Source organism: Bradyrhizobium sp. BR 1433, from assembly GCF_051547665.1.
Classification (GTDB): Bacteria; Pseudomonadota; Alphaproteobacteria; order Rhizobiales; family Xanthobacteraceae; genus Bradyrhizobium; species Bradyrhizobium australafricanum.
Genome location: NZ_JBPUGG010000001.1, coordinates 4275866 through 4332315, shown reverse-complemented (window position 1 = coordinate 4332315; position 56450 = coordinate 4275866). Strand labels below are relative to the sequence as shown.

General features: G+C 64.8%; 50 protein-coding genes and 5 pseudogenes (2 of these 55 running past the window's edge). 39 read left to right on the top strand and 16 right to left on the bottom strand.

Going from position 1 to position 56450, the window contains the following annotated elements; all coding sequences use genetic code 11:
* Together ACSKB9_RS21120 and ACSKB9_RS21115 are read left to right on the top strand one after the other, a co-directional pair.
* Positions 1-65: the end of an aminoglycoside phosphotransferase family protein gene (locus tag ACSKB9_RS21120; protein ID WP_438075470.1), read on the top strand. 886 nt of this gene lie to the left of the window's left edge; the window shows 65 of its 951 coding nt (coding positions 887-951); its start codon lies beyond the left edge, outside the window; it ends in the stop codon at positions 63-65.
* Positions 66-107: 42 nt separating this feature from the next.
* A pseudogene (locus tag ACSKB9_RS21115) lies at positions 108-246 on the top strand (IS1595 family transposase); the annotation flags it as partial.
* A 268-nt stretch (positions 247-514) separates the two neighbouring features.
* On the opposite strand, the gene ACSKB9_RS21110 reads toward ACSKB9_RS21115, so the two are convergent.
* Together ACSKB9_RS21110 and ACSKB9_RS21105 are read right to left on the bottom strand one after the other, a co-directional pair.
* Positions 515-1411: a DUF3800 domain-containing protein gene (locus ACSKB9_RS21110; RefSeq protein WP_438075468.1), complete on the bottom strand. Its 897-nt coding sequence runs from the start codon at positions 1409-1411 to the stop codon at positions 515-517.
* A gap of 174 nt (positions 1412-1585) precedes the next feature.
* Positions 1586-1879, bottom strand: a complete 294-nt coding sequence (locus tag ACSKB9_RS21105; RefSeq protein ID WP_438075466.1) for a hypothetical protein — start codon at positions 1877-1879, stop codon at positions 1586-1588.
* 384 nt (positions 1880-2263) lie between these two features.
* Between ACSKB9_RS21105 and ACSKB9_RS21100 the strand changes: the two genes are divergently transcribed.
* The 9 genes from ACSKB9_RS21100 to ACSKB9_RS21060 all read left to right on the top strand — a co-directional run bounded on the left by ACSKB9_RS21100 (position 2264) and on the right by ACSKB9_RS21060 (position 10832).
* Positions 2264-3886 (top strand): ABC transporter substrate-binding protein, encoded by a 1623-nt coding sequence (locus ACSKB9_RS21100; protein ID WP_438075464.1) that lies wholly within the window; start codon positions 2264-2266, stop codon positions 3884-3886.
* A gap of 7 nt (positions 3887-3893) precedes the next feature.
* On the top strand, positions 3894-4907 hold the full coding sequence (locus ACSKB9_RS21095; RefSeq protein ID WP_438075462.1) for an ABC transporter permease: 1014 nt from the start codon (positions 3894-3896) through the stop codon (positions 4905-4907).
* 3 nt (positions 4908-4910) lie between these two features.
* The gene (locus tag ACSKB9_RS21090) at positions 4911-5810 is read left to right on the top strand and encodes an ABC transporter permease (protein WP_253588692.1); all 900 of its coding nucleotides are present in this window, start codon (positions 4911-4913) and stop codon (positions 5808-5810) included.
* Between the two features lie 97 nt (positions 5811-5907).
* On the top strand, positions 5908-7734 hold the full coding sequence (locus tag ACSKB9_RS21085) for a dipeptide ABC transporter ATP-binding protein (RefSeq protein ID WP_438075459.1): 1827 nt from the start codon (positions 5908-5910) through the stop codon (positions 7732-7734).
* A gap of 96 nt (positions 7735-7830) precedes the next feature.
* The gene (locus ACSKB9_RS21080) at positions 7831-8010 is read left to right on the top strand and encodes a DUF4089 domain-containing protein (RefSeq protein ID WP_018269566.1); all 180 of its coding nucleotides are present in this window, start codon (positions 7831-7833) and stop codon (positions 8008-8010) included.
* A gap of 7 nt (positions 8011-8017) precedes the next feature.
* A complete protein-coding gene (locus ACSKB9_RS21075; RefSeq protein WP_438075457.1) occupies positions 8018-9415 on the top strand; it encodes an AtzE family amidohydrolase in 1398 nt (465 codons plus the stop codon).
* Position 9416: 1 nt separating this feature from the next.
* Entirely contained in the window at positions 9417-9809 is a 393-nt protein-coding gene (gene hpxZ, locus ACSKB9_RS21070) for an oxalurate catabolism protein HpxZ (RefSeq protein WP_310882356.1), read from the top strand.
* A gap of 13 nt (positions 9810-9822) precedes the next feature.
* Entirely contained in the window at positions 9823-10560 is a 738-nt protein-coding gene (locus tag ACSKB9_RS21065) for a GntR family transcriptional regulator (protein WP_438075455.1), read from the top strand.
* Positions 10561-10616: 56 nt separating this feature from the next.
* A complete protein-coding gene (locus ACSKB9_RS21060) occupies positions 10617-10832 on the top strand; it encodes a hypothetical protein (protein ID WP_438075453.1) in 216 nt (71 codons plus the stop codon).
* 22 nt (positions 10833-10854) lie between these two features.
* Here the strand turns inward: ACSKB9_RS21060 and atzF are convergent, their stop codons facing one another.
* Together atzF and ACSKB9_RS21050 are read right to left on the bottom strand one after the other, a co-directional pair.
* Positions 10855-12684: an allophanate hydrolase gene (gene atzF / locus ACSKB9_RS21055; protein ID WP_438075451.1), complete on the bottom strand. Its 1830-nt coding sequence runs from the start codon at positions 12682-12684 to the stop codon at positions 10855-10857.
* A 194-nt stretch (positions 12685-12878) separates the two neighbouring features.
* A complete protein-coding gene (locus ACSKB9_RS21050; protein ID WP_438075450.1) occupies positions 12879-13397 on the bottom strand; it encodes a MarR family winged helix-turn-helix transcriptional regulator in 519 nt (172 codons plus the stop codon).
* A gap of 183 nt (positions 13398-13580) precedes the next feature.
* Between ACSKB9_RS21050 and ACSKB9_RS21045 the strand changes: the two genes are divergently transcribed.
* On the top strand, positions 13581-15446 hold the full coding sequence (locus tag ACSKB9_RS21045) for a feruloyl-CoA synthase (RefSeq protein WP_438075448.1): 1866 nt from the start codon (positions 13581-13583) through the stop codon (positions 15444-15446).
* A 436-nt stretch (positions 15447-15882) separates the two neighbouring features.
* Here ACSKB9_RS21045 and ACSKB9_RS21040 read toward each other — a convergent pair whose 3' ends face one another.
* Positions 15883-16407 carry a MarR family winged helix-turn-helix transcriptional regulator gene (locus ACSKB9_RS21040; protein ID WP_082653966.1) on the bottom strand — a complete coding sequence of 175 codons (525 nt, stop codon included), beginning with the start codon at positions 16405-16407 and terminating at the stop codon, positions 15883-15885.
* 82 nt (positions 16408-16489) lie between these two features.
* Between ACSKB9_RS21040 and ACSKB9_RS21035 the strand changes: the two are divergent.
* Together ACSKB9_RS21035 and ACSKB9_RS21030 are read left to right on the top strand one after the other, a co-directional pair.
* Positions 16490-17693 (top strand): annotated as a pseudogene (locus tag ACSKB9_RS21035) (cytochrome P450).
* A 53-nt stretch (positions 17694-17746) separates the two neighbouring features.
* Complete coding sequence (locus tag ACSKB9_RS21030) at positions 17747-18973, top strand: ABC transporter substrate-binding protein (RefSeq protein WP_438075446.1); 1227 nt, start codon at positions 17747-17749, stop codon at positions 18971-18973.
* A gap of 200 nt (positions 18974-19173) precedes the next feature.
* On the opposite strand, the gene ACSKB9_RS21025 is transcribed toward ACSKB9_RS21030, so the two are convergent.
* Positions 19174-19827, bottom strand: coding sequence for an isochorismatase family protein (locus ACSKB9_RS21025; RefSeq protein ID WP_438075444.1), 654 nt, complete (start codon positions 19825-19827; stop codon positions 19174-19176).
* A 148-nt stretch (positions 19828-19975) separates the two neighbouring features.
* Between ACSKB9_RS21025 and ACSKB9_RS21020 the strand changes: the two genes are divergently transcribed.
* Positions 19976-20926: a helix-turn-helix domain-containing protein gene (locus ACSKB9_RS21020; RefSeq protein ID WP_438075442.1), complete on the top strand. Its 951-nt coding sequence runs from the start codon at positions 19976-19978 to the stop codon at positions 20924-20926.
* Positions 20927-21118: 192 nt separating this feature from the next.
* Here ACSKB9_RS21020 and ACSKB9_RS21015 read toward each other — a convergent pair whose 3' ends face one another.
* The gene (locus ACSKB9_RS21015; protein WP_438075440.1) at positions 21119-22393 is read right to left on the bottom strand and encodes an NAD(P)/FAD-dependent oxidoreductase; all 1275 of its coding nucleotides are present in this window, start codon (positions 22391-22393) and stop codon (positions 21119-21121) included.
* Positions 22394-22508: 115 nt separating this feature from the next.
* Positions 22509-23915, bottom strand: a complete 1407-nt coding sequence (locus ACSKB9_RS21010) for a DHA2 family efflux MFS transporter permease subunit (protein ID WP_438075438.1) — start codon at positions 23913-23915, stop codon at positions 22509-22511.
* 180 nt (positions 23916-24095) lie between these two features.
* On the opposite strand from ACSKB9_RS21010, the gene ACSKB9_RS21005 reads away from it, so the two are divergent.
* Both ACSKB9_RS21005 and ACSKB9_RS21000 read left to right on the top strand, forming a co-directional pair.
* The gene (locus tag ACSKB9_RS21005; RefSeq protein ID WP_057019474.1) at positions 24096-24404 is read left to right on the top strand and encodes a hypothetical protein; all 309 of its coding nucleotides are present in this window, start codon (positions 24096-24098) and stop codon (positions 24402-24404) included.
* A gap of 35 nt (positions 24405-24439) precedes the next feature.
* The gene (locus ACSKB9_RS21000; RefSeq protein ID WP_438075436.1) at positions 24440-25336 is read left to right on the top strand and encodes a sigma-70 family RNA polymerase sigma factor; all 897 of its coding nucleotides are present in this window, start codon (positions 24440-24442) and stop codon (positions 25334-25336) included.
* Positions 25337-25544: 208 nt separating this feature from the next.
* Here ACSKB9_RS21000 and ACSKB9_RS20995 read toward each other — a convergent pair whose 3' ends face one another.
* Positions 25545-26264 (bottom strand): DUF805 domain-containing protein, encoded by a 720-nt coding sequence (locus ACSKB9_RS20995; protein ID WP_438075434.1) that lies wholly within the window; start codon positions 26262-26264, stop codon positions 25545-25547.
* Between the two features lie 222 nt (positions 26265-26486).
* On the opposite strand from ACSKB9_RS20995, the gene ACSKB9_RS20990 reads away from it, so the two are divergent.
* The 5 genes from ACSKB9_RS20990 to ACSKB9_RS20970 all read left to right on the top strand — a co-directional run bounded on the left by ACSKB9_RS20990 (position 26487) and on the right by ACSKB9_RS20970 (position 31267).
* Entirely contained in the window at positions 26487-27659 is a 1173-nt protein-coding gene (locus tag ACSKB9_RS20990) for an ABC transporter substrate-binding protein (RefSeq protein WP_076831021.1), read from the top strand.
* Positions 27660-27897: 238 nt separating this feature from the next.
* Positions 27898-28815 carry a branched-chain amino acid ABC transporter permease gene (locus ACSKB9_RS20985; RefSeq protein WP_018269575.1) on the top strand — a complete coding sequence of 306 codons (918 nt, stop codon included), beginning with the start codon at positions 27898-27900 and terminating at the stop codon, positions 28813-28815.
* Positions 28812-29759: a branched-chain amino acid ABC transporter permease gene (locus tag ACSKB9_RS20980; protein ID WP_438075431.1), complete on the top strand. Its 948-nt coding sequence runs from the start codon at positions 28812-28814 to the stop codon at positions 29757-29759. The genes ACSKB9_RS20985 and ACSKB9_RS20980 overlap by 4 nt, the downstream gene beginning before the upstream one ends.
* 4 nt (positions 29760-29763) lie before the next feature.
* Entirely contained in the window at positions 29764-30531 is a 768-nt protein-coding gene (locus tag ACSKB9_RS20975; protein ID WP_438080320.1) for an ABC transporter ATP-binding protein, read from the top strand.
* Positions 30532-30538: 7 nt separating this feature from the next.
* Entirely contained in the window at positions 30539-31267 is a 729-nt protein-coding gene (locus ACSKB9_RS20970; RefSeq protein ID WP_438075429.1) for an ABC transporter ATP-binding protein, read from the top strand.
* Between the two features lie 158 nt (positions 31268-31425).
* Here ACSKB9_RS20970 and ACSKB9_RS20965 read toward each other — a convergent pair whose 3' ends face one another.
* On the bottom strand, positions 31426-32862 hold the full coding sequence (locus ACSKB9_RS20965; protein ID WP_438075427.1) for a glutamine synthetase family protein: 1437 nt from the start codon (positions 32860-32862) through the stop codon (positions 31426-31428).
* Between the two features lie 187 nt (positions 32863-33049).
* A complete protein-coding gene (locus ACSKB9_RS20960; protein ID WP_438075425.1) occupies positions 33050-34408 on the bottom strand; it encodes an aromatic ring-hydroxylating dioxygenase subunit alpha in 1359 nt (452 codons plus the stop codon).
* Between the two features lie 119 nt (positions 34409-34527).
* Here ACSKB9_RS20960 and ACSKB9_RS20955 point away from each other — a divergent pair, with 119 nt between their 5' ends.
* Complete coding sequence (locus tag ACSKB9_RS20955; protein ID WP_438075423.1) at positions 34528-35313, top strand: IclR family transcriptional regulator domain-containing protein; 786 nt, start codon at positions 34528-34530, stop codon at positions 35311-35313.
* A 6-nt stretch (positions 35314-35319) separates the two neighbouring features.
* Here ACSKB9_RS20955 and ACSKB9_RS20950 read toward each other — a convergent pair whose 3' ends face one another.
* The gene (locus tag ACSKB9_RS20950; RefSeq protein WP_256521265.1) at positions 35320-36312 is read right to left on the bottom strand and encodes a helix-turn-helix transcriptional regulator; all 993 of its coding nucleotides are present in this window, start codon (positions 36310-36312) and stop codon (positions 35320-35322) included.
* An 80-nt stretch (positions 36313-36392) separates the two neighbouring features.
* Between ACSKB9_RS20950 and ACSKB9_RS20945 the strand changes: the two genes are divergently transcribed.
* From ACSKB9_RS20945 to boxB, 5 genes and pseudogenes are all read left to right on the top strand, one after another.
* On the top strand, positions 36393-37925 hold the full coding sequence (locus ACSKB9_RS20945) for a benzoate-CoA ligase family protein (protein ID WP_438075421.1): 1533 nt from the start codon (positions 36393-36395) through the stop codon (positions 37923-37925).
* 317 nt (positions 37926-38242) lie between these two features.
* The gene (locus ACSKB9_RS20940; RefSeq protein WP_438075419.1) at positions 38243-39532 is read left to right on the top strand and encodes an IS4 family transposase; all 1290 of its coding nucleotides are present in this window, start codon (positions 38243-38245) and stop codon (positions 39530-39532) included.
* A gap of 35 nt (positions 39533-39567) precedes the next feature.
* Positions 39568-40377 carry an alpha/beta fold hydrolase gene (locus tag ACSKB9_RS20935; RefSeq protein ID WP_438075417.1) on the top strand — a complete coding sequence of 270 codons (810 nt, stop codon included), beginning with the start codon at positions 39568-39570 and terminating at the stop codon, positions 40375-40377.
* Positions 40378-40553: 176 nt separating this feature from the next.
* Positions 40554-42242, top strand: a complete 1689-nt coding sequence (gene boxC, locus ACSKB9_RS20930; RefSeq protein ID WP_438075415.1) for a 2,3-epoxybenzoyl-CoA dihydrolase — start codon at positions 40554-40556, stop codon at positions 42240-42242.
* Positions 42243-42254: 12 nt separating this feature from the next.
* Positions 42255-43707: pseudogene (boxB, locus tag ACSKB9_RS20925) on the top strand (benzoyl-CoA 2,3-epoxidase subunit BoxB).
* Between the two features lie 264 nt (positions 43708-43971).
* Here boxB and ACSKB9_RS20920 read toward each other — a convergent pair.
* On the bottom strand, positions 43972-44268 hold the full coding sequence (locus tag ACSKB9_RS20920; RefSeq protein WP_438075413.1) for a type II toxin-antitoxin system RelE/ParE family toxin: 297 nt from the start codon (positions 44266-44268) through the stop codon (positions 43972-43974).
* Positions 44265-44573 (bottom strand): type II toxin-antitoxin system RelB/DinJ family antitoxin, encoded by a 309-nt coding sequence (locus ACSKB9_RS20915; protein ID WP_353704606.1) that lies wholly within the window; start codon positions 44571-44573, stop codon positions 44265-44267. The genes ACSKB9_RS20920 and ACSKB9_RS20915 overlap by 4 nt, the downstream gene beginning before the upstream one ends.
* Before the next feature lie 331 nt (positions 44574-44904).
* Here ACSKB9_RS20915 and ACSKB9_RS20910 point away from each other — a divergent pair, with 331 nt between their 5' ends.
* Genes ACSKB9_RS20910 through ACSKB9_RS20900 form a run of 3 tightly spaced genes read left to right on the top strand, consistent with a single transcriptional unit; the run spans position 44905 to position 47346 of the window.
* Positions 44905-45864, top strand: a complete 960-nt coding sequence (locus ACSKB9_RS20910) for a TOTE conflict system archaeo-eukaryotic primase domain-containing protein (protein WP_438075411.1) — start codon at positions 44905-44907, stop codon at positions 45862-45864.
* Positions 45848-46363, top strand: a complete 516-nt coding sequence (locus ACSKB9_RS20905; protein ID WP_438075409.1) for a hypothetical protein — start codon at positions 45848-45850, stop codon at positions 46361-46363. Before ACSKB9_RS20910 ends, ACSKB9_RS20905 begins: the two co-directional genes overlap by 17 nt.
* Positions 46312-47346: a DEAD/DEAH box helicase gene (locus ACSKB9_RS20900; RefSeq protein WP_438075407.1), complete on the top strand. Its 1035-nt coding sequence runs from the start codon at positions 46312-46314 to the stop codon at positions 47344-47346. The genes ACSKB9_RS20905 and ACSKB9_RS20900 overlap by 52 nt, the downstream gene beginning before the upstream one ends.
* Positions 47347-47455: 109 nt before the next feature.
* On the opposite strand, the gene ACSKB9_RS20895 is transcribed toward ACSKB9_RS20900, so the two are convergent.
* Both ACSKB9_RS20895 and ACSKB9_RS20890 read right to left on the bottom strand, forming a co-directional pair.
* Positions 47456-48256, bottom strand: coding sequence for an SDR family NAD(P)-dependent oxidoreductase (locus ACSKB9_RS20895; protein ID WP_057019459.1), 801 nt, complete (start codon positions 48254-48256; stop codon positions 47456-47458).
* 170 nt (positions 48257-48426) lie between these two features.
* Positions 48427-49486 (bottom strand): annotated as a pseudogene (locus ACSKB9_RS20890) (polysaccharide deacetylase family protein).
* Between the two features lie 169 nt (positions 49487-49655).
* Here ACSKB9_RS20890 and ACSKB9_RS20885 point away from each other — a divergent pair.
* The 8 genes and pseudogenes from ACSKB9_RS20885 to pstS all read left to right on the top strand — a co-directional run.
* Positions 49656-51050, top strand: coding sequence for an OmpA family protein (locus ACSKB9_RS20885; protein WP_438075405.1), 1395 nt, complete (start codon positions 49656-49658; stop codon positions 51048-51050).
* Between the two features lie 2 nt (positions 51051-51052).
* A complete protein-coding gene (locus ACSKB9_RS20880; protein WP_016844056.1) occupies positions 51053-51349 on the top strand; it encodes a hypothetical protein in 297 nt (98 codons plus the stop codon).
* Positions 51350-51457: 108 nt separating this feature from the next.
* Positions 51458-52048 (top strand): TetR family transcriptional regulator C-terminal domain-containing protein, encoded by a 591-nt coding sequence (locus tag ACSKB9_RS20875; RefSeq protein ID WP_438075403.1) that lies wholly within the window; start codon positions 51458-51460, stop codon positions 52046-52048.
* Positions 52045-52953, top strand: a complete 909-nt coding sequence (locus ACSKB9_RS20870) for a haloalkane dehalogenase (protein ID WP_438075401.1) — start codon at positions 52045-52047, stop codon at positions 52951-52953. Before ACSKB9_RS20875 ends, ACSKB9_RS20870 begins: the two co-directional genes overlap by 4 nt.
* Positions 52954-52972: 19 nt before the next feature.
* On the top strand, positions 52973-53203 hold the full coding sequence (locus ACSKB9_RS20865) for a SelT/SelW/SelH family protein (RefSeq protein ID WP_438075399.1): 231 nt from the start codon (positions 52973-52975) through the stop codon (positions 53201-53203).
* A 329-nt stretch (positions 53204-53532) separates the two neighbouring features.
* A pseudogene (locus ACSKB9_RS20860) lies at positions 53533-54587 on the top strand (UPF0104 family protein).
* 84 nt (positions 54588-54671) lie between these two features.
* Positions 54672-55985 carry an ATP-binding protein gene (locus ACSKB9_RS20855; protein WP_438075397.1) on the top strand — a complete coding sequence of 438 codons (1314 nt, stop codon included), beginning with the start codon at positions 54672-54674 and terminating at the stop codon, positions 55983-55985.
* 135 nt (positions 55986-56120) lie between these two features.
* Positions 56121-56450, top strand: the 5' end (the start) of a protein-coding gene (gene pstS / locus ACSKB9_RS20850; protein ID WP_092078490.1) for a phosphate ABC transporter substrate-binding protein PstS. Its footprint extends 681 nt past the window's final position; only the first 330 of its 1011 coding nucleotides appear in the window; its start codon is at positions 56121-56123; the stop codon falls past the right edge of the window.

Sequence of the window (56450 nt, the reverse complement as noted above, 5' to 3'; positions counted from 1 at the left end):
TCGCGGGCTGGCCGGACCGGGTCGATGACTTCGTGCAGTTGCAGGAGCTGATCTGGCCGGATTAGCCTTTTCGGCGGCGGCAGTGATGTACTTTTTACAAACCCAGTCTGGCGGAGTTTGATTTCCGCTACAGCAACCGTGTCGCGCTTGGCGTGGACGATCAGGATCGTGCTGAGAAAGCCATTCGTGGTGTGACCGGCAAGCGAACTCACGTATCGTGCCGCTGATCGCTCACCGTCCCGGTAAGCTGGAACGGCGAGCGAATCGAATGCTCGCTAAGGGCGTACAATTAGAGTTTGATTTCGCTCAGCGCGAAAAGTGATTCGCGGTCAATGGGTTAGTAACCTATTGATTCAATGTATAGAATCTGGTACTGATCGTTGCGGCAGGATACGCCGGAACTACCTTGGGCCGAAGACACGCGCGTCAGAGGCAGCTAACGGACAAGGCCGCTCGCGGTAGCGACCTACATATCTCCGTTAGTGGCGACAAGGCCGGGGCCTGCCGCTTCTTTTCATCGTCGGGTGTGAAAACGGGAGCGGTGAAAGCCGTAGTATTCGAGCAGATCTATTTGCTCTGGTTGAAGGTGTGCTTCGTAATATTTGAAGGGCAAGAGTGTCACGCCGAAGTTTTCAATCACACCATCCTTCTCGGCTATTCGAGGCTTAAGTAAACGCGCGTTGTGTGTGTTGAAAATTGTAGGCGGAAGAATATCGACGCCCTGAAAGAACGAACTGGCGATGATATCAGCGAGTTGAAGCCCGGCGTTCACTTGGGGTTGCGATACCTGAATTAGGCGAGAGTCAAAAACCTCCCAATTAATCGTTCGTTTGGAGAGGTAGGTCGTTCCCGCCTTACTCTGATCTTTCAGCATTTGGCCGTACCACGTCGCCCGCGCGTAGCTGTGGGTGCCGCGTTCACCTAGGATTATTTTGACGTGGCGCGGCTCTCCATAGGCTCGGATCGAATGGCGATAAACGAAATCGGTCACCCGCTCCAAGATGATTCGCAGGCACCAATTGTAGAAGACCTGATCGATGCCAATGCCTTCGCTTCTCGATGCCGCGCGTAGGTTTCGGTGCCCCTTCATATTCGTCTTATTCGAAAGCATCGCAAAGCATCGAACGGCATTGATGCCACCGAGTAACTGGCACGCAATGGGCTTTCGCCATTCATCTAGATCGCGGAAATGCAGCACGGTTTGCTGCTTCATGCGCAGCTCATCGAGAATCTTGCGAACCCAGTCCACCTGATGGCTTTCGCTCTTTACCTGGATCAGCGAGCAACCAAGGACAAACCACTCACTGCCGCCCCCTGGATCAAGTGGGCGAACGCGGCGAATCCCCGGATCGCCTGCTTCATCAATGCAGGCGATGTAGGAGTATGGCGGCGGCTTCGTCAGATCGGACATCACATGCCAAAGTCAAAATCGCAGGTTCAAAAATTCCGCGAGGCAGCCCGCGACCTCGAAGCGGACGACAGCGAAAAGCGGTTCAATGAGAGGCTGGGCAAGATCGCGAAGCAAAAGTCGCGCGCAAAAGGCCCTGCTCCTAGCCGGAAGAGGCCGGCTAAATGAAGCGTGAGCCTATCGGAATTTTAGTTCTGGCAACGCCGACCTACGCTTTATCAGCTCGGCAAAGCTGCGCAGGAGTAGGTAAGCTTGTGACCATGCTTGCTTCTCAAGATCAGCAAGGTCCTTGTAGGGGTCGGTCATCGTCACCGGGAAATCGAAGTGCCCCTCGTCAATGTGTAGGCGGAATTCAAAGTACGTCCGATGAGGTGTCTCATCGTCGCCGTAAAATCCGTGGTCAAAGTCAATCTTTTCAAGGGTGACGTCCACCCTGTCAGGAAGATCGACCTCCGCTACCTTGTCGCTCATGGAGAATCTCCGGTTGATCGAATCAGGTTGTAACAACCTGTAGGAATCATAACCGGAGCCCGGAAATCAGCGCATCACAAAAAGATTCAACCCGTTGTTTTTCAACGTCTATCCACGGCTTGGGGTGAGCAAAGTGCACAATTCCGTCGGCACGTTCTCGGCCGTCGGCCAGAAAGCGAGCAGCGCTCGGGTTGTGCTCGTTTATTGAGCATTAGACCTTCCTTTGTATGCAACGTCTACGCGTTCATCTGCGCTAGATCAGGGTACCTTTAGTAATTCTCATGTCTTTACAACTAGTTAGCGCCTCATAAGGTTTCGTTAAGGGTTGGCACAATCCTTGCGATCTGAGTTCCAAGGCCGTTTCCCAAGGCGTTGGAGCATCACATGAAGCGTCGCGACTTCCTCAAATCGGTGTCCGGACTGGCAGCGGGGGCGCTGGCGCCGACCGCGCCGGCGATCTGGTCGCCGGCCAAGGCCGATGCGCGCTCCGAGACGCTGTTGATCGTCTCCGAGGGGGGGCCCAACAATCTCGATATCCACGGCATCGGCACCAACGTGCCCGGCTATGAGGTGTCGTGGAATTGCTACGACCGGCTGATCAGCCACGAGATGAAGAGCGGCCCTAGCGGCGTGCCCTATTACGATCGCGACAAGTTCAAGCCCGAGCTCGCCGAGGACTTCAACATCGGCGACATGTCGGTCACCTTCAAGCTGCGCAAGAACGCCAAATTCCATGACGGCACGCCTGTCACGGCGAAGGACGTCAAATGGTCGCTCGACCGTGCCGTCAGCGTCGGCGGCTTCCCGACCTTCCAGATGAGCGCGGGCTCGCTGACCAAGCCCGAGCAGTTCGTGGTCGTCGACGACACCACGGTGCGCGTCGACTTCCTCAGGAAGGACAAGCTCACGATCCCCGACCTCGCTGTCATCGTGCCCTGCGTCGTCAACTCCGAGCTGGTGAAGAAGAACGCCAGCGAGAAGGATCCGTGGGGTCTTGAATTCACCAAGCAGCAGACCGCGGGCTCCGGCGCCTACAAGGTGACCAAGTGGACCGCCGGCACCGAAGTCGTCATGGAACGCAACGACGATTGGGTCTGCGGTCCACTGCCGAAGATCAAGCGCGTGATCTGGCGCATGGTGCCGCAGGCCGGCAACCGCCGAGCGCTGCTCGAGCGCGGCGATGCCGATATCTCCTACGAGCTGCCGTTCAAGGACTTCCAGGAGATGAAGACGAACGGCAAGCTCAACGTGGTCTCGCTGCCGTTCTCCAACGGCATCCAGTATATCGGCATGAACGTGACCAAGCCGCCGTTCGACAATCCCAAGGTTCGGCAGGCGATGGCCTACGCGATGCCGTATCAGAAGATCATGGATGCGGTGCTGTTCGGTCTCGCCAACCCGATGTTCGGCGCGGTAAAGGACAAGCCGACCCAGGTCGCCTGGCCGCAGCCGACGAAATATTTCACCGACATGGAGAAGGCCAGGGCGCTGCTCGCTGAAGCCGGCTACGCCAACGGCTTCGAGACCACGATCTCGTTCGACCTGAATTTCGCCGGGGTCAACGAGCCGCTCTGCGTGCTGGTGCAGGAGAGTCTGGCGCAGCTCGGCATCAAGACCACGATCAACAAGGTGCCCGGCGCCAATTGGCGCACCGAGCTCACCAAGAAGGAAATGCCGCTGTTCACCAACGTGTTCTCGGGCTGGCTCGATTATCCCGAGTACTTCTTCTACTGGTGCTATCACGGCAACAATTCGATCTTCAACACGATGAGCTACAAGTCATCAGAGATGGACAAGCTCATCGACGGCGCGCGCATCGCCGCCGCGAATGGCGACACCGCGGCCTACGACGCCGACGTGAAGGGCTTCGTCGATCTCGCCTTCGCCGACATCCCGCGCATCCCGCTCTATCAGCCCTTCGTCAACGTCGCGATGCAGAAGAACGTGACCGGCTACCAATACTGGTTCCACCGCCGCCTCGACTATCGCGCGATGGCGAAGGGGTGAGGCGCTCATGCTTGCGATGATCGGCAAGCGGCTGCTGTTCGCGATCCCGTCGCTGATCGGGGTCGTGATCGTGACGTTCCTTTTGACGCGTGCGCTGCCGGGCGATCCCGCGGCGTATTTTGCTGGTCCCGCGGCCACCAAGGAGGCGGTCGACCAGATCCGGAAGAAGCTCGGCTTCGACAAGCCGCTGATCGAGCAGTTCGTGCGCTACACCACCGATCTCGCCCACGGGGATCTCGGCTCATCGCTCACCACCGGCCAGCCGGTGGCAGCCGAACTGCGCAGCCGCCTGCCGGCGTCGGCCGAGCTCACTCTGCTCGGCCTCGTCGTCTCCATCGTGATCGCGATCCCGCTCGGCGTGCTGGCGGCGACGCGGCCGGGCTCCTGGATCGACCATCTCTGCCGCGTCACCACCACGGCCGGCGTGTCGCTGCCGGTGTTCTTCACCGGGCTCGTGCTGGTCTATGTGTTCTATTTCCGGCTCGGCTGGTCGCCGGCGCCGCTCGGCCGGCTCGACGTGTTCGCCAGCGCGCCGCCGACCGTCACCGGCTTCTATCTCGTCGACACGCTGATCGCGCGGGATTTCGAGGCGTTTCGTTCCGCGCTCAGCCAATTGATCCTGCCGGCGGTGACGCTCGCGATCTTCTCGCTGGCGCCGATCGCGCGGATGACGCGGGCCTCGATGCTGGCGGTGCTGGCGTCCGACTTCGTCCGCACCGCGCGTGCCAGCGGCCTGTCGCCCGGCAAGGTGATCGTCACCTACGCCTTCCGCAACGCGATGCTGCCGGTCATCACCACGCTCAGCATGGTGTTCTCGTTCCTGCTTGGCGCCAACGTGCTGGTGGAAAAGGTGTTCGCCTGGCCCGGCATCGGCTCCTACGCGGTCGAGGCGCTGATCGCGTCCGACTTCGCGCCGGTGCAGGGCTTCGTGCTGACCATGGCGGTCATGTACGTGCTGCTCAATCTGATGATCGACATCCTCTACGGCATCATTGATCCCCGTGTCAGGCTGGAGGGCTAGAGCATGAGCACCGTAGCTCCAACCGTCGAACCCGCAGGTCCCGCCCGCACGTCGGGGCTTGCCGCGGCCTTTGAGCAGACCCGCTACGTTCTGAGCGAAAACAAGGTCACCGGCTTTGCCTTCGCGCTGCTGGTCCTGATCCTGTTTGCCGCGTTGTTCGGGCCCTACGTGGTGCCGTACGACCCGCTCGCCTCCGACACCGCGGCAGCATTGAAGCCGCCGTCCGCCGCGCACTGGTTCGGCACCGACCAACTCGGCCGCGACATCTTCAGCCGCGTCATCGTCGCGACGCGGCTCGACACCTTCATCGCGGTCGCCTCCGTGGTGCTGGTGTTCCTGATGGGCGGGCTGGCCGGCATCGCCGCCGGCTATTTCGGCGGCTGGACCGACCGCATCGTCGGCCGCATCGCCGACACCATCATGGCGTTTCCGCTGTTCGTGCTGGCGATGGGCATCGTCGCGGCGCTCGGCAACACCGTGCAGAACATCATCATCGCGACCGCGATCGTGAACTTCCCGCTCTATGCCCGCGTCGCACGCGCAGAAGCAAACGTCCGCCGCAATGCCGGCTTCGTGCAGGCGGCGCGGCTGTCGGGCAATGGCGAATACCGCATCCTGCTCGGGCACATCCTGCCCAACATCATGCCGATCATGATCGTGCAGATGTCGCTGACCATGGGCTATGCGATCCTCAACGCCGCCGGCCTGTCCTTCATCGGGCTCGGCGTCCGGCCGCCGACCGCCGAGTGGGGCATCATGGTCGCCGAGGGCGCCGGCTTCATGGTGTCGGGCGAATGGTGGATCGCGCTGTTCCCGGGCCTTGCGCTGATGATCGCGGTGTTCTGCTTCAACCTGCTCGGCGACGGCCTGCGCGACATCGTCGACCCGCAGCGGAGGACGTGATGATGATCTCGATACGGTGTCATAATACCGCTTCGCTACTTTGCATGGGGTTGTTTTGCGGATTTTTGGATGACGCACCCTATAACGGAAGGCGCGCATGACCGCCCAGCCGCTGCTCGACGTCAGCGACCTCACGGTCGAGTTCACCACCCGCCGCGGCATCGTCAAGGCGGTGCAGCACGTCAACATATCAGTCGGCAAGGGCGAGACCGTCGGCATCGTCGGCGAGTCCGGCTCCGGCAAGTCGGTGACGTCTTATGCTGTGATGCGCATCCTCGATCGCGCCGGCCGGATCGCCGAGGGCTCGGTGATGTTTTCCGGCATCGACGTCAAGGCGGCCTCGGAGAGCCAGATGCGCGATCTGCGCGGCCGCGAAGTCTCGATGATCTTCCAGAACCCGCGCGCCGCGCTCAATCCGATCCGCAAGGTCGGTCACCAGATCGAGGACGTGCTGCGCCAGCATGTGCAGCAGGCGCAGGTCACCGATCGCGGCGAGAAGGCGATCGAGGCGCTGGAGCAGGTCAAGATCGCGCGCGCACGCGAGCGCTACCACGCCTATCCGTTCGAGCTGTCGGGCGGCATGTGCCAGCGCGTCGTCATCGCGCTCGCGCTGGCCTGCAATCCGCAGCTTCTGATCGCCGACGAGCCGACCACCGGGCTCGACGTCACCACCCAGAAGGCGGTGATGGACCTGATCGTCGAGCTGACCCGGCGCCGGGCGATGTCGACGATCCTGATCACGCATGACCTCGGCCTCGCCGCCGCCTATTGCGACCGCGTCGTCGTGATGGAGAAGGGCCGTGTGGTCGAGACCGCCAAGTCGGCCGACATCTTCGCCGCGCCCCGGCATGCCTACACCAGGAAGCTGATGCGCGCGACGCCGCGGCTCGGGGTGTCGCTACGGGATCTGTTGCCGGAGGAGGATTCGCTTGCCTCTCCCCGCGTGCGGGGAGAGGCCGACACGCTCGGCAGCGCACTCGCGCGCCAGAGCGTGGCGGGTGAGGGGGACCCTCCACGGGCCGTGCCTGCGGATGCGGCCCCTCACCCCAACCCTCTCCCCGTAAAGAACGGGGAGAGGGGGCGGATGGAGCCTCTCCTATCAGTCGAAAAGCTCGTCAAGGAATATCCGCGCCAGGGCGCGGGCGGGATGCTGGCAAAGTTGTTCGGGCGCAAGCCGCCGGTCGAGGAGGAGACCTTCCGCGCGGTCGACGGCATCAGCTTCTCGATCGACCATGGCGAGAGCGTCGGGCTGGTCGGCGAATCCGGTTGCGGCAAGTCGACGACGTCGATGATGGTGATGCGCCTGATGGATCAGACCTCCGGCCGCATCATGTTCGATGGCGAGGAGATCGGCGGCATCGCGCCGCAGTCGTTCGCGCGGCTGCCGCGGCGCAGCCAGATCCAGATGGTGTTTCAGGATCCGACCGACAGCCTCAATCCGCGCTTCACCGCGGCGCGCGCCATCGCGGATCCGATCATGCAGCTGGGTGACATCCGCGGGCGCGACGCGCTCCGCGCCCGCTGTGAGGAGCTCGCGCGGCTGGTCGGCCTGCCGGTCAATCTGCTGGATCGCTTCCCGCACCAGCTCTCCGGCGGCCAGAAGGCCCGCGTCGGCATCGCGCGCGCCATCGCGCTGCACCCGAAGCTCGTGATCCTCGACGAGCCGACCGCGGCACTCGATGTCTCGGTGCAGGCGGTGGTGCTCAATTTGCTGCAGGACCTCAAGCAGTCGATGGGCATGAGCTATTTGTTCGTGTCGCACGACCTCAATGTCGTGCGCCTGCTGTGCGATCGCGTCATCGTGATGCGCGCCGGTCGCATCGTGGAGCAGGGCACATCCGAACACGTCTTGGGCAATCCGCAGGATGCCTATACAAGGGAGCTGCTGACGGCGATCCCGCATCCGCCGCTGCCGGTGTCTTGACGCATGATCCGGAAAAGTGAGGACCGGTTTTTCCTCGCGACAAACGCGGAATGCGTTTGCGCGGAGATCATGCGCAAAATCGTTATTGGGAGCGAAATGACCGATCATCTCGACGACTATATGAACGCCGTCGCCCGCGCGATGGCGTTGCCGCTGGAGGACGCCTGGCGTCCCGCGGTGCGCGCCAATCTCGACGTCTCGCTGCGGCTGGCGCGGCTGGTCGATGACTTCCCGCTGCCGGACGACGTCGTGTCGGCCGCCGTCTATTCGACCTGAGACCCCGATGTCCGAAACTCCCGCTTCCATGTCGGCCGCCGAGATCGCGCAGGCCGTATCGAGCCGCAAGATCACGGCTCTTGCCGCGACCGAGGCTGCGCTCGCGCGGATCGCAGCGCATGACAAGGTCCTCAACGCCTTCACCGACGTCACCCCCGATCGTGCGCGCGCCAGGGCCAGCGCGGTCGATGCCGCGATCGCCGCCGGTCAGCCGGTCGGCCCGCTCGCCGGCGTGCCGTTCGCGGTGAAGAACCTGCTCGATGTGCAGGGGCTTCCGACCCGCGCCGGCTCGAAGATCAACCGCGACCTGCCGCCGTCGCCGCGCGATGCGACGCTGATCGAGCGGATGGAAGCGGCCGGTGCGGTGCTGGTCGGCGCGCTCAACATGGGCGAATACGCCTACGACTTCACCGGCGAGAACGTGCATGACGGCCCGTCGCGCAATCCGCATGATCCGGCCCGGATGACCGGCGGCTCCTCCGGCGGCTCCGGCAGCGCCGTCGGCGGCGCGCTGGTGCCGATCGCGCTCGGCTCCGATACCAACGGCTCGATCCGCGTGCCGTCGTCATTCTGCGGCACGTTTGGTTTGAAGCCGACCTACGGCCGGCTGTCGCGCGCGCGGTCCTATCCGTTCGTCGCCAGCCTCGATCATCTCGGCCCGCTGGCGCGTAGCGTGAAGGATCTCGCGCTCGCCTATGACGCCATGCAGGGGCCTGATGCCGATGATCCGGCCTGCATCGTGCAGTCGGTCGAGCCGACCGTGCCGTTGCTGGCCAATGATGTCCGCGGGCTGCGGGTTGCGATCGCCGGCGGCTATTTCCAGCAGAATCTGTTTCCGGAGGCGGCAGAGGCGGTCGCGCGTATTGCGAAGGCGCTCGGTGCCACGCGGACCGTGGAGCTTCCCGAAGCGGCGCGCGCTCGCGCCGCGGCCTACATCATCACCACGACCGAGGGTGCCGCGCTGCATCTCGATCGCCTGCGCAAGCGTCCCAACGATTTCGATCCGGCGGTGCGCGACCGTCTCATTGCGGGCGCGATGATCCCGGCGGCCTATGTCGACAAGGCGCAGAAATTCCGCCGCTGGTATCGCGCCAGGATGCTGGAGCTGTTCCAGTCGGTCGACGTGATCCTGGCGCCGGCGACGCCGTGCACCGCGCCGAAGATCGGCCAGGCCAATTTCACGCTCGACGGCGTCGAGCTTCCGGTACGCGCCAATATCGGCATCCACACCCAGCCGATCTCCTTCATAGGCCTGCCGGTGGTCGCCGTGCCGGTGCCGCTCGAACCGATGCCGATCGGCGTGCAGGTCATCGCGGCGCCCTGGCGCGAGGACGTCGCGCTGCGGGTCGCCTACGCGCTGGAACAGATGGAGGTTGCGGCCGCGCCGGCGCCGAGAGGACTCTGATATGGAAATCGATCTTCCTGATGTGGTCGCCGAGGTCACGGCGCAGTTTGAGCGCTACGAGAAGGCGCTGGTCTCGAACGACGTCGCCGTGCTCGACGAGCTGTTCCGCGACGACCGCCGCACGCTGCGTTACGGCATTGGCGAGAACCTCTATGGCTATGCCGAGATCATGGCGTTTCGCGCTGGGCGCTCGCCGGTCGGGCTGATGCGCAAGATCGAGCGGACCGTGATCACGACCTATGGCCGTGACACCGCGATCGCCTCGACGCTGTTCTACCGGGACAGCGCACCGGGTAGAGTGGGGCGGCAGATGCAGACGTGGATTCGCTTTCCCGAGGGCTGGAGAATCGTCGCCGCCCATGTCAGCGTCATCGACGAACCCAAAGGTGCTTGAAGGGCGCTTGAGGATGAGCCTGGATGATCTTCCGACCCGCGCGCCGCAACCGCCGGGCACCGAGTCTGAGCCGGCGCTGCGCCGCATCGATCGGCCATCGTCGCTGGTCGACAAGGTCACCCGTGCCGAAGAGCTGCGGCTGCAGCTTGCCGACGAGATCGTGCGCGGCACGCTGCCGCCGGGCGCGGGCCTCGATGAGACCGACCTTGCGCGCCGCTTCAACGTCTCGCGCACCCCGGTGCGCGAAGCGCTTCGGCAGCTTGCCGCCAGCGGCCTGATCGATGCCCGCGCGCATCGCGGCGCCGTGGTGGCGCGGCCCTCGCTTGAACGGCTCACCGGCATGTTCGAGGCGATGGCCGAGCTGGAAGCGATCTGCGCCGGCCTCGCCGCCGAGCGAATGACGGCCGCGGAGCGCCACGCGCTGGAGGCGATCCACGAGGAGTTGCGGGTGCTGAGCTACACCGGCAATCCCGAGCGGTTCCACGAGGTCAATGAGCGCTTCCACAACGCGATCTATGCAGGCTCGCAGAATGCCTACATCGCCGAGATCACCTTGGCGACGCGGGTGCGCGTGCAGCCGTTCCGCCGCGCCCAGTTCCGCAACCTCGGGCGTCTGGCAAAATCCCACGCCGAGCACGACCGCGTCGTCGTCGCCATCATGCGCGGCGACAAAACAGGCGCCGCCGCGGCGATGCGCGCCCATATCGAGCAGGTGCGCGGGGAATACGAGACCTACGCGGTGTCGGTGTAGGAACTCGCGCGAATGGCGCTCGTTACTTCCGGTCTACAGCAGATCAGGAGCAAGCGATGGCCTCCTCCGAAAAGGATCCCCGGCATCACACCCAAAAGATGAAGCAACGTTTGCAGGAAACGGTGACCCATTTGCGTGCGGATATCCGCAAGGTGGATGAACCGCAGCTGGCGGCGATGTTCGAGACCTCCGCCGAGGTTCTTTCCGGTCTCGTCAAGGCGTTCGACGATTACGAGAAGAAGAACGAGGCCGCCTGGCGCAAGTCGGCCTAGTCTGCCGTCATGTTCCTCGTTGCTATACGGCCGCCCTCTCCGCCATGAACGCGCGCCAGCCGCCATAGGATGAAATATCCTTCGCGCCCTGGATCGCGGCGGGCTCGACGATGAAGCCCTTGGCCTGCCGTCCGTCGGCGAGCCTGATCGTACCGATCGACAGCGGCGGCGGGATCGCGGCGACGAATGTTCCGAATGCTGCCGGTGACATCGCCCATAGTTCGAGCTTGATCGCATGACCCGCTCCGGTCTCGACACGCAGCATGCCGGGCTTCGGCGGCGTGGTGTCGAGTGCGTAGAGCCTGTAGTCCGGTGCGGTGACCGCGTCTTCCAGCAGGCGCGCATCGAGCGTCGTCAGCTCGTGGTTCAGCGCCATGCCGGAGAGATGCGCGCCGACCACCGCGATGGTGATGTCGTCGGAGCCGGCCTGCGTCGGTGTGGCGGTGAGCGGCGGCTGCGGAAGTGAATTGGCGCCGAGCGCCAGTCCGGTGTCGGCGTGAAACACGCGGCCGATGCCGGCAAGCTCGGCGTCGCGGCCGGCGGGGGCGAGCAGCGTGATGCCGAACGGCGCGCCGTCGGGCCGCATCGCGGCCGGCAGCGCCAGGCCGCACATATCGAGCAGATTGACGAAATTGGTGTAGGTGCCGAGCCGCGAGTTCAGCTCGATCGGATTGGCGAGCACGTCAGCGGTGGAATAGACGGTCGGGGCGGTCGGCAGCACGATAGCATCGAGTTGCGCAAGGCTGCGCTCTGCAATGCGGCGCAACGCCTCGAGGCGGTACAGCGCAGAAAAAGTGTCCGCGGCAGTCGGACGCGATCCGCCGACGGTGATCTCGCGCGTCACCGGATGGACCGCCTCGGGCGACGACGCCAGCAGGTCGCGGATCACGAGATAGCGCTCGGCGACCCAGGGGCCCTCATAGAGCAGCCGCGCGGTCTCGTAGAACGGCGCGAGGTCGAATTCGACGAGATCGGCGCCGAGCGCCTGCCAGCGCTTGCACGCCTCGCCATAGGCCTTCTCGGCCTCGCGATCGCCGAAGAATTTCAACTGGCCGGTTCGGGGAATGCCGAGCTTCAGCTTCGCCGGAAAGCTCGCCAGCGGGGCCAGCGGCCGGTCGCGCGAGTACGGATCGGCGTCATCCGGCCCGGACATCACGGCGAGCGCGGCCTGTGCGTCGTCGACGGTGAGCGAGAAGATCGAGACGCAGTCGAGCGTGCGGCAGGCCGGCACGACGCCGGTGGTCGAGATCAGCCCGAGGCTCGGCTTGAGCCCGACGATGTTGTTGAGCATCGCCGGCACGCGGCCGCTGCCCGCGGTGTCGGTGCCAAGCGACAGTGGCACCAGGCCCGCGGAGACCGCGACCGCGGAGCCCGAGCTCGATCCGCCCGGCACCAGATCGCCGCGCACCGGGTTCCTGGGAATGCCGTAGGGCGAGCGCACGCCGACCAGGCCGGTGGCGAACTGGTCGAGATTGGTCTTGCCGATGATGACGGCGCCGGCCGCGCGCAGTTTCGCGACCACGGTGGAATCCTGCTCAGGCAGATAGGAGAACGCCGGGCAGGCGGCGGTGGTCGGCAGGCCCGCGACGTCGATATTGTCCTTCACCGCGACCGGCACGCCGTAAAACGGCAACGTCGGATCGGCGAGCCGCTCGGCCTCGGCAAGCGCATCCTTCTCGTCGCGCAGGCTGATGAAGATGGCGGGATCGTTGTGCTCGCGGATGCGCTGGTAGCTGCGCGCCACGGTTTGGGCCGGCGTCATGGTCCCGGCGCGGTGCGCGGCGACGATCGCGGCGACAGTTTCAGTCACGTGCTTGGCCTCATCTCGTGAGCGGGAGGCGTCGGACGCCATCCGCGAGGGAATTGCAGCCTGATCGAAGCAAGCAATGTGCCATTGTGTACAATTCGCCCGCGTCCGCCGCGAGACGGATTATTGCACAATATCAGTTGCTTGAAATGCTCGTCGGGAACGGAGGCAGGCCGGTATGAGAGAGCATCTGCCCAATTTAAAGGCAAGGCTGGTCAAGCCGAAATCTCGTCGCGAGGTCAGGTGAAGCAGGCGAGGATCTGCAGCAGCTGTTTGCGATTTTCCTTGCCGATCTTCTCGGCGACATGCCGCTCATGCTCGGCGGCGAGCCGCTTGAACTGCGCCAGCGCGGTCCTGCCGCGCGCAGTCAAATGCAGCGCGTGGGAGCGGCGGTCGGTCGCGGAGGGGACGCGGCTGACGAAGTCGCGGTCTTCCAGGCTGTCGAGCAGATGCACCAGCCGCGCGCGCTCGATCCCGAGCCGCTTTGCCACCGCCATCTGGCCGAGGCCCGGATCGGCCCCGATCACGGTGATCACCGAATACTGGGTTGGGCGGATATCGACCGTCGCCAGCGTCTTGATGAAGTCCTGAAAGATCCAGAGCTGGAAGCGCCGCACCGCATAGCCGGCGTGACCGACCAGCGCGTCGAGGCCGATGTCGTCGCCGGCCGCCGCGCCATTTGCTCTGTGCGACCGGGGGCGGCGGATCGCCGCTGCCGTTCCTGCCGCCTTGCGCGATGTCTTTTGCCGGCTCGCCATGAGCCCAGGCTAGCGCGCCCAAGGCGGGAGGGAAAGATTGTTGTTGACGACAACAATTGATGTCCGCAACATTATGGCCAAAGAGCCCGGCCGGGATCGCGGCACCGCACCATGTTGCGGCGCGATCCCGATAAGACACGGGGGACAAGACTTGGGTGACAAGACTTGGGCGAGGAGGAAACCATGACGATGGCCGCCGCCGGCGGAGACAATCCGAGCAGCCTGTTCGCGACGCCCGCGATCGTTGCGGATCGCCGCGACGACGGCAGCATCCTGGTCCGCTCCACCACGCCGCTGAAGCAAGGCGCCCGCTGCGTCGGCGACTGGCTGGAGCATTGGGCGCGGCAGGCGCCGGATCGCATCTTTCTCGGCGAGCGCGCCAATGCCGAGGCGCCCTGGAGCACCGTCAGCTATCGCGACGGGCTCGGCGTCGTGCGGCGGGCCGCATCGTGGGTGCTGGCGCAAGGGCTGAGCACGGAACGTCCGCTCGTCATCCTCTCCGACAACGGCATCGATCACGCGTTGTTCGCGCTCGCCGCGCAGCATGTCGGCGTGCCCTCGGCCGCGATCTCGCCGGCCTATTCCTTGATGTCGAAAGACTTCGACAAGCTGAAGAGCATGATCGAGCTGCTCGACCCCGGCGCGATCTACGTCGCAAGCACAAGGCCGTTCGCGGCGGCGCTTGCCGCAATCAAGCCGCTGCATCGCGCAACCATCGTCAGCGGCAATCCGGACGACGCCGACGCATTGTCGTTCCGTACCGTCGCTGCCACGCCGGAAGCGCTCGGGGTCGCCAAGGCGTTCGCGGCGGTGACGGCGGACACGATCGCAAAATTCCTGTTCACCTCGGGCTCGACGGGCATGCCGAAGGCCGTGATCAACACCCAGCGCATGCTGACCTCGAGCCAGCAGGCCAAGGCGCAGACCTGGACGTTCCTGGAGCAGTCGCGCGATGATCTGGTGATCCTGGACTGGCTGCCCTGGAGCCACACCTTCGGCGCCAACCACAATTTCAATCTGGTGCTGCGCAACGGCGGCACGCTCTATATCGACGGCGGCAAGCCGGCGCCCGGGCTGTTCGCGACCTCGCTGGCCAACCTGCGCAGCGTGGTGCCGACGGTCTATTTCAACGTGCCGCGCGGCTTCGACATGCTGATCGCGGCGCTGCGCACCGACGAGGAACTGCGCAGAAAATTCTTCGAGGACACCAAATTCGCCTTCTATGCCGGCGCGGCGCTGCCGCAGAATCTGTGGGACGCGCTGGAGGACTTGTCGCTGCGGACGGTCGGCCGCCGGTTGCCGATGGTGTCGGCCTGGGGTTCGACCGAGACCTCGCCGCTGGCGACCGATTGCCACTTCCTGGCCAAACGCTCCGGCAATATCGGCGTGCCGATCCCCGGCACCGAGCTCAAGCTGGTGCCGTCGGGCGACAAGCTCGAGGTGCGCGTGCGCGGGCCCAACGTCACGCCGGGCTACTGGAAGGCGCCCGAGCTCACCGCTGAGGCCTTCGATGACGAGGGCTTTTACAAGATCGGCGACGCCGTCACCTTCGCAGATCCCGCACGGCCTGAACTTGGCCTGTTCTTCGACGGCCGCGTGGCGGAGGATTTCAAGCTCAATTCCGGCACCTGGGTCAGCGTCGGCACCTTGCGCGTCGCCGGCATCGCGGGGCTGGCGCCGCTCGCGCAGGACATCGTCGTCACCGGCCATGGCCGCGACGAGGTGCGCTTCCTGGTGTTTCCGAACCTCGCCGCCTGCCGTTCGCTGGCAGGGCTGCCCGAGAGCGCCGACCCCCGCGAGGCGATCGGCCATCCGGCGGTCCGTTCCGCGATCGGGCAGGGGCTGGCACGGCTCAAGGCGCAAGGCGGCCATTCCTCCGGCCATGCCACCCGTGCGCTGCTGCTGGCCGAGCCCGCCTCGGTCGACGGCGGGGAGATCACCGACAAGGGCTACATCAACCAGCGCGCCGTGCTGACCCGCCGCGCCGCAGCAGTGGCGGTATTGGAGGACGACGGGTCGGGTGAGGCGATCGCCTGCGCGGGCGTGTGAGGCGATTTGTGCATCTGACGCGCCAGCAGCGCGCCGCGTACACTGCCGTCGTCCCTGCGGAAGCAGGCACCCATACTCCGCGGCCGAAATGTGAACAAAGTTCGTCGTTCCGCCGACATGCGATAATCAGCATTTGTGGTTATGGGTCACGGCTCGGAGGCCGGGACGACACCGCGTTTGTGGCACGGATCATCCAAGTTTCAGCTGTCCAACCCGCCAGGTCCCCGCTGCTTCCACTTGCCGCGCTGCACGCGGCTGCGTTTTTAGTTGCCATAGCAACTAAGCTGTGCGAGTTTCCGCACCCATAGGGACAGGGCCGGTCAACGGCCACGCGTTTGGGAGGAGAATGTTGCGCAGCACGGCGCGAACGGCACGCATGGAAGATCGGGCGAATACTGTGGGGGCGCAGCGCGGCGCCCATGGCACGGCTGCGCCGTCAGGTCGTGCCTTGCCCGGTCACGGCGCCGAGATTCTCGTGCAGCCGGCGCAGCAGCTCGATCAGCACCTCGCGCTCGTCCTTCTTCAGGCAGGCCAGCAGCCGCCGCTCGCGCTCCAGCGCTGCGACGATGACCTTGTCGTGGACGGCGCGGCCGCGCGCGGTCAGCGTGATCGAATGGGTGCGGCCGTCGTCCGGCGCGGTGCGGATCGTCAGCAGGCCGCGCTTCTGCAATGCCGCGAGGTTGCGGCTGACCGGCCCCTTGTCGAAGCCGATCACCTGGCAGATCCGGGAAGCGGGAATCCCCGGCTCGATCGCCAGTTGCGAGATGATCCGCCACTCGGTGACGTTGACGCCAAAATTCTTCTGGTAAAACGCGGTGGCGCTGTTCGACAGCTTGTTGCCGATGAAGGTGATGAACGCCGGCACATAGCGATCAAGGTCCAGCAGCGGGCCGTCACTGGCGTCTGCGGGATCGGCCGGTCTCGGCCGGCGGGGCTTTCGGGGGAGGGGCTGGCTGCTCATCTCTCAAATCATCGCTGCGAAACTGTCCGGGAGCAATAGATATGCGGCCCGTGTTGACAAGATCAAACCTCGGGAGGTCCCGATGACTGCAACAGAAGCTGCGTCCGTCCCGCATCTCGACATCGATCCGTTCGCGCTCGAGTTCTTCGCCGACCCATTCCCGACCCATGAGCGGCTGCGCGAGGCCGGGCCGGTGGTCTATCTCGACAAGTGGAATGTCTATGGGGTTGCGCGCTACGCCGAGGTCCATGCGGTGCTGAACGACCCCGCGACCTTCTGCTCCAGCCGCGGCGTCGGCCTCAGCGACTTTTCCAAGGAGAAGCCGTGGCGGCCGGCGAGCCTGATCCTGGAGGCCGACCCGCCCGCCCATACCCGGACCCGCGCCGTGCTGAGCACGGTGTTGTCGGCGACCGTGATGAAGCAGCTTCGCGGGCAATTTGCCGCCGCCGCGGAGGCCCGTCTCGAACGCGCTGCTGGAGAAGCGCAGGTTCGACGCGATCACGGACCTTGCGGAAGCCTATCCGTTGTCGATCTTCCCGGATGCGCTCGGCCTGAGGCCGGAGGGCCGCGAGCATCTGCTGCCCTACGCCAGTCTGGTGTTCAATGCCTTCGGCCCGCCGAACGAGCTCCGCAAGGAGGCGATCGAGCGCTCGGCGCCGCATCAGGCCTATGTTGCCGAGCAATGCCAGCGCGACAATCTCACCCCGGGCGGCATCGGCGCCTGCATTCACGCCCATGTCGATACCGGCGCCATTACCGCGACCGAAGCGCCGCTGCTGGTGCGCTCGTTGCTGTCGGCCGGTCTCGACACCACCGTCAACGGCATCGGCGCCGCCGTCTACTGCCTCGCCCGCTTCCCCGACCAATTCCAGAAACTACGCGCCGATCCGACGCTGGCGCGCAACGCCTTCGAGGAAGCCGTGCGGTTCGAAAGTCCGGTGCAGACTTTCTTCCGCACCACGACGCGCGACGTCGAGCTCAGTGGGGCCAGCATTCCTGAAGGCGAGAAGGTGCTGATGTTCCTCGCTGCGGCCAATCGTGATCCGCGCCGCTGGGAAGCGCCCGACAGCTATGACATCACCCGTCGTACGTCGGGCCACGTCGGCTACGGTTCGGGCATCCATATGTGTGTCGGCCAGCTCGTCGCCCGTCTCGAAGGCGAGGTGATGATGGCGGCGCTGGCGCGTCGTGTCGCCAGGATCGACATCACCGGCGAGCCGAAGCGCCTTTTCAACAACACGCTGCGCGGACTCAGCGGCCTGCCGGTCGAGATCACGCCGGCCTGACGAGACGCTCAAGACCAGCAAAAGGTCGATTGAGGAAACATGGGAGGGAGACGATGAGGGGCTTCGGGGTTGGGCGATCTACGATTGGACTTGCGCTGGCATTGGCCTGCGCCGCGGGCAGCGCACGCGCGGAGATTTCCGGCGACGTGGTCCGCGTCGGCGTGCTCAACGACATTTCGGGCATCTTCCAGGACACCAACGGCATGGGTTCGGTGGAAGCCGCGCGCATGGCCGCGGAAGATTTTGGCGGCGGCGGCAAGGGCATCAAGGTCGAGATCGTCTATGCCGATCACCAGAACAAGGCCGACGTGGGCTCTGCGATCGCGCGCAAATGGCTCGATGTCGAAGGCGTCGATGCCATCGTCGACGTGCCGAACTCGGCGGTCGGGCTCGCCATCAACACCATCCTGCGCGACTCAAGGATGACGTTCCTGGCGTCGTCGACCGCGAGCTCCGACCTCACCGGCAAGGCCTGCTCGCCGAACACCATTCAATGGGTCAACGACGCCTGGGCCACCGGCAACACCACCGCGGCCGCGATGATGCAGCGTGGCGGCAAGGACTGGTATTTCGTGACGGTCGATTATGCGCTCGGCAAAGGCATTGAGGCTGAAGCGACCAACTACATCGAGAAGCACGGCGGCAAGGTTTTGGGCTCGAGCAAGCATCCGCTCGGCACCTCGGACTTCGCGTCGTTCCTGCTGCAGGCGCAGAGCTCGAAAGCAAAAGTGATCGGGCTTGCCAATGCCGGCGGCGACACCATCAACGCGGTGAAGCAGGCGGCCGAGTTCGGCATCCAGCAGGGCGGCCAGACCATGGTGGCGTTCCTGCTGTTCGTGAACGACATCCACGGCATGGGCCTGAAGGTGGCGCAGGGCCTGCAGCTGCTGGAAGCCTTCTACTGGGACATGAACGACGACACCCGCGCGTTCGCAAAGCGCTTCGCCGCGCGTCCCGGCATGAACGGCAAGATGCCGAGCGGCAACCAGGCCGGCGTCTACGCCTCGACGCTCGCCTACCTCAACACGGTTGCCGCCACCGGCAGCGACGACGCCAAGGCGGTGGTGCCGCAGATGAAGACCTTCAAGGGCAAGGACAAGCTGTTCGGCGACACCGCGATCCGCCAGGACGGTCGCGTCATCCACCCGATGTATCTGTTCGAGGTGAAGAAGCCCGAGGAGTTGAAGTACCCCTACGACTATTACAAGCTGATCACGACCATCCCGGCCGACCAGGCGTTCCGCCCGCTGGCCGATGGCGGCTGCTCACTGGTGAAGTGAGCTCTTCGCCGCGAATGCTGCTGCGCTCCCTCTCCCCTTGTGGGAGAGGGCTGGGGTGAGGGGTATCTCTCCACACGGCGTACGGACCGGAGAGACCGCAACCCCTCACCCGGATCGCATTGCGCTTCGCTTCATGCGATCCGGCCTCTCCCACAAGGGGAGAGGCAGACCGAATGTGCGATGCGCTGTTCGTGAACTCGCTACGCCGCCTTCGAACCCGCCACCTTCACCCGCGCCAGCATCTCGGCCGCCGTCATCACATGTGCCGTTGAGAATGCGAGGATCGTCAGCGTGGCGCGGTGTACTTCGTCGGCGGACAGCGCGCCCTGGCCGACATCGGGATAGTCGAACGTGCCGGTCGCGTCCGACAGGAAGACGACCTTGTAATTGTGGAACATGGCGTCGCGCGCGGTGGCGTGGCAGCAGTTCTCGGTCGTGGTCCCCGAGATGATCACCGTGGTGATGCCCCATTCACGCAGGATGAGATCGAGATCGGTGGCGAAGAACGCGCTGTAGCGGTGCTTCTTGATGACATGCTCGCCGGGGGCGGGCGCGAGGTCGTTGAAGATCTCGACGCCCTCGCTGCCGTCGACCAGCGACGACCGGTCGGCGATCGGCGAATAGAGATCGTCATAGAGCCCCATGTCGCTGCCGTCGCGGCGATGCACATGCGCGGTGTAGACGACGCGGATGCCCTTGTCGCGGCAGGCCTTCAGGGTCTGCGCCAGCCGCGGCACCATGGCAGCAGCCTGCGCCGAACGCAGCTTGGCGCCCTCGGCCACGAAATCGTTCTGCATGTCGACGACGATCATGACCGTGCGGGCGGGATCGATGATTTCGCATTGGTAACCCATGTGGTGCCTCCTCCTGGTGAGAGACAATTTCTACGCCGGTTCCCGCGATCGTTCTTGGCTGCGCCGGCCAGTCGCTGGTCTCTGCTTGCCAGAAGGGAGGGCCGGACGCAGAATATGGCGCTGCCGGGTTGGGCGGGAGCAAGGTCCGATGCAGACCCCAGATCACACAGTCGTCGCGCAAACGCTCGTTGCGCCGGGTGACAGTTTCGACCGCTGGCATCACGTCACCTGCCGCGAATTCTCGCTGACCGAATGCCGCCGCGTCGCCGACGAGGCGTTCCAGGCATCGATCTCGATCCGCCATCTCGGCCCGCTGGCCATCAACGACATCTGGTCGTCGACGCCGGCCGCCGACCGCATCCGGGTGATGCGCAGTGCGAGCGACGTCCGCAGGGATCCGCGCGACTATTTCATGCTGTGGCTCACGCTGCGCGGCGAGGTCAGCTTCGCCCAGGGCGGCCGCGACGTCCACATGCGCCGGGGCGATCTGATGCTGCATGACCAGGCGCAGCCGTTCACGCTGGAATTCGCGCCGAGCGCGCGCGCGATCATGGTGTCGATCCCGCGGCCGCTGCTGCTCGCACGCCTGCCGGATGCGCAGCGCCTGACGGCGCGCCGGGTCGGCAACGCGTCGAAAGTGGGAGCGCTGGCGGGATCGCTGATCCGCCGGCTGACGCGGCTCGATGACGCGGCCGGACCTGCGGCGATACGGCTCAGCGCGGCGGCGCTCGATATTTTCGCAACGACGCTGCAGACCGAGCTGACGGACGACGGGCTCCAGCGCGGCGACGAAAGGCTGGCGCGGGTCAAGGCCTACATGCTGGCCAATCTCGACGATCCCGGGCTCGATCTCGATGCGATCGCCACCGCGCAGAACATGGCGCCGCGCACGCTCAATCGCCTGTTTGCGCGCGAAGGCACGACCCCGATCCGCTGGCTGTGGCAGCAGCGCCTTGCCGGCGCCTATCAGGCGCTGGCCGAACGGCGCTTCAGTCATGTCACCGATGTCGCGCTGAGCTTCGGCTTCAGCGACGTCTCGCATTTCAGCCGCGCCTTCAAGGCCGCGTTCGGCCGCTCGCCGCACCAGGTGATGGGGTGAGAATGCGTACAGCGCTGAGAGGCTAACACAGATTGTTATCCGTCATCCTGAGGTGCGAGCCTTGCGGCGCAATTGCGGCGCTGGGCGAGCCTCGAAGGATGTACGGCCACTAGCGGGGCCGTCGATCCTTCGAGACGCGCGTGCCGCGCTCCTCAGGATGACGGATAACAGGATGGCGCAGTGCCGAGTCACCTACTGCGCGACCTTGCTGCTGCCTTGCGTGATCAGCCGTGCGGCGCGCTGGTCGCGGGTGTGGATCCAGAGCCAGTTCATCGCCACCGCAATCCGATGCCGCACGCCGATCAGGAAGTAGATGTGGGCGAGGCCCCAGATCCACCATGCCAGCGAGCCGCGCAGCTTGAGCCAGCCGAAATCGATCACCGCCTTCTTCTTGCCGATCTGGGCGAGGCTGCCGGCATGCTTGTAGCGGAACGGCGGCAGCGTCTTGCCGTCGAGCCGGGCCTTGATCAGTGCGGCGACGTAGCGCCCCTCCTGCTTGGCGGCCGGCGCGATGCCGGGCACCGGATTGCCGTCGGGGTCCTTGATCGTGACGGTGTCGCCGACGGCGAAGACATCGGGATGGCCCGGCACGGTCAGATCCGGCTCGACCTGCAGCCGGTGGGCGCGATCGGCCGGCGCGTTCAGCCATTCGGCGGCGCGCGAGGCGCGCACGCCGGCGGCCCAGACGATGGTACGCGCCTCCAGCCTCTTGCCGCCGAACACCACGCCGTCGGCCGAGCATTCGGTGACCGGCTCGCCCAGCATCACCTCGACGCCGAGTTTTTCCAGCGACGCCTGCGCGTAGGCCGAGAGATCGTCGGGAAATCCTGCCAGCACGCGCGGGCCGGCCTCGATCAGCACCACGCGCGCCTTGCGCGTGTCGATGTGACGGAAGTCTTGCGGCAGCGTATCCTTGGCGAGGTCGGCGATGGTGCCGGCCATCTCGACGCCGGTCGGCCCGGCGCCGATGATGACGAAGGTCAGCAGCGCAGCGCGCTTGTCCGGATCGGTCTCGCGCTCGGCGCGCTCGAAGGCGACCAGGATGCGCCGCCGCAGCGTCGTGGCGTCCTCCAGCGTCTTCAGGCCGGGCGCGAACGGCTCCCATTCGTCGTGGCCGAAATAGGCGTGGCGGGCGCCGGTGGCGAGGACCAGCGTGTCGTAGGGAATGCCGCCGCCGTCGTCGAGTTGCACCTGCTTCGCCGCGGCATCGACGCCGCAGACATTGGCGAACAGCGTCGTCACCTCGGGCCGGTCGCGCAAGAGATATCGGATCGGCCAGGCGATCTCGCTGGTGGCAAGCGAAGCGGTCGCGACCTGATAGAGCAGCGGCTGGAACAGATGGTGGTTGCGACGGTCGATCAGCGTGATCTCGACCGGCGCCCCTCTGAGACCGAAAGCGGCTTCCAGGCCGCCGAAGCCGGCGCCGACGATCACCACGCGATGAGGTTTGGCCGGCGCTTGCGTCATCTGATGTCGCTCCCGGTTTCGAACGGCTTCGTCGTTTGATTATGTATTCATTCGCAGCCCCATTCCAACACGAAATGCCCGATCGCCCGATAGCAAAACCCAATCGCCGCAAGCTTCACGCATCCTGCGGCGCGGCCGCGGCCACGGCCCGCCGCCGCATCGGCAGGAACAGTCCCGCGACCGCGCCGGCGAATGACAGCGTTGCGGCAAGGCTCATCGCCGACGCGAATCCGTTGGTGAAATGACCGGATGAATCGGCTGCGCCATTGGCGGAGAAGCTCGCCACCAGCGCCGCGATACCGAACATGCCGCCGAGGAAGCGGCCCATGTTGAAGACGCCCGACGCCTTGCCCATCTCGCTGACGGCGACCGCACCCAGCACCGCGTTCTGCGCGGCCGGCATCGCCATCGACACGCCGACGCCGGCGAGCACCAGCGGCGCGACCAGCGCCGAATAGGGCACTGCGGGGCTCACGATCTCGCTGATCCAGCCGAGCCCGATCGCCTGCATCAGCAGGCCGGTGACGACCAGCGTGCGCTCGCCGAACCGGTTGACCGCGGCGCCGGCGATCGGCGCGGTGACGAACAGCGTCGCCGTCCACGGAAGCAAACGCAGCCCGGCGCCGAAGGCGTCGAAGCCGAGCGCGATCTGCAGGAACTGCGGCAGCAGGAACAGCACGCCATACATCGCGGCGTAGAACAGCACGCTTGCGGCCATGCCGGATGCAAACGGCCGTGCCGCGAACAGCCGCATCGGCACCATCGGGTTTGTGGCACGCAGCTCCCACAGCACGAACAGCGCCGCCAGCGCGACGCCGGCGATCAGCGCGCCCGTCACTTCCGCGCTGGCCCAGCCGACGCCGTTGCCGCGCAGCAGGCCCCAGACCAGCGCCAGCGCCGCGAGCGCGACCAGCGTGAGTCCGGCGATGTCGAGCGGCGCCGTCGGCCCAAAACTTTCGCGCAGGCGCGTGATCACAAGGGCGATCGCGATCAGGCCGACCGGCAAGTTGATCCAGAAGATCCAGCGCCAGCCGAGATGTTCGGTGATGAAGCCGCCGATCGCGGGACCTATGATCAGCGCGCATCCGGTGATGCCGCTGAAAATGCCGAGCGCGCGGGCGCGCTCCTCCCGGCCGAACGCGCCGCTCAGGATCGCCATCGCCAGCGGCATCACCAGCGCCGCGCCTGCGCCCTGCAGGGCGCGCGCGGCGATCAGGGCCGCGGCGTTGCCGGCCAGCGCGCAGGCCGCCGACGCCACGACGAACAGGCCGATCCCGGCCGCGAACATCCTGCGCCGCCCGAACCGGTCGCCGAGCGCCGCGCCGGTCAGAAGCAGCACCGCGAAGGTCAGGTTGAAGGCGTTGACGGTCCACTGCAGCGTCTCCACGGCGCTTCCGAAATCGGCGCGGATGGTGGCGAAGGCCGTGGTCATGATCATGGCGTCGAGCGCCATCATGAAGGATGCCAGCGCGGTGAGGCCGAGCACCCAGCGCTGTTCGGCGCGCTCTCGAGGGGTCTGCATGGTCGTTCTCCGTTGCTGCGCCGCGAGGTTGCGGCGCGCTTCGCCGGCAAGGACGAACCGGAACGGGCAAAGGATGCGGCCGAAGTTTTTTTTGCCGGACCGCATCCTTTGGCGGTTCGCAAACGTCCTTGGGTCTGAGGCGGCCGGTTCAGGCCGCAGAACCAGGCCAAGGAGGCTGCGATGAGACGGACCCTGATCAGGTACAAGGCGAAGCCGGAGATGGCGGAGAAGAATGCCGCGCTGGTGTCGGCCGTGTTCGCCGAGCTGAAGGCGGCGAGGCCCGACGGCGTGCGCTATCTGACCCTGCGGCTGGAGGACGATACCTTCATCCACATGGTCGAGACCACGGCCGAGGACGGTTCGAGCCCGATCCCGAAACTGGCCGCGTTCCAGGCGTTCCAGGACGGCATCCGCGATCGTTGCGCCGAGCCGCCGCTGGTTCGCAGTGCGGTGATTGTCGGGAATTATCGTATGCTGGATGAGCCGTGAACCGGCGGGCAGTGCACCGATCTGGCGGAGCCATCATGACGTCACCACACCAAGCGCCGGCCGCGACCGACGTCGACACGCTGTTGGCGGCGATGCGGCCGAGGCTGCATCGCTACTGCGCCCGCATGGTCGGATCCGTCATCGACGGCGAGGATGTGCTGCAGGATGCGCTGATCAAGGCGGTGGAAGCCTTCGGGTCCGCCGCGCCGATCCAGAATCCGCAAGCCTGGCTGTTCCGGATCGCGCACAACACCGCGCTCGATTTCCTCAGGCGGCGCAACCGCCAGGAAGCGCTCCACGCGCCGGAGGAGGTGGACATGATGGCCGGAGAGCTTGATGACGTCGGCCGCCGCGAGATCGCCGCGACCAGCCTGCGCACCTTCATGCGCCTGCCGGTGGCGCAGCGTTCCAGCGTGATCCTGATGGATGTGCTCGGCTGCTCCCTGCAGGAGATCTGCGGCATCATGGATTTCAGCCTGCCCGCGGTGAAAGCCGCGCTGCACCGTGGACGCACGCAGCTGCGCGAGTTTGCCAGCGAGCCGGACGACGCGCCGCGGCCCGGCCTGTCGCCGGCCGATCGCATCAGGCTCAACGCCTATGTCAGCCATTTCAACGCCCGCGACTTCGACGCCATCCGCGCCATGATCGCCGATGACATCAGGCTCGAGCTCGTCAACCGGACGCGGCTGAACGGCAAGGCCGAGGTGTCGCGCTACTTCGGCAATTATTCGAAGATCGACGACTGGCACCTGGTGACCGGACAGGTCGAGGGACGTCCGGCGATCCTGGTGTTCGATCCGAACGCACAGGGCGCGCCGCCGCGATCGTTCATGCTGCTCGACTGGTCGGCCGACAAGGTCGCGACGATCAGGGATTTCCGCCACGCGTCCTATGCGATCGACGGCGCCGAATGGGCGGTGGATAAGGGGTAGGCGGCTAGGCGGTGGTCAACGCTCAGCCGTGACTCAGTGGCCGTGCCACAAACTCCGTGTCGTCCCGGACAAGCGAAGCGCGATCCGGGACCCATAACCACGGGTGGTAATTGGTTTGCGATGCTTGGGCCCCAGCCCGCTTCAACAAATTAAAGCGGTGGTTATGGGTCCCTGCTTTCGCAGGGACGACAATGGTGAGACAGCTCGGCTACCGCGTCTTTCCGCCGAACTCGCCGTTGGCGATCCGCGCGACGCGGCTGCCGCCTGCGGCCGGCGTACTGCGTCTTTCAAACAGGCCATCGCCGCCGGTCTCGCGCGGCGATGGCGGGGCTTCTTCGTAATAGCCGCCACTGCGCCAGACCAGCAGGACGATGTTCATTGCGCCATTGACGGCGGCGCCGACCACCGTTTCGGTGTGCTGATAGGTCAGCGCATATTCGGGAAATCGTCCGGCAATGGCCCTGTCGAGCACGAGGAGGGCGATCCATGCCGCCATCACGCAGACCGGATCCCAGCCCATGTCGCGCACCCGCATCGATTGCAGCATGAAGCAGATGACGAGCATGCCGTAGAAGGCAATGACCAGCACGGGGTTGCTCGATGCCTGCGCCAGCAGCACGTCCATACTGCCGCTCGCCGGTGCGTTGCCGGTGACGCCGTAGACCAGCATCATAAAGCCGAGGCCCACCACGAAGGTGCAGAAGAAGAAAGCCAGTCGGCCCATCCGGGCATTGAAGCCGAAGATGTAATTCAGCATGTGACGCACCCCTTTGGCGGCAGCGTCGGCCAGGGATGCTTTCCGGACCATGAAGCCCGCAGGCGCTTGCCGGCCCGTAGTTTCCGGGTGCTTTACCGGATCGTTAAAGCCTGCTGCAGTGCGGGCGTGGGTCGTTGCCGAAGGCCGCCGCCTGCGACAATCGTTGCCCACGCAACCGGCATTATATTTCTTGCCATGGTCGATTTAGACGAATTATGATGCAAGGTGCTGGGGTATGCGCCGAAGGTTCTAAGTGAGCGCCGTCGGTTCGTGCTTGCTGCAGACTTGCGATATCGCGCACAAAATACGTCGCAGAACGACGCGCGCAAAGCGTGACCCCCGGGCCCTCGTGATCGAGCCTCGCGGGATCTTTGGTTGAGGAGGGGAGTGAATATGAAAAAGGCATTTTGGCTGGCAGGCGCCATGGCTGTGGCGCTGGCGCAGCCCGCGATGGCGGCTGACAGCGTCAAGATCGGCTTCGTCTCGACCTTCAGCGGTCCGACCGCCGTGATCGGCAACGACATGCGCAATTCCTTCGAGCTCGCGCTCGACCATCTCGGCCGCAAGATCGACGGCAAGCCGGTCGAGGTGATCTACGAGGACGACCAGCAGAAGCCCGATGTCGGCAAGCAGAAGACCGAGAAGCTGGTGCAGTCCGACAAGGTCGACTTCATCGTCGGCTACATCTGGTCGAATGTGCTGCTGGCGTCGCTGAAGACCGCGGTCGATTCGAAGACCTTCCTGATCTCGGCCAATGCCGGTCCGTCGCAGCTCGCCGGCGAACTGTGCTCGCCTTACGTGTTCTCGACCTCCTGGCAGAACGACCAGACCCCGCAGGCGGTCGGCACCTACATGAACCAGAAGGGCGTCAAGTCGGTGTTCCTGATCGGCCCGAACTACGCCGCGGGCAAGGACATGCTGGCCGGCGTCAAGAGCACGTTCAAGGGCCAGGTGGTCGGCGAGGAATATACGGTGTGGCCGAGCCAGCTCGACTTCTCCGCCGAGCTCACCAAGGCGAAGAACTCCAAGGCCGAATCGATCTTCGTGTTCTATCCGGGCGCGGCCGGCGTGCAGTTCCTGAATCAGTATGCGCAGGCCGGCATCAAGCAGCAGATCCCGCTCTACACCGCGTTCACCATCGACGAATTGTCGCTGCCGTTGCAGAAGGACAATGCGCTCGGTGTTCCCGGCGCGCAGCAATGGGTCAACGACCTGCCCAACGAGGAGAACAAGAAGTTCGTCGCCGACTACCGCAAGAAGTATCCCGGCCTGCGGCCGACCTTCTACGGCGCACAGTCCTACGACGCTGCCAACCTCATCAACAGCGCCGTGGTCGCGGTGAAGGGCGACCTGACGAAGAAGGACGCAATGAAGGCCGAGATGGAGAAGGTGAACTTCAAATCGGTGCGTGGACCGTTCAAGTACGGCAACAACCACATTCCGATCCAGAACTTCTATCTGCAGGACGTGGTCAAGGACGCCGAGGGCCAGCTCTCGCTGAAGACGGTCGCGACCATCGTCAAGGACGACCAGGATCGCTTCCACGACAAGTGTCCGATGAAGTGATTGTCGGGCGTCTTTTTGGCGCGCGGCTTGCTTCTCTTTACCTCGCCCCGCTCTTGCGGGGAGAGGTCAATCGCGAAGCGATTGGGTGAGGGGCTCTTTCCCGGCATTCGGTTCGCGGAAAGAGCCCCTCACCCCAACCTCTCTCCCGCAAGAGCGGGGCGAGGGAGAACCCGCAATGTGCAATGCGGCGGCGTGCTTGCGCTGCCGCTGTTTTGTTTCAGCCCGGTATGAAGGATCCATGTATCTCGTCGTCGAACAACTGCTGAACGGCCTGCAATTCGGCCTCCTGCTGTTCCTGCTGGCGGCCGGGCTGACGCTGGTGTTCGGCATCATGGACTTCGTCAATCTGGCGCACGGCTCGCTCTACATGATGGGCGCCTATTTCGCGGCGACCTTCGTGGCCTGGACCGGCAGCTTCGTGCTCGGCGCGCTGATGGCGCTGGGCGCCACCCTGCTGCTCGGCATCGTGCTGGAATATGTCGCGCTCAGGCATCTCTATGGCCGCGACCATCTCGACCAGGTGCTGGCGACGTTCGGCCTGATCCTGTTCTTCAACGACGCCGTCCGGCTGATCTGGGGCCCGGCGGGCCTCGCGCTGCCGCTGCCGGCCTGGCTCACCGTGCCGGTGCAGATCATTCCCGGCGTTTACTATCCGGCTTACCGCCTGATGATCATCGTGGTCGCGCTGGCGGTCGCAGCAATGCTCTATCTCGTCGTGATGCGCACCCGCATCGGCATGCTGATCCGCGCCGGCGCCTCCAACCGCGAGATGATCGGGGCGCTCGGCATCAACATCAAGCTGCTGTTCACGCTGGTGTTCGGCCTTGGCGCCGCGCTCGCAGGGCTCGCCGGGCTGATGCAGGCGCCGATCCTCACCGTGCAGATCGGCATGGGCGAGAACATCCTGATCCTGGCTTTCGTCATCATCGTGATCGGCGGCATCGGCTCGATCCGCGGCGCGTTCATGGCCGCGATCTTCGTCGGCATCATCGACACGATGGGCCGCGCCTTCCTGCCCGACCTGCTGCGCAAGGTGCTGAGCGGGGCGGCGGCGTCGACCGCGGCGCCGGCGCTGTCCTCGATGCTGATCTACCTCCTGATGGCCATCATCCTTGTGCTGCGGCCCGAGGGGCTGTTCCCGGCGGCCAAACGATGATGCGAAAGCTCAACGTCTCCAACGCGGTCGCGGCGCTGATGTGCGCCGCCCTGATGCTGCTGCCGCTCTATTCGGCGGTCACGGGCAACATCTTCATCCTCACGCTGTTCACCCGGATCGTGATCTTCGCGCTCGCCGCCGCGAGCCTCAATCTGATCATGGGCTATGGCGGCATGATGAGCTTTGGCCACGCCGCCTATCTCGGCATCGGCGGCTATGCCGTCGGCATCCTCGCCGCCGAGGGGGTCGGCTCCGGCTTCATCCAGTGGCCGGTGGCGCTCGCCGTCTCGGCGCTGTTTGCGCTGCTGATCGGCGCCCTGTCACTGCGCACTCGCGGCGTCTACTTCATCATGATCACGCTGGCCTTTGCGCAGATGGCCTACTACATCGCCTCCGCGCTGTCGCGCTACGGCGGTGACGACGGGATCACCGTCTACAAGCGCAGCGATTTCGCCGGCCTGATCAACCTGTCGGATCGCAACCAGTTCTATTACCTCTGCCTGGCCTGCCTGTTCGGCGGCCTCTATCTGATCTGGCGCATCGTCAATTCGCGCTTCGGCCTTGTGGTGCAGGGCGTCCGCTCCAACGAGCAGCGCATGCAGGCGATCGGTTTCCATGCCAATCGCTACCGCCTGGTCTGCTTCGTGATATCAGGCACGATCTGCGGCCTGGCCGGCGCGCTGCTTGCCAACAACACCGATTTCGTCAGCCCCGCGGTGATGTACTGGACACGCTCCGGCGATCTCATGGTGATGGTGATCCTCGGCGGCATGGGCTCGCTGTTCGGTCCCGTCATCGGCGCGATCGTCTATCTCCTGCTCGAGGAGCTGCTGTCGCAGTTCACCGAATATTCTGGGCTGATCCTGGGCCCGGTGCTGCTCCTGATCGTGCTGTTCGCGCGCGGCGGCATCATGGGCCTGCTCGGGAGGATGCGCCGTGGTTGATTCCTTGCCTGATCCCTTGCTCCGCGTCGACAATCTGATCCGCCGCTTCGGCGGCATCACCGCGACCGACAACCTCTCGATGGAGGTGGTGCCAGGCGAATTGCACGCCATCATTGGCCCCAACGGCGCCGGCAAGACCACGCTGATCAGCCAGCTCACCGGTCAGGTGATGCCGAACTCCGGCACCATCCGCTTCGCCGGCCGCGACGTCACGAACCTGCCGTCCTACAAGCGCAGCCGCCTCGGGCTGGCGCGCTCGTTCCAGATCACCTCGCTGCTGAAGGATTTCTCCGCGATCGACAATGTCGCGCTGGCGGCGCAGGCGCATGACGGCCACTCGTTCCGCTTCTGGGGCAATGCGCGCAAGGAGCGGCATCTGCGCGAGGCCGCGCGCGCGGCGCTCGAGCGCGTCGGCCTCGGCACGCGCGCCGATATCGTGGTGTCGCAGTTGAGCCATGGCGAGCAGCGCGAGCTCGAGCTCGCGGTCGCGCTTGCCACCAGGCCGCAACTGTTGCTGCTGGACGAGCCGATGGCCGGGCTCGGCGTCACCGAATCGACGCGGATGGTTGCGCTGCTGAAGGAGCTGCGCAAGGAAGTCACCATCGTGCTGGTCGAGCACGACATGGAGGCGGTGTTCGCGCTGGCCGACCGCATCACGGTCTTGGTTTATGGCCGCGTCATCGCCTGCGACGTGCCGGACGCGATCCGCAAGCACGAAGAGGTCAAGCGCGCCTATCTCGGCGAACAGCATGCGGTGACGCGCCATGGCTGAGACCAGGATGGCTAATACCAAAACCGCTGAAACCCTGCTCGAAGTGGATGGCATCGAGACCTGCTACGGGCTGAGCCAGGTGCTGTTCGGCCTGTCGCTCCAGATCAAGTCGGGCGAGATGGTCGCGCTGATGGGCCGCAACGGCATGGGCAAGACCACGACGATCCGCTCGATCATGGGCCTGACGCCGGCGCGGTCAGGCGCCATCCGCTTCGCCGGCGAGGCGGTGCGCGGCCTGCCGTCCTACAAGATAGCGAAACTCGGGATCGGCCTGGTGCCCGAAGGCCGCCAGATCTTCCCGAACCTCACGGTGCGCGAAAATCTCGTCGCCGCGTCAGGCAATCGCTTCAGTGCCTCCGATCCGTGGACCATCGACAAGATCCACGCGCTGTTTCCGCGGCTCGCCGAACGCACGAACAATATGGGCGTCACGCTGTCCGGCGGCGAGCAGCAGATGCTGGCGATCGGCCGCGCGCTGATGACCAATCCGAAATTGCTGATCCTCGACGAGGCGACCGAGGGTCTTGCGCCCTTGATCCGCGACGAGATCTGGCGCTGCCTGTCGATGCTGAAGGAGCGCGGGCAGTCGGTGCTGGTGATCGACAAGAACGTCGGAAACCTCGCCCGCATCGCCGACCGCCATTACATCATCGAGCGCGGCCACACGGTGTGGAGCGGCACCAGCGGGGAGCTGATCGCCGAGCCGGATCTGCAGCACAAGTATCTCGGGATTTGAGATCGGACCGCCGGTCTCGCACCCACGTCGTCCCGGCGAAGGCCGGGACCCATTACCACCGCTGTATGTGGGTACAGCAAGCCGGGTCCACAGCGAGGCAAATACAACAGCCTGTGGTTATGGGTCCCGGCCTTCGCCGGGACGACGAAACAAGGGCCTCAAAACATCTCGAAATATTCGCGGTGCTCCCAGTCCGACACCTCGGCCTGGAAGCGTTCGATCTCCGCGTTCTTGATGAAGACGTAATAGTCCACGAACTCCGGCCCGAGCGCCTGGCGGAAGAACGGATCGTCGTTGAGCGCGAACACGGCCTCGCGCAGCGACTTCGGCAACAGCGCGGCCTTGGCCTCGTAGGGCGTGTCGGCCGACGGGCCGGGGTCGAGCTTGCGGTCCACGCCGTCGAGGCCGGAGAGGATCTGGCTTGCCATGTAGAGATAGGGATTGGCGGCGGGTTCGCCGATCCGGTTCTCCAGCCGGGTTGCGGGATCGCCGGCGCCGCCGAGCACGCGGATCATAACGCCGCGGTTGTCGCGGCCCCAGATCGCGCGGTCCGGCGCCAGCGAATAGGAGCGGTAGCGCTTGTAGCCGTTGATGGTCGGCGTCGTGAACACGGTCGAGGCCCGGGCGTGCTCGATCAGGCCGGCGAGCCAGCCGCGGCCGAGCGCACTGAGCGGCTCGCCGGTCTCCTTGGCCATGAAGACGTTCTCGCCATTGGCGCGCGACACCAGCGACTGGTGCAGGTGCCAGCCGCTCGCGAACACGTTCGGCAGTTTCGGCCGGCACATGAAGGTCGCGTGATAGCCGTGGCGGCGCGCGATCTGCTTCACTGCCGAACGAAACAGCACCATGGTGTCGGCCGGCGCAAGACCGACAGTCGGTGCGAAAGTGAATTCGCACTGGCTCGGACCGAATTCGACCTCGACCGAGCGCAACGGCAGGTCGAGCGCGATGATGTCGCGGCGGATGATCTCGAGCGCCGGCTCCATCAGATCGTAGCGCTGCTCGGTGAGGTATTGATAGCCGTGCGATAGCAGGCTGACCGACGGCGGCCGTCCGGGCTGGCCGGCATCCTCCGGCGCCATGTGGGCGTCGTCGAGCTTGAACAGGTGGAATTCGACCTCGAGGCCGGCGACGAAATCGTAGCCGCGGCCTGCGAGCTGATCGAGCACCTTGCGATAGAGGTTGCGGGTCGCGAACGGCACCGGCCGGCCGTCGCTGAAATGAAGGTCGCAGAGCAGCCAGCCGGTGTTTTGCGCCCAGGGCAGCACGCGGAACGTGGTGGGATCGGCGACCATCAGCACGTCGGCCGCGCCCTCCATCTCCTTCATGCCGAAGCCGCCGCCTGATGTGAACACCGGAAACACCGTCTTGTGCGAGGTGTCCTTGGCGAGCATCGTCGTGGTGATCGAGCAGCCGCCCTCCAGCGAGCGCACCGCTTCGCTGGCGATCAGCGTCTTGCCGCGCAGGATGCCGTGCTGGTCGGGGAACGACAGGCGGATGACTTCGAGATTCTTCTCCTCGACGATGCGGCGGAGGCGGTTTGCGGCCTCCTTCTGCTCATCCGACCACAGGCCGTGACGCTCGACGAAGCTCACCGCGTCGCTCCTTCACTTCTCCCTCGCCCCGCTCTTCGCGGGGAGAGGGTCGGGGTGAGGGGCTCTCTCCGCCAACTCGATATGCCGATAGACCTGTACCCCCTCACCCGGATCGCTAACGCGATCCGACCTCTCCCCGCAAGCGGGGCGAGGTGAAGGATACAATGCGGAGCCATTGATACCATCTTCACTCCGCCGCCGTCAGATGATGCACCTTGCCGGCGATCTCGCGCGGCACGGGAGCTGCCCATGGTGCGCCGCGGCGGCGCTTGACGTCGACTTCCATCCAGTAGAGCTCCCAGCCCAGCGTCGGTCCGATGCCGTCCATCGTGGCCGGGCCCTGGATGCTGCGCGCGGAGGCGTCGTCGAGGAACAGCATCGGTGTCTGCCCGCCCTCCACCTTCTCGATCTCCTGTCGCAGCAGGCGGCGGTACTGCACGATCGCCTTGTCGCTCTGGCCGAGATGCTCGTTGGTGCGGTCCTGGATCGCCCCCATCGATTCCACCGCCCACTGGTCATGGACGTTGATGTCGGTGCCCATGCCGGTATAGGTCTCGGTCGCCTGCTCGTGCGGATCGAAGCCGTAGTCGTTGCTGCGGTTCTTGCGCGACTTGTAGTCCGGCAGCGTATAGAGCTCGAGCCGCTGGTCGCGCATCTTCTGCTTGTCGACTGGCGCCGCGTAGCTGGTGAAGATCGCATACCAGTAGCAATTCTCGTCATCGACCGGCACGTGCCACTGCGTGATCGTCATCTCGGTCGACATCGGGATGACGAAGCCGTGCGGGAACAGCTGGTTGGTGACGCGCACATGGGTGCGCTCCGCGTCGAGCTCGCGCAGCGCGATCAGGCGCAGGCCGTATTCAGTGTGCTCGACATTGATGATCGGCCGGTCATATTCGCGCAGGATCTTGGTCATCGGCATGTCGCTGCCGGCCGAGGCACCGCGGAATTGCTTGCCGTAGGCCGCCGAGGTGTCCTCGTCCTCGAAGAAGCGATGCAGAAAGGAGGCGTGCGCCGGATCGATGCCGACCTCGAGCGCCTGCAGCCAGTTGCAGTTCATGTGACCCTTGAACGCAAACGTATGGCTTCCGGGCGCAACGAAGCAGTCGAGCTCCGGAAAGGCGGGCGGGGCGCCTTCGCCGAGCCAGGCCCACAGGATGCCGCTCTTCTCGACCACGGGATAGGAACGCTGCCTGATGCCCTTGCACAGCTGCGAACCGGCCGGCTCCGCCGGCGTCTCGATGCACTGGCCTGACGTGTCGAACAGCCAGCCGTGGAAGGCGCAGCGCAGCCCGCCATGCTCGAGCCGGCCGAAGGCGAGATCGGCGCCGCGATGCGCGCAGTGGCGATCGATCAGCCCGTAGCTTCCGTCCTCGCCGCGGAACAGCACCAGGTTCTCGCCGAGCAGCCGCACCGGTCGTACCGGGCGCGGTCCGTCCAATTCGTCCACCAGCGCCGCCGGCTGCCAGTAGCTCCGCATCAGCTTGCCGCACGGGTCCTTGCGCCCGGTGCGGGTGATCAGATCGTTCGCTTCCTGGCTCATCATGGCGGCGTCTCCCGGATTTGGATTTGTTCGCCTATTGAACGAATGTGCGAATTATGCCATGTCTGTTTTGGACAGCAAGCGCAATTTTTGAACCGTTCAAAGCCCCAACCTAAAACGCCATGCCCAAGCTGAAGCGGACCGACCAGGACGAGCGCGCCACCGACTTCGTCGAGGCGCTCGATCGCGGCCTGCGCCTGTTGCAGGTGTTCGGCACCGTGTCCGGCCCGGCAACGCTGAGTGATCTGGCGCGTGCCGCCGATCTGCCGCGCGCCACCGCGCGCCGCATCCTGTTCACGCTCGCGCATGGCGGCTTCGTTGCCACCGACGGCAAGCTGTTCACGCTGACGCCGCATGTGCTGACGCTGGCGGGCTCGTTCCTGCAATCCAACCAGGTGGTGACGGTGCTGCAACCGGTGCTCGACCGCATCGCGACGGCAGCGCAGGAGATCGCCTCACTGGCCTTGCTCGACGGCGACGACGTCGTGTTCGTCGCGCGCTCGAGCCCGACCCGCGTGTTCTCCGCCGGTCTCGACATCGGCTACCGGCTGCCGGCGTTCTGCACCTCGGTCGGCCGCGCGATGCTCGGCCGCCTCACTGATACCGAGCTGGCGGCGCGGCTGAAGGCGATGCGCCGCGATCCGGTGACGCCGCAGACCACGACCGATCCGAAGAGGCTGCTCGCCACCATCATCGCCGATCGCGCGCAGGGTTATTCCTTGGTCGACCGCGAGGCCGAGCCGCATTTCCGCTCGATCTCGGTGCCGGTGCGCCGCTACGACGGCACCATCGTCGCCGCGATCAACATGGGCGCGCATGTCGATCGCGTACCGATGCAGGAATTGATCGACCGCTTCCTGCCGCTGCTGCGGGATGGTGCAGATGATGTGAAGAGCCGGCTGCTCTAAGTGCTGCTAAAGCGCCACGCTGCGCAGCCCGAAGCTGCGTGCCTCGTTCTGCAGTACCGGCCGCACGGAATCGATCAGCCGTGCGGCGGCGGCGTCGACCGAGAGGCCGGCGGTGTCGACCACCGCCGATGCGCGGGCGTAGAGCGGCTCGCGGCTGACCAGGATGTTGCGCAATTCCGCCATCGCCGAGCGGTCGTCGGCCATCGGGCGCAGATCGCCCTGGCGGCGGACGCGCGCCATGTGCTCTTCCGGCTCGGCCTTCAGCCAGATCGTGTAGAACGACGACAGGATCAAATCGAAGGTCAGCGCCTCGGAGACGATGCCGCCGCCGGTCGCCAGCACCATCAATTCCTTGCGCGCCAACAGCTGCGTCAGCGCGGCCTGCTCCATGCGGCGAAAGCCTTCCTGGCCGTACAGCGCGATGATCTCGGCGACCGAGAGGCCGTTCTGCGCCTCGATCTCCTTGTTGAGCTCGACGAAGCTCCAGCCGATCTTCTTCGCCAGCATCCGCCCGAGCGTGGTCTTGCCGGCGCCGCGCAGGCCGATCAGCGCGATGCCGGAGAACGAGGCGCGCCGCGGCGCCAACGGGCTGCTGCCGGCGAGCATGTCCTTGGCCTGCGCGATCTGGTTCGGCGACGCCTTGCGCAGCAGGTCGCGGATCACGGCCCAGTCCGGCACGGGCTCGCTGGAGGGGATCAGGTCCTCGAGATGTGCACCCATCGCGCCTGCGACACGGCGCAGCAGCACGATCGAGACATTGCCTTTGCCGCTTTCGAGCTGGGCGATGTAGCGTTCGGAAATGCCGGAAACCTTGGCGAGCACCTTGCGCGACATGCCGCGCAGGGCGCGCATCGTGCGCACGCGCTGGCCGAGCTGTTCAAGGAAGTCGGTTTCCGGGTCGTTGGCTGCGGTCATGATCCCTGTGCGACGCGCGGTCCTGACTGAATCAGACCGAGGTTCTAGGAAACATAGTGCCGATAAGGATTGACAGCAAGCCAACGTGGTGGCTTTGTATGAATTATAATTCTTAAATTCACAGGAGAGGGAAGCGTGGCACGTCCGGGTCCGAGGAGCGGAGCATGACTTACAACGCGGTCTCCTGGCTGCTCGACCGCAATGTCGATGAAGGCCGCGGCGACAAGGTCGTGTTCGACGATACGGTGTCGCAAATCACCTATGGCCAGTTGCAGCAGCAGACCCGCCGCGTCGGCAACATGCTGTGCCGGCTCGGCGTCCGCCGCGAAGAGCGGGTCGCCATGATCATGCTGGACACGGTCGATTTCCCGATCGTGTTCCTCGGCGCGATCCGCGCCGGTGTGGTGCCGGTGCCGCTCAACACGCTGCTGACCGCGGAGCAGTATGCCTACATCCTTGGCGATTGCCGCGCGCGCGTGCTGTTCGTGTCGGAAGCGCTGCTGCCGGTCGTGAAGGACGTCATCGCGCGGATGCCCGACCTCGAGCATGTCGTGGTCTCCGGCAAGGACGCGCACGGCCACAAGAAGCTGTCCGATGAGATCGCGCGCGAGAGCGACGTGTTCGCCACCGCGCCGACGCATGCCGACGAGCCGGCGTTCTGGCTCTATTCGTCGGGCTCGACCGGCATGCCGAAGGGCGTGCGCCATCTGCATTCCAATCTCGCGGCGACCGCGGAGACCTACGCCAAGCAGGTGCTCGGGATCCGCGAGGATGATGTCGGCCTGTCGGCGGCAAAGCTGTTCTTCGCCTACGGGCTCGGCAATGCGCTGACCTTCCCGATGTCGGTCGGCGCCACCACGGTGTTGAACTCCGAGCGGCCGACGCCGGCGATGATGTTCGCGCTGATGAACAAATATCACCCCAGCATCTTCTTCGGCGTGCCGACCCTGTTCGCGGCGATGCTGAACGACGAGGCGACCAAGGCGCAGTCCGGCGGCAATCGCCTGCGCGTCTGCACCTCGGCCGGCGAGGCGCTGCCGGAGTCGGTCGGCAATGCCTGGAAGACGCGGTTCGGCGTCGACATTCTCGACGGCGTCGGCTCGACCGAGCTGTTGCACATCTTCCTGTCGAACGCGCCCGGCGACATCAAATACGGCTCGTCCGGCCTTCCGGTGCCCGGCTACAAGGTGCGGCTGGTCAATGAGGCCGGCGCCGACGTCGCGGACGGCGAGGTCGGCGAGCTCTTGGTCGATGCGCCCTCGGCCGGCGAGAGCTACTGGAATCAGCGCGCCAAGAGCCGCGCCACCTTCGAGGGCGCCTGGATTCGCACCGGCGACAAATACACGCGCGATGCCGACGGCCGTTACACCTTCTGCGGCCGCGCCGACGACATGTTCAAGGTCTCCGGCATCTGGGTGTCACCGTTCGAGGTCGAGAGCGCGCTGATCACCCATCCCGCGGTGCTGGAGGCGGCGGTCGTGCCGGAGGCCGACCCGGAAGGCCTGCTCAAGCCGAAGGCCTATGTGGTGCTGCGGCCCGACAGTTCAGCCGCCGGCCTGCACGAGGCGCTGAAGGAGCACGTCAAGCAGAAGATCGGCCCGTGGAAATATCCGCGTTGGATCGATGTCGTCGACAATCTGCCGAAGACCGCGACCGGGAAGATCCAGCGGTTCAAATTGCGGGAACACGAGCACTAGCTCCCCGCGTCGTCCCGGCGAAGGCCGGGACCCATACGCCGCGGCCTTCGTTTCGAGAGACGCTGTTCAACAGCTTTGCGCAACAACTAACGCCTGTGGTTATGGGTCCCGGCTTTCGCCCTAGTGCATGCACACATCTGATGCGACCGATTGACTTGGGTAGCAAGGCTGGGATTCCAGAATCGGCGATCCATGCGATTCCTATTGCGGCACTTCGGTTTGGGTGGAGGTGCCGGCATGTTGTCGCGGATTGACTGGACGTTGGGCCGGTTCGGGGATCGTCGCCTCGATAAAGGGGGGCGACGCTTGTCGGACGCATGGTTGCGGGCAAGGATGTGTGCCTGCGGCGGCTTTCCCGAGGGGATCGTGCGCTGGAAGTGCGGTTCAACCGCTTTCTGGGCCATGACAAGGTGACAACGGAGCGGATCATCGAAAGCTGGAGCGAAAGCACGGTTGCGGCGGTGAGAGGCCGCCATGTGCTGGCGATCCAGGACACCAGCGAGATCCACTTCAACACCACCGCACGACGCCGACGCGGGCTGGGAGAAATCGGCAAGGGCAATAATCACGGCGTGCTGCTGCACCCGCTGCTGGCGGTGGATGCGGACAATGGCACTTGTCTGGGACTTCTGAGCGGCGAGGTGTGGACGCGTGAGGGCCGCCGGACCGTCTCGCATGACAGCCGCGACCTGTCAGACAAGGAATCGCAGCGCTGGCTCACCACAGCCCTTGCGGCCAAGCCGCTGCTCGCGGGCGCCGCAATGGTGACCCTGCTTGGTGACCGCGAGAGCGATATTTTTGCTCTTTATGCCGGCGCGGCCGAGCAAAACCACCACGTGATCGCTCGCAGCATGCATGATCGCAAGTTGGCCGACGCGACGGGTCTGTACGTGGCCATCGATGCCATGGCGCCGGTGCAGCGGCGCACCGTCCAATTGCCCGCACGTGCGCAACGGCCTGCGCGTCAGGCGGACCTCGAACTTCGCTTCGGCGCGATCGAGCTTGCCCGACCTCAGAGCAAGTTCCTGCGAAACTTGCCGAAAAGCCTGCCGCTCGCCATCGTTGACGTCCGCGAGATCAATGCCGGTCCCGACGTCGAACCGCTGCATTGGCGTCTCATCACCTCACATAAGGTCGCCAATGCAGACGATGGTTGGCGCATCGTCGATTGGTATAAGCAGCGCTGGATCATCGAGCAGTTCTTCCGCGTCCTCAAGACACAGGGCTTCAAGCTCGAGGATAGCCAGATCGGCATCGCCGAGCGGCTTCTCAAATTGGTCACCATCGCTGCTAAAGCCGCGGTCATTACCATCCAGCTCCTGCAGGCGCGCAACGGTGGCCAGCAGGGCATCTCCACGACCTTTAACAGCGATGAGATCGCCACCTTGAGGGCCCTCAATCAGCAGCTCGAGGCCAGAACCAAAAAGCTGAAGAATCCACACCTGCCCGACACCCTCGCTTGGGCCGCATGGATCATCGGTCGCCTCGGCGGCTGGGACGGCTACCGGTCGTCCAAGCCGCCAGGCCCCATCACCTTCAAAGCCGGCCTCGAATACTTCCATGCCGTCGCTGCAGGATGGAGCCTCAGAGATACGTGCATGCACTAGGGCTTTCGCCGGGACGACGATGAGGAAGGCCTACCATGACAAACTTGAAACCCTCCGGCTTCCTCAGCATCGACGGCGCCGATCTCGAATACCGCATGATCGGTCCCTCGCCGGACGCGGCGCCGACCATCGTGATGCTGCATGAAGGCCTCGGCTGCGTCGGGCTGTGGGGCGACTTCCCCGAGAAGCTGCAGGCGGCGACCGGCGCCGGCGTATTCGTCTATTCGCGATCAGGCTATGGCGCCTCGTCGCCGGCGAAGCTGCCGCGTCCGGTCGACTACATGCACCGCGAGGCGCTCGACGTGCTGCCGAAGCTGCTCGACCGGATCGGCTTTCGCCGCGGCTTGCTGCTCGGTCATTCCGACGGCGCGTCGATTGCCGCGATCTATGCCGGCGCGCATCAGGATCATCGCCTGCACGGCCTGGCGCTGCTGGCGCCGCACTTCATCGTTGAGGACATCTCGGTGAAGTCGATCGCCGAGATCAAGACGGCGTACGAGACCACCAACCTCAAGGAGAAGCTGGCGCGCTGGCACAAGGACGTCGACAACGCCTTCTATGGCTGGAACGGCGCCTGGCTCGATCCGGCATTCCGCGACTGGGATATCTCCGACTATCTCGCCTATATCCGCGTGCCGGTGCTGATCGTGCAGGGCGCGGCCGACCAGTACGGCACCATGCGGCAGGTCGAGATCGCCCAGGAGGAGTGCTACTGCCCGGTCGATGTCGCGGCCATCGCCGGCGCCGGCCATTCGCCGCATCGCGAGGCGCCCGCGGCGACGCTCGAGGCGGTCGCCGAATTTGCCGGGGCGGCGCTGCGCGACGACCCGGCACTGGCGGCCTGACCTTTGGTGCCGGTGCCAGGTCATTGGCCGAGCTGGCGATTTTCCTGAACATGAAACAAAATGCATGTTTTTGCGTTTTGAACTAGACCAGATCGAAAACATGCATTATTGTGCATGAAGGCTTCGGCGACGAACCTTCAAGCGAACAACAGCAAGACAACAGATAAGGGTGGCCCATGGCTGGTGACGATCGCGTCCTTGCAGGCGGGGCGAAGTACATCGACTTCCAGACCGAACCGTCGCGCTACCGGCACTGGAAGCTCGACGTTGCGGGCGATGTCGCGACGCTGACCATGGACGTCGACGAGAACGCCGGCCTGTTCGAAGGCTACCAGCTCAAGCTGAATTCCTACGATCTCGGCGTCGACATCGAGCTTGCGGACGCCGTGCAGCGCCTGCGCTTCGAGCATCCCGAGGTCAAGGTCGTGGTGATGCGCTCGGGCAAGAACCGGGTGTTCTGCGCCGGCGCCAACATCCGCATGCTGGCGGGCTCGACCCACGCCCACAAGGTCAACTTCTGCAAATTCACCAACGAGACCCGCAACGGCCTGGAAGACTCCAGCGAGAATTCCGGGCAGAGCTTCATCACCGTCGTCAACGGCACCGCGGCCGGCGGCGGCTATGAGCTGGCGCTCGCGACCGACCACATCATGATGGCCGACGACGGCGCTGCCGCCGTCGCGCTACCGGAAGTACCGCTGCTCGCGGTGCTGCCGGGCACCGGCGGGCTCACGCGCGTCGTCGACAAGCGCAAGGTGCGCCGCGACCACGCCGACTTCTTCTGCACCATCGAGGAAGGCATCAAGGGCAAGCGCGCCGTCTCCTGGCGCCTGGTCGACGAGATCGCGCCGAACTCCAAGCTCGAGGGCAAGCTGGCCGAGCGCGTCAAGGAATTCGCCGCGAAGTCGAAGCGCAACGGTGCTGGCAAGGGCATCGCGCTGGTGCCGCTGACGCGCACCATCGACGATAGCGCCATCCGCTACGGCTTCGTCAGCGTCGACATCGATCGCGCCGCGCGCATCGCCACCATCTCGATCAAGGCGCCGGAAACCACGGCGCCCGCGGATGTCGACGGCATGATCGCGCAAGGCGCTGCGTTCTGGCCGCTGCAGGTCGCCCGCGAGCTCGATGACGCGATCCTGCATCTGCGCATCAACGAGCTCGAGATCGCGATGCTGGTGTTCAAGAGCCATGGCGACCGCGCCAATGTCGTGTCCTTTGACGCGTTCCTGGAGGCCAACAAGGCGCACTGGCTGGTCAACGAGGTCAGGCATTACTGGAAGCGCGTGCTCAAGCGCATCGACGTCACGTCACGCACGCTGGTGACGCTGGTCGAGCCCGGCTCCTGCTTCGTCGGCACGCTGGCCGAGCTCGTGTTCGCCGCCGACCGCTCCTACATGCTGATCGGCCAGAAGCAGGGCGACAACCGCCCGCCGCCGGCGATCGAGCTGACGGCGATGAATTTCGGGCCCTATCCGATGAGCCACGGCCTGACCCGGCTGCAATCGCGCTTCCAGGCCGATCCGTCGGATCTGGAGCGCGCGCAAGGCTCGATCGGCAAGGCGCTCGACGCGGAGGAGGCCGAGGAGCTCGGTCTCGTCACCTTCGCGCTCGACGACATCGACTGGGACGACGAGGTTCGCGTGTTCTTCGAGGAGCGCACCTCGTTCTCGCCCGACGGTCTCACCGGCATGGAAGCCAATCTGCGCTTCGTCGGCCCGGAGACCATGGAATCGAAGATCTTCTCGCGCCTGACGGCGTGGCAGAACTGGATCTTCCAGCGGCCGAACGCGGTCGGCGAGGACGGCGCACTGCGCCGCTACGGCACCGGCCAGAAGGCGCAATTCGACATGACGCGAGTTTAAGGGAGCACGGCCATGAACATGAACATCATGAACGTCGATTACTCGACCAAGATTCCGAACAACGTGAATCTCGCCGAGGACCGCCAGGTGCTCAAGGCGCTGGAGGGCTGGCACCCCGGCTACATGGACTGGTGGAAAGACATGGGGCCGGACGGCTTCCAGGAATCCCTGCTCTATCTCCGCACCGCCTATTCGGTCGATCCGCGTGGCTGGGCCAAGTTCGACTACGTGCGGATGCCCGAATATCGCTGGGGCATTCTCCTTGCTCCGCAAGAGGAAAATCGCGTCATTCCGTTCGGCGAGGATTTCGGCAAGCCGGCCTGGCAGGAAGTCCCCGGCGAGCATCGCGCGATGCTGCGGCGCCTGATCGTGATTCAGGGCGACACCGAGCCGGCCTCGGTCGAGCAGCAGCGCCATCTCGGCAAGACCGCGCCCTCGCTCTACGACATGCGCAACCTGTTTCAGGTCAATGTCGAGGAGGGCCGCCATCTCTGGGCGATGGTCTACCTCTTGCAGAAGTATTTCGGTCGCGACGGCCGCGAGGAGGCCGACGATTTGTTGCGCCGCCGCTCGGGCGATGCCGATAGCCCACGCATGCTCGGCGCCTTCAACGAGGCGACGCCGGACTGGCTGTCGTTCTTCATGTTCACCTACTTCACCGACCGCGACGGCAAGATGCAGCTGCACTCGCTGGCGCAGTCGGGCTTCGATCCGCTGTCGCGCACCTGCCGCTTCATGCTGACCGAGGAAGCCCACCACATGTTCGTCGGCGAGACCGGCATCACCCGCGTCGTGCAGCGCACCTGCGATGCGATGAAGGAAGCCGGCATCGCCGATCCGAACGACATCGCCAAGGTCCGCGCGCTCGGCGTGATCGACCTGCCGACGATCCAGAAGAAGCTGAACCTGCACTATTCGCTGTCACTCGACCTGTTCGGCTCGGAAGTGTCGACTAACGCGGCCAATGCCTTCAACGCCGGCATCAAGGGCCGCTACAAGGAAACCACGATCGAGGACGACCACCAGCTCAAGAGCTCGACCTATCCGGTCATGAAGATGGTGGACGGCCAGATCAAGATGGTCGACGAGCCGGCGCTGACCGCGCTCAACATGCGGCTGCGCGACGACTACACGCAGGACTGCGTCAAGGGCATGCTGCGCTGGAACAAGGTGATCTCGACATCAGGCATCGACTACAAGCTCGCGGTGCCGAACACCGCCTTCCACCGCCAGATCGGCGAGTTCAAGGACGTCCATGCGACGCCCGACGGCCTCCTGATCGACGACGCCACCTGGGCCAAGCGCAAGAACGACTGGCTGGCCGTCGACCGCGGACGGCGACTTCATCGCCTCGCTGATGAAGCCGGTGACCGAACCCGGCCAGTTCGCCTCCTGGATCTCGCCGCCCAAGGTCGGCATCGACAACAAGCCGGGCGACTTCGAGTATGTGAGGATCGAGAGCTGATCGGCGCGAGCATGATCCGGAAAAGTGTGAAGCGGTTTTCCGAAGAGATCATGCTCAAACAATAAATCGGGTCACGATGCGGATCGCATCATGACCCGACAGTTCCTCTCCTCCCGGAGGGGCCGGAAAGGGGTGAGCCGAGAAGGTCCTGGCTCGCCCCTTTTCTTTTTTGGGCCGGTGCCAAGCTAAGGTCAGTACTGAAACTCAGTGTCGAGGGGAGTGAACGGCTCAGCTCCTGCCGCAAGGTATCGTACGGAGCCGGCCTCAATCATCGCCTGAAAACTCGTCGGGCCACATCTGCGCGCCGTGAAGGACGCGCAAGACGCGAACAGTCTCACCGTCGACTTGGTATGCCGTGACATAAGGAGTGCGTGGGATGACCAACTCGCGCGTACCCGCGACACGTCCGGGCCGGCCGCTGTCAGGAAAGTCGAGCAAGCGCCGCGTGGCATTGGCAATCTGTTCGTCAACATGCACCGCGGCGCGCGGGCTCTCAGCTTCGATGTAGCTGAAAATCTCGTCGCGATCGGACAACGCGAAGCGCGACCAGACCAGTTTCACCGTTTATGCCCAGCTGCTTTTCGAAGTGCAGCGGCCCGGCGTTGCGCGAAATGCGCCTCGACCTCGGAATCATCGATACTGGGCCGGGTATCCGCCAGCGCCTGGTGCACCTTCTCACGAAACCAGCTGTCATAGGCTTGGCTGTTGCTCACCAGCTCCAGCGGCAGCATCCCTTCGTTGGCTGTGCGCGTCAGCAGGATCCGCACGGCGTCGGATACCGTGAGGCCCATGTTCTCGAGAACCGCGGTGGCCTTTTCCTTTACGTCCGCGTCGATGCGGGTTTGAACCAGAGCGTTTGAAGCCATGGCGACCTCCTTCCTCGCATTCAATGTAATGCATTTGAATGACAAGCGCTAGAGGTGTCACGTCTGTGATCGGAGGCGCGCACATGGTCAAAACGGCCGCTTTTCGGCGAGGCCGTTCCCACGGGCCTCAATCCGGCTCGGGCGGACGAGGTGAACTGATGGCGGTTCTGATCTTCCACCCCAGTCAGGGGCGCGCAGACCGGAATGGCGAAGTCCGGAGTTCGCAACAACTCATTCAACCGCTGCGCGCCATGTAATTACCTCTCTTAAGCCTGAGGCGGCTTTGGCCTATGGTCGCCGTAAATTGAACGGTCAGAAGTAGGCTGAAGCTTTGGCCGACATAGATGGCACTTCGGACAAGATCGTGCGTATTCAAAGGCGGTTAGCCGTCCTTGATGCCGAGCGGTCGGCGCTTGCGCTCGAACTGGAAACACTTGAGCAGAAGTTGATATCCGATCGTCAAGCGGCAACTCGGAATGCCCTTGCCGACGCTCCTGTCACCAACCGCTCGTCATCGGCGGAGACAATCGCGCTGTTCCGCAGCTTATTTGCTGGGCGTCCTGATGTCTTTCCGGTTCGATGGGAAAACAGAAAGACCGGAGGTTCAGGATATTCGCCAGCTTGTTCCAACGAGTGGGCGAAGGGGATCTGCGAGAAGCCGAAGGTTAAATGCGGAGAGTGCCCACATCAGGCATTCATCCCGCCCTCCGGCGACATCATCGAAAAGCATCTGCGTGGCGGCGATTCCCCCTCGGCTGACTTTGTCGCCGGAGTGTATGCGCTACTACAAGATGAGACATGCTGGTTCCTAGCCGCGGATTTCGACAAGGATAGCTGGGCGGATGATGCGAGGGCATTGCTAGGTATCTGCCACGCGAGAGGAATTGCCGCCGCCCTGGAACGGTCGAGGTCGGGGAACGGCGGCCATGTCTGGATATTCTTCTCCGAGCCTGTACCGGCAAGGACCGCAAGACAGATGGGCTCTGCCCTGATCACGGAGACGATGGAGAAACGTCCCGAGATCGGCTTCACGTCCTATGATCGCTTCTTTCCGAACCAGGATATGATGCCCTTCGGCGGCTTCGGCAATCTGATTGCTTTGCCGTTGCAAAGAAAGGCTCGTGAGATCGGCAATAGCGTCTTTGTCGACGAGGGCCTGCGACCGTACGACGACCAATGGGCGTATCTGTCGTCTCTGCCAAGACTGTCGGCGGTCACGGTCTTCAAAATCGCGGACGAGGCTGAACGGTCGGGTCGAAGTTCTGGATGTTCGCATGCCGGTCGACGATGAGCATGCCGACGAGCCGTGGAAGATGTCGCCGTCGCGCCGTAGTGCGCCGCGACGCATAGACGCTGCCATCCCGCAAAGCATCAGGATCGTGATTGCTGATCAGATTTACATCGACAGGGCGGGTCTTCCGCCGCCTCTGATTGCGCAGCTTATTCGCCTGGCAGCGTTCCAGAACCCGGAGTTCTATCGCGCGCAAGCCATGCGGATGCCGACATTCGGCAAGCCTCGGGTCGTCTCATGTGCCGAGTTATATATGCGCAGCATGTTGCGTTACCCCGAGGCTGCCTCGATGAGGCTATCCATCTTTTCAAAAGCCACGGTGCCGTTGCGGAGTTGGATGATTGTCGCGAGGTTGGCATGCCGTTACCTCCGGACATTTGCTTCCGAGGCGAATTGCGACAACCGCAGTCGAGGGCATTCGATGCTGTCGCCCGCCACGACAATGGCGTGCTTGCCGCGACAACCGCATTTGGCAAGACCGTTGTTGCAGCAGCGCTGATTGCTCATCGCCACCGGAATACACTCGTTCTTGTCCATCGACGAGAATTACTCAATCAGTGGGTGGAGCGTCTACGATCCTTTCTGAATGTAGACCCGAAGCGCATCGGGGTTGTCGGTGGTGGGAAGAGACGGCCCACGGGTGTTATAGACGTCGCGCTCATCCAGAGCCTCGTTCGTAAGGGCGAAGTTGCGGATATCGTCGCCAAATACGGTCACCTGATCGTCGACGAATGCCATCATCTATCCGCAACAAGCTTCGAGCTTGTCGCGCGGCGGTCCAAGGCGCGATACGTCGTCGGCTTGTCGGCGACCATCGCGCGAAAAGACGGACATCATCCGATCATCTTCATGCAATGCGGTCCCGTTCGCTATAGGGTTGATGCACGGGTTCAGGCTGCCGAACGTGGCATCCGTCATCGTGCGCGCGACCGTTCGACGCAATTCGAACTGCCTGCCCCTCTGGCGTCGGTCGAACGTCCCTCAATGCCTGCAATCTATGCAGCTCTGGCGCAAGACAGTGGGCGGAATGATCTGATCTTTGACGATGTGTTAAAATCACTTGAGGCGAAACGATCGCCCATCGTTCTGACGGAGCGAAAAGACCATCTTGAATACCTTCGGCAGCGGTTCACGCCGTTCGTGAAAAATCTCGTCGTGCTGCGTGGCGGTATGTCCGCGGGGGATCGTCGAATGGCGAACGCGGCGATGCAAGTGTCGGATGATGAGGAGCGCCTGATATTGGCGACGGGTCGCTATATTGGTGAAGGCTTTGATGACGCTCGGCTCGACACGTTGTTTTTGACGATGCCGATCGCTTGGAAGGGGACATTAGCGCAGTACGTTGGCCGGCTTCATCGTGAGCACGATGGAAAGAAGGACGTCCTAGTCGTCGACTATGTCGATCAGACTGTTCCGGTTCTCGCCCGAATGGCAGCGAAACGACGGGCGGGGTATCGCGCGCTGGGCTATATGATCGAGTAACGGCACTCCGCTGGAGCGGAGCGCCGTTAGGAAGGTATTCGGCACCACCGGTGCTGCCGTCGTCCGTTGCGAGCGGTTTAGTTTTGTTCGGCCTGAGAGGCGCGCTTGGCTACCCCGCGATTTCCAGCCCCGCGGTCGCGTAGACCACGCCGCCATCGACCGCGACGGTGTTACCCACGACATAGTCGCCGGCGCGCGAGGCGAGGTAGATCGCGGTACCCGCCATATCCTCGTCGGTACCGACGCGCTTCGCCGGCACGCGCTTGGCGACCTCGTCGGCGTGGTCGCGCGCGGCGCGGTTCATGTCCGACTTGAAGGCGCCCGGCGCGATCGCGGTGACGTTGATGTTGTCCTTGATCAGGCGGGTCGCCATGCGGCGCGTCAGATGGATCACCGCAGCCTTGCTGGCGGCATAGGAATAGGTCTCCATCGGGTTGACGAAGATGCCGTCGATCGAGGCAATGTTGATCACCTTGCCTGGCTTGTCGTGCGTCGCCGCCGCACGCAGCGGCTTGGCCAGCGCCTTGGTCAGGAAGAAGATCGACTTGACGTTGAGGTTCATCACCTTGTCCCAGCCGCTCTCCGGAAATTCGTCGAAATCCGCGCCCCATGCCGCGCCGGCATTGTTGACGAGGATGTCGAGCTTCGGTTCGCGCTTGATGATCTCGCCCGCGAGCTTCTCGCAGCCCTCGACGGTCGAGATGTCGATCGGCAGCGCGATGCATTCGCCGTCATAGGCGGCGGACAGCTCCTGGGCGGTCGCCTCGCAGGGACCTGCCTTGCGCGCGGTGATATAGACCCTGGCGGCACCCTGCGCGAGGAAGCCGGCCGCGATCATCTTGCCGATGCCGCGCGATCCCCCGGTCACCAATGCGACGCGGCCCTTCAGCGAGAACAGATCCTTGAACATGCGCTCCTCCATTGCGTTGCCAGTGGTTCTGGGCGCACCCGGGGAGCGAGTCGAAGGAGAGGGAAGGGATCGGTAGCCCGGATGCAGCGGAGCGAAATCCGGCAAAATGCTATCCGCGGATGCGACTGTCCCGGATTGCGCTTCGCTGCATCCGGGCTACGAAGAGTAGGTCACGCCGCGTCGATGCGGCGAAAGCCGTTCCACACTGCGGTGGCGGCGCCTGATGTCAGCACCGGCAGCAGGCGCGCGTCCTGGTAATTGCCGTTCAGCGAGACACGCTGCAAGGCGGTCAGATGGTCGGCGCTTTCGGGAAACAGCATGCCCGGCCGCGTCGTCACCGCGGTCCGAAAGCCGATCGACCGGGCGAGGGCGAATTCACGCTGCCCGGCGGCGATCCGATCGCCATAGGGATAAGCGAGATGCAATGCCGGCCGCTGCAGCGCATCCTCGATCCGCGCCCGGCTGGTTGCGAGCTCGAACGATGCGATGGTCTCGCTCTGCTTGGCGAGATTGCAATGGGTGATGGTGTGCGCGCCGATCGTCACCAGCGGATCCTCGGCAAAGCCGCGCAACTCGTCCCAGGACATGCAGAGCTCGCGCGCGATGCCGGTCTCGTCGACGCCGTGACGGGCGCACAGCGCGGATATCTCGGCCTGCATCGCCTGCTCGCCGGGCAGTGAACGCCAGCCAGTCGTGGATGCGGCCGAAGGCAGTACGCTTGGCCTGCGGTGTCGAAGTGTCGATCCGCGTCATGGTGCCGTCGATCGGCACCTCGATCGCGGACGCCGCCGCGATCACCCGCTCCAGCGCGATCCACCACAATCTGCCGCAGCCGTCGGCGAAATCGCTCGCGACATAGACCGTGAACGGGGCGCCGAACTCGCGCATCACAGGCAGCGCGAAATCGCGGTTGTCGCGATAGCCGTCGTCGAAGGTAAAGCAGGCGAAGCGCCGCGCGAAATTCCGTTCGGCGAGACGGCGATGCGCCTCGTCGATGCTGATCACGTCGACGTCGAGCGCGCGCAGATGCGTCAGCATCGCGCGCAGGAAGTCCGGCGTGACCTCGAGATGATGGTTCGGCTGGAACGCGTCGCCGCGCCGCGGACGGACGTGGTGCAGCATGAAGATGGCGCCGACACCGGCGAAGATCGGCCGCAGCAGGATGTGCGCACCCGAGAAATACAACGCCTCCATCCCGGCACGAATCACGGTGTTGCGGAGTTGTTTCATGGGGGCGCGGGCCGGCCGATTTGCATTCCGCGGCAAACTTAGCGAAAGACCACTGAAGAAACTGTTATCCCGGTCCGACATGGCGCCCCCGCCATGGCGCGTCATTTGGGGTTTGACAGTCAGCCAAGGGTTTGATTTCTCTCTGGTTCCCGACCCCGCAGGACGCTGAATGCACGGACTTTTCAAGTGGAGTAGCAAGTGGTGGCCGGGGGTGATTCCACTGGTTGTGCTTTGGGGTCTTGCGGCCTGGACCAGCACTGCAACGGTCGAAGCGGACCTTGCCGCGCGCTCTAATGCCGCACTGAAGGACACCGTTCTCGACAAGCGCCGCATCAGCGTCGACGGCCGCGATGTGACGTTCGCGGCCAACGCCTTCTCCGAAGACGGCCGTCTCAGCGCGGTGGCGTCGGTCGAAGCCGTGCCCGGCGTGCGGCTGGTCAACGACGAGACCCGCCTTGTTCCCGAAGCCAAGCCCTTTGTCTGGTCCGCCGAACGCGACGTGGTGCGGGTCACACTCGGTGGCAATGCGCCGCTGCCGTCGAGCAAGGGCAAGTTGACCGAGGCCGCGAAGGCCAGTCTCGGCGGCGTCGAGGTGGTGGATCAGATGGTGCTCGCCCGCGGCGCGCCGCTGCGGTTCGACGCGGCGGCGCTGCTGTTGCTCGACCAGATCGGCAAGCTGAAGGAAGGCAAGATCACGCTCACCGACAGCAAGGTTGCCCTCGCCGGCATGGCGCGCGAGCTCGGCGGACGCGAAGCGGTCGCCGCGGCGCTGAAGAACCTGCCGGAAGGCTATTCGATCGCCGCCAACGACATCAAGGCGCCGCCTTACGTGTTCCAGGCCTACAAGGACCCGGTCGCGGTGACGCTGACGCTGACCGGCTACGTGCCCGACAACAACGTGCATGCCGCGCTGGTCGCCGCCGCCGGCCGCAAGTTCTTCAGCGAGAAGGTGGTCGACAATCTCAAGGCCAGCATCGGCGCGCCGTCGGGTTTCGCGGCCGCGGTGGGGCCTGCGCTCGGCGCACTGTCGCGGCTGTCGACCGGAACGCTGGTGGTATCGGACCGCGAGGTGAAGCTGTCGGGCGATGCGCTCTACGATGCCGCCGCCGGCCAGATCCGCGACGGGCTCGGCAAGGATTTTCCGCAGGGCTGGCAGTACAAGGCCGAGGTCACGGTCAAGCCGGCGGCTGCCCCGGTCGATCCCACGGTGTGCCAGCAGCTGTTTTCCGAAATTCTCTCGAAGGGCAAGATCCGCTTCGGGTCCGGCAAGGCCGACATCGTGCCGGATTCCGCCGGCCTGCTCGACCGCCTGATCGAGACCGCGTTGCGCTGCCCCAATGCGACGATCGAGATCGCCGGCCATACCGACAGCGACGGCGAGGAGGCGGCCAACCAGGCGCTGTCGGAGCGCCGCGCGCAGGCCGTGGTGGATTACCTCGTGCGCGCCGGGCTGCCTGCCAGCCGCTTCACGCCGATCGGCTATGGCAGCACGCAGCCGCTGGCCGGCAACGAGAGTGAAGACGGCAAGGCGCAGAACCGCCGCATCGAATTCGTGGTGAAGTAGCGATGACCGTGCTCGCGACATTCTTCTGGGGTTGGCTGCTCGGCGCGGCGCTGCTCGGCTTTTGCATGGGCTGGATCGCGGTGGTGCATCGGGCGCAGGGCGTCTCGAAGGTCTGGATGCGCTGGCTGGCGCTGCTCGCCGCCGCGCTGGTGGCGACGTCGTTCGCGCGGATCGTGCCCGGCCGGTTCGGCTACTGGCTCGATCTCTTCCTGGTCATGTTCGCGCTCTATCTCGTCGGCTGCGCGATCGGCTCCTGGCTGCGCGACTGGGTGGTTTCGCGCAGCAAGCCCGCGAGCTGACCTCAACCTCCTGATCCGGCAGGCCTGAGCGGCGTCGCCAAGCGCTGCGCGCGCCGCATTCATTTTAGCGCTTGACATCAATACGTACGTACGTATTAGATTGCGGCTATGCCAAAACCCTCTCTCCGCGATGCCATCCTCGACGCCGGCCTGAAGGAAATGTTCCGGACCGGCTATCACGGCACCAGCGTGCGCGACGTCACCGCCGCCGCCGGCGCGCCGCAGGGCTCGTTCACCAACCATTTCCGCTCGAAGGAGCTGTTCGCGTCCGAGGTGCTGGACCGTTACTTCCTCTATGTCCGTGGCCTCGTCGCCGAAGCCCTCGGCGACCTGGCGCGGACGCCGCGCGAAAGGCTGAGAAGCTACCTCGATCTGATCACCGGCAAGCTCGCGCATGACGGTTTCACCCGCGGCTGCCTGATCGGCGATTTCAGCCTCGAGGCGTCGGGCTCGAGCGAGATGCTGCGCGAGCAGCTCGACGACATCTTCCGGGAATGGCGCGCCCCGTTTGCGGCCTGCATCGCCGAGGCTCAGGCCACCGGCGAGATCGCCTCCGACTTCGATCCCGATCAGCTGGCCGATTTCCTGCTCGCATCCTGGCAGGGCGCGATGCTGCGCATGAAGGTCGAACGCAGCGAAGCTGCGCTGACGCGTTTCAAGACGATCGCATTCCAAACCGTGTTCAAGGAGTTGCCATGACCATATCCCCCGATATCAGCCTGCATCATCGCGCCGTGCTTGGGTCTACGATGGCCTATCGCGAGACCGGCCGCAGCGACGCGCCGCACGTGCTGTTCCTGCACGGCAATCCGACGTCGTCCTACATCTGGCGCAACATCATGCCGCTGGTCGCCCCCGTCGGGCACTGCATCGCGCCCGACCTGATCGGCTACGGCCAGTCCGGCAAGCCCGACATCGGCTATCGCTTCTTCGACCAGGCGGACTATCTCGACGCGCTGATCGACGAGCTCGGCATCGCCTCGGCCTATCTCGTCGCCCAGGATTGGGGCACGGCGCTCGCCTTCCACCTCGCGGCACGCCGTCCGCAACTGGTGCGCGGGCTCGCCTTCATGGAGTTCATCCGCCCGATGCGCGATTGGTCGGACTTCCACCAGCACGACGCCGCGCGGGAGACGTTCCGGAAATTCCGCACGCCGGGCGAGGGCGAAGCGATGATCCTCGACAACAATGCGTTCGTCGAACGCGTGCTGCCCGGCTCGATCCTGCGCACGCTCAGCGACGAGGAGATGGCTGCCTACCGCGCGCCGTTTGCGACGCGAGAGAGCCGCAAGCCGACCTTGATGCTGCCGCGCGAGCTGCCGATCGCCGGCGAGCCGGCCGATGTCGCCGAGGCGCTCACGGTGGCGCATGCGGCGCTCGCGGCATCGACCTATCCGAAGCTGCTGTTTGCGGGGGCGCCCGGGGCGCTGGTGTCACCGGCCTTTGCCGCCGAATTCGCCAAGACGCTCAAGCATTGCGCGGTCATTCAACTCGGTGCGGGCGCGCACTATCTGCAGGAGGATCATCCGGAGGCGATCGGCCGCTCTGTGGCCGGCTGGATCGCCGGCGTCGAGGCTGCCTCCGCGCAGCGCCACGCCGCATGAGGGGCACGGAGCGCGTGACATGAGGGATGTCTCGATCACCTATTGCCGGCCGTGCGGCTACGAGAAGCGTGCCAAAGAGGCCGCGGCGCTGTTGCGCGAGCGCCTCGGCGTCGATGCGACGCTGATCCCCGGCGAGGGCGGCATCTTCGAGGTCAAGCTTGGCGACGAGGTTGTCGCCAGGCGCGCCAAGGGACATTTTCCCGATGCCGCCGAGATCGTCGCCGCGGTCACGGCCGCGCGGGATTGCTGATCAGCGGAGCGCCTCTCGGCGGGTACCGGAAGATCATTCTCTATTCGGCCGTGCCGGTGCTTCACCGTAGTTTTCCGGATGGCCTTGCGGACCGTTCGGCGGGCTAACTGCCGCACGCGCATGTCAAGTCTTGTCGAAGGCGGCGGGAAACGCGCATATTTGTGCACCCGCTGTCATGAATCATCCGTAATATCTTGAAGATGCGCGTTTTATTGTCTTTTGACGAATTCCACTCCGGTTTAAAACGCGCTACACGGGCCAGGGCACAGCGAAGCGCCGGCGGAGATCGCCCGGGAGCCGTCGTCGCGGGATCGCAATTCGAGGTCTAGATGCTGGAAGCAATACGCAGGGCGATGGCGTTTCTGCGCCAGAAGCAAATCCTGCATCGGCTGGGTGTTGTCATCAGCATCGCCGTCATCGGCATCGCCTGCTACGTCCTGTATCACATGCTGCGCGGCATCGACACCAACGAGGTGCTCGAGGCCATCAAGAGCACCGAGCCGCGGCAGATTGCCCTGGCGGGACTGTTCGTCGCGGCGGGCTACTTCACGTTGACCTTCTACGATCTGTTCGCGGTGCGCGCGATCGGCCACGCCCATGTGCCCTATCGCATCAACGCGCTCGCGGCCTTCACCTCCTATTCGATCGGCCACAATGTCGGCGCCAGCGTCTTCACCGGCGGCGCGGTGCGCTACCGGATCTATTCGGCGTGGGGGCTGAACGCGATCGACGTCGCCAAGATCTGCTTTCTCGCCGGGCTCACCTTCTGGCTCGGCAATGCCGCAGTGCTCGGGCTCGGCATCGCCTACCACCCGGAGGCGGCCGCCAACATCGACCAGCTGCCGCCCTGGCTCAACCGGGCGCTGGCATTCGCGATCATCACCGCGCTGGTCGCCTATGTGGTCTGGGTCTGGACCCAGCCGCGGGTGGTCGGCCGCGGCCCCTGGACGGTGACCCTGCCGGGCGGCCCGCTGACGCTGCTGCAGATCGCAATCGGCATCCTCGACCTCGGCTTTTGCGCGCTGGCGATGTACGTGCTGGTGCCGGACGAGCCAAATCTCGGCTTCGTCGTGGTCGCGGTCATCTTTGTGTCGGCGACGCTGCTCGGCTTCGCCAGCCACTCCCCCGGCGGCCTCGGGGTGTTCGACGCCGCCATGCTGGTCGGCCTCTGGCAGATGGACCGCGAGGACCTGCTCGGCGGTATGCTGCTGTTCCGGCTGCTCTACTATATTGCGCCGTTCGTCATATCTGTAATCTTGCTGACGTTTCGGGAGGTTATCGTCGGCGCCCGACTCAAACGGCTGCCGCAGGCTGATTCGGGTCCCGCGCCGAGCCGCACCATGAGGCGGTTCTGGTTCGCAAGCGCGGTGACTCCGGGGTCTGATGAAGCGGCCCAATGCCTCCCGAGGGAAGGTCGCTATGACCGCGCCTGGGCGAGACATGAACCGACGGGATGAAAGCCGCCGCGATGGCAATTGACGATTCGCATTCCTCCATCTTCTCGCCCTGGCCCGACCGGTTGCGCCACTCCGCGCTGATCCTGCTTGCCGCAGCGCTGGCCTTGAGCGTGGTGGTCGCGCTCGGCGAATTGTCGCTAGTGCGCGCCTGCGCCGTGTTCGTCTGCATCGCGGCCGCGGCGCTGGTGCCATGGCGGCTGCATGATGCCGGAACCTCGCGCGAGGATGTCCGCGGCGTCAATCCGGTCGAGGCCGCCGCCGTCAGCGCGGTCGTCGCCGGCATGCCGGATCCGGCCGTGCTGCTCGATCGCGCCGGCCGTGTCATCCATCTCAACGTCGCCGCGGCGCAGCTCGCGCCCGCGCTGCGCAAGAACGAACTGGCGCAATTTGCCCTGCGCTCGCCGGAGATCATCACCGCGCTGCGCGAGGCGATCGCGACCACCGAGCCGCGCCGCGCCACCTACACCGACCACGTTCCGGTCGATCGCTGGATGGAACTGGTGATCACGCCGGTGCCGGTGCCGACCCAGTTCGGCGGCACCGAGAAGTGCATGCTGATGACCTTCCACGACCTGACGCCACTGCGCCGGGTCGAGGAGATGCGCGCCGATTTCGTCGCCAATGCCAGCCACGAGCTGCGCACGCCGCTCGCCGCCTTGTCCGGCTTCATCGACACGCTGCAGGGGCCGGCGCGTGAGGACGCGCGGGCGCGCGAGCGCTTCCTCGGCATCATGCACACCCAGGCGACCCGTATGGCGCGGCTGATTGACGATTTGCTGTCGCTGTCGCGGGTCGAGCTGTCGGCCCATGTGCGGCCCGAGGCCTCGATCGACATCGTGCCGATCATCCGCCAGGTGGCCGACGGGCTCGAGGCACTGGCCAGCGAGCGCCAGGTCGAGATCGAGGTCGACCTGCCTCAGGCCCCGGTGATGATCGCCGGCGACCGCGAGGAACTGCTCCGCCTGTTCGAGAACCTGATCGAGAACGCCCTCAAATACGGCGCTTCCGGGGGCCGCGTCATAGTGTCGCTGAATCAGGCCGTTTCGGGCGCATCGGGCGAGGGGACCCCCGAAATCCGTGTCATGGTACGGGATTTCGGCCCCGGCATCGCCCCGGAGCACCTGCCGCGGCTGACCGAGCGCTTCTACCGGGTCGACGTCGGCGACAGCCGCAACCAGGGCGGAACGGGCCTCGGATTATCGCTGGTGAAACATATTCTTAACCGTCATCGCGGGCGTCTTTTGATCGAGAGCGTGCCGAAGAACGGCGCCACTTTTACCGCCTGTTTTCCCCGGCCGAAGACCCCGTTACCAACTCAAAGCTAAGCGTTTTCAGAAGCTTAGCACTGTCATCCAACTGTCATTCAACCTTCGTAAAAGCAGCACCGACCGCTCCTAGATGGACCGGCGTGAGCGCGATCGGGCGCATTCGGCGCTTCGCTCACTGGATGGAGACCACCCATGAATTTCATCAAAGCAATCGTCGCAGCCGGCATGATCGCCGCTTCGACGTCGGCCTTCGCTGCCGATATTACCGGCGCGGGCGCGACGTTTCCGTTCCCGATCTATTCGAAGTGGGCTGACGCCTACAAGAAGGAGACCGGCAACGGTCTGAACTACCAGTCGATCGGCTCCGGCGCCGGCATCAAGCAGATCCAGGCCAAGACCGTGACCTTCGGCGCCACCGACGCGCCGCTCAAGCACGAGCAGCTCGAGAAGGACGGCCTCGTCCAGTGGCCCATGGTGATGGGCGCGATCGTCCCGGTCGTGAACCTCGAAGGCATCAAGCCG

Coding starts and splice junctions, on each gene's coding strand:
- ACSKB9_RS21110 (WP_438075468.1), bottom strand. CDS start 1,411: ATGTCCGATCTGACGAAGCCGCCGCCATACTCCTACATCGCCTGCATT.
- ACSKB9_RS21105 (WP_438075466.1), bottom strand. CDS start 1,879: ATGAGCGACAAGGTAGCGGAGGTCGATCTTCCTGACAGGGTGGACGTC.
- ACSKB9_RS21100 (WP_438075464.1), top strand. CDS start 2,264: ATGAAGCGTCGCGACTTCCTCAAATCGGTGTCCGGACTGGCAGCGGGG.
- ACSKB9_RS21095 (WP_438075462.1), top strand. CDS start 3,894: ATGCTTGCGATGATCGGCAAGCGGCTGCTGTTCGCGATCCCGTCGCTG.
- ACSKB9_RS21090 (WP_253588692.1), top strand. CDS start 4,911: ATGAGCACCGTAGCTCCAACCGTCGAACCCGCAGGTCCCGCCCGCACG.
- ACSKB9_RS21085 (WP_438075459.1), top strand. CDS start 5,908: ATGACCGCCCAGCCGCTGCTCGACGTCAGCGACCTCACGGTCGAGTTC.
- ACSKB9_RS21080 (WP_018269566.1), top strand. CDS start 7,831: ATGACCGATCATCTCGACGACTATATGAACGCCGTCGCCCGCGCGATG.
- ACSKB9_RS21075 (WP_438075457.1), top strand. CDS start 8,018: ATGTCCGAAACTCCCGCTTCCATGTCGGCCGCCGAGATCGCGCAGGCC.
- hpxZ (WP_310882356.1), top strand. CDS start 9,417: ATGGAAATCGATCTTCCTGATGTGGTCGCCGAGGTCACGGCGCAGTTT.
- ACSKB9_RS21065 (WP_438075455.1), top strand. CDS start 9,823: ATGAGCCTGGATGATCTTCCGACCCGCGCGCCGCAACCGCCGGGCACC.
- ACSKB9_RS21060 (WP_438075453.1), top strand. CDS start 10,617: ATGGCCTCCTCCGAAAAGGATCCCCGGCATCACACCCAAAAGATGAAG.
- atzF (WP_438075451.1), bottom strand. CDS start 12,684: ATGGCGTCCGACGCCTCCCGCTCACGAGATGAGGCCAAGCACGTGACT.
- ACSKB9_RS21050 (WP_438075450.1), bottom strand. CDS start 13,397: ATGGCGAGCCGGCAAAAGACATCGCGCAAGGCGGCAGGAACGGCAGCG.
- ACSKB9_RS21045 (WP_438075448.1), top strand. CDS start 13,581: ATGACGATGGCCGCCGCCGGCGGAGACAATCCGAGCAGCCTGTTCGCG.
- ACSKB9_RS21040 (WP_082653966.1), bottom strand. CDS start 16,407: ATGAGCAGCCAGCCCCTCCCCCGAAAGCCCCGCCGGCCGAGACCGGCC.
- ACSKB9_RS21030 (WP_438075446.1), top strand. CDS start 17,747: ATGAGGGGCTTCGGGGTTGGGCGATCTACGATTGGACTTGCGCTGGCA.
- ACSKB9_RS21025 (WP_438075444.1), bottom strand. CDS start 19,827: ATGGGTTACCAATGCGAAATCATCGATCCCGCCCGCACGGTCATGATC.
- ACSKB9_RS21020 (WP_438075442.1), top strand. CDS start 19,976: ATGCAGACCCCAGATCACACAGTCGTCGCGCAAACGCTCGTTGCGCCG.
- ACSKB9_RS21015 (WP_438075440.1), bottom strand. CDS start 22,393: ATGACGCAAGCGCCGGCCAAACCTCATCGCGTGGTGATCGTCGGCGCC.
- ACSKB9_RS21010 (WP_438075438.1), bottom strand. CDS start 23,915: ATGCAGACCCCTCGAGAGCGCGCCGAACAGCGCTGGGTGCTCGGCCTC.
- ACSKB9_RS21005 (WP_057019474.1), top strand. CDS start 24,096: ATGAGACGGACCCTGATCAGGTACAAGGCGAAGCCGGAGATGGCGGAG.
- ACSKB9_RS21000 (WP_438075436.1), top strand. CDS start 24,440: ATGACGTCACCACACCAAGCGCCGGCCGCGACCGACGTCGACACGCTG.
- ACSKB9_RS20990 (WP_076831021.1), top strand. CDS start 26,487: ATGAAAAAGGCATTTTGGCTGGCAGGCGCCATGGCTGTGGCGCTGGCG.
- ACSKB9_RS20985 (WP_018269575.1), top strand. CDS start 27,898: ATGTATCTCGTCGTCGAACAACTGCTGAACGGCCTGCAATTCGGCCTC.
- ACSKB9_RS20980 (WP_438075431.1), top strand. CDS start 28,812: ATGATGCGAAAGCTCAACGTCTCCAACGCGGTCGCGGCGCTGATGTGC.
- ACSKB9_RS20970 (WP_438075429.1), top strand. CDS start 30,539: ATGGCTAATACCAAAACCGCTGAAACCCTGCTCGAAGTGGATGGCATC.
- ACSKB9_RS20960 (WP_438075425.1), bottom strand. CDS start 34,408: ATGATGAGCCAGGAAGCGAACGATCTGATCACCCGCACCGGGCGCAAG.
- ACSKB9_RS20955 (WP_438075423.1), top strand. CDS start 34,528: ATGCCCAAGCTGAAGCGGACCGACCAGGACGAGCGCGCCACCGACTTC.
- ACSKB9_RS20945 (WP_438075421.1), top strand. CDS start 36,393: ATGACTTACAACGCGGTCTCCTGGCTGCTCGACCGCAATGTCGATGAA.
- ACSKB9_RS20940 (WP_438075419.1), top strand. CDS start 38,243: ATGGTTGCGGGCAAGGATGTGTGCCTGCGGCGGCTTTCCCGAGGGGAT.
- ACSKB9_RS20935 (WP_438075417.1), top strand. CDS start 39,568: ATGACAAACTTGAAACCCTCCGGCTTCCTCAGCATCGACGGCGCCGAT.
- boxC (WP_438075415.1), top strand. CDS start 40,554: ATGGCTGGTGACGATCGCGTCCTTGCAGGCGGGGCGAAGTACATCGAC.
- ACSKB9_RS20915 (WP_353704606.1), bottom strand. CDS start 44,573: ATGGCTTCAAACGCTCTGGTTCAAACCCGCATCGACGCGGACGTAAAG.
- ACSKB9_RS20905 (WP_438075409.1), top strand. CDS start 45,848: ATGCCGGTCGACGATGAGCATGCCGACGAGCCGTGGAAGATGTCGCCG.
- ACSKB9_RS20895 (WP_057019459.1), bottom strand. CDS start 48,256: ATGTTCAAGGATCTGTTCTCGCTGAAGGGCCGCGTCGCATTGGTGACC.
- ACSKB9_RS20885 (WP_438075405.1), top strand. CDS start 49,656: ATGCACGGACTTTTCAAGTGGAGTAGCAAGTGGTGGCCGGGGGTGATT.
- ACSKB9_RS20880 (WP_016844056.1), top strand. CDS start 51,053: ATGACCGTGCTCGCGACATTCTTCTGGGGTTGGCTGCTCGGCGCGGCG.
- ACSKB9_RS20875 (WP_438075403.1), top strand. CDS start 51,458: ATGCCAAAACCCTCTCTCCGCGATGCCATCCTCGACGCCGGCCTGAAG.
- ACSKB9_RS20870 (WP_438075401.1), top strand. CDS start 52,045: ATGACCATATCCCCCGATATCAGCCTGCATCATCGCGCCGTGCTTGGG.
- ACSKB9_RS20865 (WP_438075399.1), top strand. CDS start 52,973: ATGAGGGATGTCTCGATCACCTATTGCCGGCCGTGCGGCTACGAGAAG.
- ACSKB9_RS20855 (WP_438075397.1), top strand. CDS start 54,672: ATGGCAATTGACGATTCGCATTCCTCCATCTTCTCGCCCTGGCCCGAC.